At 68.2% G+C, this 55,865-nt stretch carries 54 protein-coding genes and 1 pseudogene; 50 read left to right on the top strand and 5 right to left on the bottom strand.

The genetic code is table 11. The features are described 5' to 3' along the window. Nucleotides 1-139: 139 nt before the first annotated feature. From C2L80_RS02050 to holA, 3 genes are read left to right on the top strand one after another with little or no spacing between them, the layout of a single operon-like run. Nucleotides 140-814, top strand: coding sequence for a ComEA family DNA-binding protein (locus C2L80_RS02050; RefSeq protein ID WP_087195622.1), 675 nt, complete (start codon nt 140-142; stop codon nt 812-814). Further along, on the top strand, nt 802-3,144 hold the full coding sequence (locus tag C2L80_RS02055) for a DNA internalization-related competence protein ComEC/Rec2 (RefSeq protein ID WP_087195623.1): 2,343 nt from the start codon (nt 802-804) through the stop codon (nt 3,142-3,144). The genes C2L80_RS02050 and C2L80_RS02055 overlap by 13 nt, the downstream gene beginning before the upstream one ends. 9 nt (nt 3,145-3,153) lie before the next feature. Further along, the gene (gene holA / locus C2L80_RS02060) at nt 3,154-4,131 is read left to right on the top strand and encodes a DNA polymerase III subunit delta (RefSeq protein WP_087195624.1); all 978 of its coding nucleotides are present in this window, start codon (nt 3,154-3,156) and stop codon (nt 4,129-4,131) included. 336 nt (nt 4,132-4,467) lie between these two features. On the opposite strand, the gene rpsT is transcribed toward holA, so the two are convergent. Beyond that, on the bottom strand, nt 4,468-4,980 hold the full coding sequence (gene rpsT, locus C2L80_RS14520; protein ID WP_087195625.1) for a 30S ribosomal protein S20: 513 nt from the start codon (nt 4,978-4,980) through the stop codon (nt 4,468-4,470). 385 nt (nt 4,981-5,365) lie between these two features. Here rpsT and C2L80_RS02070 point away from each other — a divergent pair, with 385 nt between their 5' ends. From C2L80_RS02070 to C2L80_RS02155, 19 genes and pseudogenes are all read left to right on the top strand, one after another. Continuing rightward, nucleotides 5,366-5,794 (top strand): hypothetical protein, encoded by a 429-nt coding sequence (locus C2L80_RS02070; protein WP_087195626.1) that lies wholly within the window; start codon nt 5,366-5,368, stop codon nt 5,792-5,794. 177 nt (nt 5,795-5,971) lie between these two features. After that, nucleotides 5,972-7,774 (top strand): translation elongation factor 4, encoded by a 1,803-nt coding sequence (gene lepA, locus C2L80_RS02075; RefSeq protein WP_087195627.1) that lies wholly within the window; start codon nt 5,972-5,974, stop codon nt 7,772-7,774. 34 nt (nt 7,775-7,808) lie between these two features. Further along, the gene (locus C2L80_RS02080) at nt 7,809-8,003 is read left to right on the top strand and encodes a hypothetical protein (RefSeq protein ID WP_087195628.1); all 195 of its coding nucleotides are present in this window, start codon (nt 7,809-7,811) and stop codon (nt 8,001-8,003) included. Nucleotides 8,004-8,037: 34 nt separating this feature from the next. After that, on the top strand, nt 8,038-8,562 hold the full coding sequence (locus C2L80_RS02085) for a nitroreductase family protein (protein ID WP_087195629.1): 525 nt from the start codon (nt 8,038-8,040) through the stop codon (nt 8,560-8,562). A gap of 41 nt (nt 8,563-8,603) precedes the next feature. Next, a complete protein-coding gene (gene dusB, locus C2L80_RS02090) occupies nt 8,604-9,629 on the top strand; it encodes a tRNA dihydrouridine synthase DusB (RefSeq protein WP_087195630.1) in 1,026 nt (341 codons plus the stop codon). Between the two features lie 27 nt (nt 9,630-9,656). Beyond that, nucleotides 9,657-10,769 carry a radical SAM family heme chaperone HemW gene (gene hemW, locus C2L80_RS02095; protein ID WP_087195631.1) on the top strand — a complete coding sequence of 371 codons (1,113 nt, stop codon included), beginning with the start codon at nt 9,657-9,659 and terminating at the stop codon, nt 10,767-10,769. Nucleotides 10,770-11,095: 326 nt separating this feature from the next. Then, nucleotides 11,096-12,109: a heat-inducible transcriptional repressor HrcA gene (gene hrcA / locus C2L80_RS02100; RefSeq protein ID WP_193602614.1), complete on the top strand. Its 1,014-nt coding sequence runs from the start codon at nt 11,096-11,098 to the stop codon at nt 12,107-12,109. 69 nt (nt 12,110-12,178) lie between these two features. Beyond that, a complete protein-coding gene (dnaJ, locus tag C2L80_RS02105) occupies nt 12,179-13,315 on the top strand; it encodes a molecular chaperone DnaJ (RefSeq protein ID WP_087195633.1) in 1,137 nt (378 codons plus the stop codon). A gap of 260 nt (nt 13,316-13,575) precedes the next feature. Then, the gene (locus C2L80_RS14250) at nt 13,576-13,776 is read left to right on the top strand and encodes an RNA methyltransferase PUA domain-containing protein (RefSeq protein WP_239938649.1); all 201 of its coding nucleotides are present in this window, start codon (nt 13,576-13,578) and stop codon (nt 13,774-13,776) included. Then, complete coding sequence (locus C2L80_RS02110; RefSeq protein WP_239938651.1) at nt 13,777-14,382, top strand: RsmE family RNA methyltransferase; 606 nt, start codon at nt 13,777-13,779, stop codon at nt 14,380-14,382. It abuts the gene before it with no gap. Further along, nucleotides 14,379-15,743 (top strand): MiaB/RimO family radical SAM methylthiotransferase, encoded by a 1,365-nt coding sequence (locus C2L80_RS02115; protein ID WP_087195635.1) that lies wholly within the window; start codon nt 14,379-14,381, stop codon nt 15,741-15,743. The genes C2L80_RS02110 and C2L80_RS02115 overlap by 4 nt, the downstream gene beginning before the upstream one ends. Further along, entirely contained in the window at nt 15,743-16,816 is a 1,074-nt protein-coding gene (locus C2L80_RS02120; RefSeq protein WP_087195636.1) for a C39 family peptidase, read from the top strand. The genes C2L80_RS02115 and C2L80_RS02120 overlap by 1 nt, the downstream gene beginning before the upstream one ends. Nucleotides 16,817-16,923: 107 nt before the next feature. Continuing rightward, complete coding sequence (locus C2L80_RS02125) at nt 16,924-17,880, top strand: PhoH family protein (RefSeq protein ID WP_087195637.1); 957 nt, start codon at nt 16,924-16,926, stop codon at nt 17,878-17,880. 4 nt (nt 17,881-17,884) lie between these two features. Then, on the top strand, nt 17,885-18,346 hold the full coding sequence (gene ybeY / locus C2L80_RS02130; RefSeq protein WP_087195638.1) for an rRNA maturation RNase YbeY: 462 nt from the start codon (nt 17,885-17,887) through the stop codon (nt 18,344-18,346). A gap of 17 nt (nt 18,347-18,363) precedes the next feature. Then, nucleotides 18,364-18,831, top strand: a complete 468-nt coding sequence (locus C2L80_RS02135; RefSeq protein WP_239938653.1) for a diacylglycerol kinase family protein — start codon at nt 18,364-18,366, stop codon at nt 18,829-18,831. A 10-nt stretch (nt 18,832-18,841) separates the two neighbouring features. After that, on the top strand, nt 18,842-19,756 hold the full coding sequence (era, locus tag C2L80_RS02140) for a GTPase Era (RefSeq protein WP_087195640.1): 915 nt from the start codon (nt 18,842-18,844) through the stop codon (nt 19,754-19,756). A 183-nt stretch (nt 19,757-19,939) separates the two neighbouring features. After that, complete coding sequence (locus C2L80_RS02145; protein WP_087195641.1) at nt 19,940-21,502, top strand: PASTA domain-containing protein; 1,563 nt, start codon at nt 19,940-19,942, stop codon at nt 21,500-21,502. 4 nt (nt 21,503-21,506) lie between these two features. Beyond that, nucleotides 21,507-22,277 (top strand): DNA repair protein RecO, encoded by a 771-nt coding sequence (gene recO, locus C2L80_RS02150; protein WP_087195642.1) that lies wholly within the window; start codon nt 21,507-21,509, stop codon nt 22,275-22,277. Nucleotides 22,278-22,307: 30 nt separating this feature from the next. Continuing rightward, nucleotides 22,308-22,607, top strand: a pseudogene (locus C2L80_RS02155) (TIGR03905 family TSCPD domain-containing protein); the annotation flags it as partial. Here C2L80_RS02155 and C2L80_RS02160 read toward each other — a convergent pair. Continuing rightward, complete coding sequence (locus C2L80_RS02160) at nt 22,592-23,398, bottom strand: C39 family peptidase (RefSeq protein WP_087195644.1); 807 nt, start codon at nt 23,396-23,398, stop codon at nt 22,592-22,594. The pseudogene C2L80_RS02155 and the gene C2L80_RS02160 sit on opposite strands and share 16 nt — an antisense overlap. Nucleotides 23,399-23,568: 170 nt before the next feature. Between C2L80_RS02160 and C2L80_RS02165 the strand changes: the two genes are divergently transcribed. From C2L80_RS02165 to C2L80_RS02270, 22 genes are all read left to right on the top strand, one after another. After that, nucleotides 23,569-24,249 (top strand): response regulator transcription factor, encoded by a 681-nt coding sequence (locus C2L80_RS02165; protein ID WP_087195645.1) that lies wholly within the window; start codon nt 23,569-23,571, stop codon nt 24,247-24,249. Between the two features lie 14 nt (nt 24,250-24,263). Then, on the top strand, nt 24,264-25,415 hold the full coding sequence (locus tag C2L80_RS02170) for a sensor histidine kinase (protein WP_224758804.1): 1,152 nt from the start codon (nt 24,264-24,266) through the stop codon (nt 25,413-25,415). Between the two features lie 18 nt (nt 25,416-25,433). Then, on the top strand, nt 25,434-25,886 hold the full coding sequence (locus C2L80_RS02175) for a GNAT family N-acetyltransferase (protein ID WP_087195646.1): 453 nt from the start codon (nt 25,434-25,436) through the stop codon (nt 25,884-25,886). A 215-nt stretch (nt 25,887-26,101) separates the two neighbouring features. Then, entirely contained in the window at nt 26,102-26,389 is a 288-nt protein-coding gene (rpsO, locus tag C2L80_RS02180) for a 30S ribosomal protein S15 (protein WP_087192977.1), read from the top strand. Nucleotides 26,390-26,564: 175 nt separating this feature from the next. Then, nucleotides 26,565-28,796, top strand: a complete 2,232-nt coding sequence (gene pnp, locus C2L80_RS02185) for a polyribonucleotide nucleotidyltransferase (protein ID WP_103262536.1) — start codon at nt 26,565-26,567, stop codon at nt 28,794-28,796. A gap of 270 nt (nt 28,797-29,066) precedes the next feature. Further along, nucleotides 29,067-29,885, top strand: coding sequence for a 4-hydroxy-tetrahydrodipicolinate reductase (dapB, locus tag C2L80_RS02190; protein ID WP_087195648.1), 819 nt, complete (start codon nt 29,067-29,069; stop codon nt 29,883-29,885). Between the two features lie 40 nt (nt 29,886-29,925). Further along, on the top strand, nt 29,926-30,825 hold the full coding sequence (gene dapA / locus C2L80_RS02195; RefSeq protein ID WP_103262537.1) for a 4-hydroxy-tetrahydrodipicolinate synthase: 900 nt from the start codon (nt 29,926-29,928) through the stop codon (nt 30,823-30,825). 192 nt (nt 30,826-31,017) lie between these two features. Beyond that, nucleotides 31,018-32,916: a ribonuclease J gene (locus C2L80_RS02200; RefSeq protein ID WP_103262538.1), complete on the top strand. Its 1,899-nt coding sequence runs from the start codon at nt 31,018-31,020 to the stop codon at nt 32,914-32,916. A 99-nt stretch (nt 32,917-33,015) separates the two neighbouring features. Then, nucleotides 33,016-35,547: an FtsK/SpoIIIE family DNA translocase gene (locus C2L80_RS02205; RefSeq protein WP_087195651.1), complete on the top strand. Its 2,532-nt coding sequence runs from the start codon at nt 33,016-33,018 to the stop codon at nt 35,545-35,547. Between the two features lie 13 nt (nt 35,548-35,560). Then, on the top strand, nt 35,561-36,637 hold the full coding sequence (locus tag C2L80_RS02210; RefSeq protein WP_103262539.1) for a helix-turn-helix domain-containing protein: 1,077 nt from the start codon (nt 35,561-35,563) through the stop codon (nt 36,635-36,637). 149 nt (nt 36,638-36,786) lie between these two features. Continuing rightward, a complete protein-coding gene (locus tag C2L80_RS02215) occupies nt 36,787-37,284 on the top strand; it encodes a YajQ family cyclic di-GMP-binding protein (RefSeq protein ID WP_103262540.1) in 498 nt (165 codons plus the stop codon). A gap of 6 nt (nt 37,285-37,290) precedes the next feature. Continuing rightward, complete coding sequence (gene rimO, locus C2L80_RS02220) at nt 37,291-38,625, top strand: 30S ribosomal protein S12 methylthiotransferase RimO (RefSeq protein WP_092200597.1); 1,335 nt, start codon at nt 37,291-37,293, stop codon at nt 38,623-38,625. Nucleotides 38,626-38,630: 5 nt separating this feature from the next. Continuing rightward, nucleotides 38,631-39,803, top strand: a complete 1,173-nt coding sequence (pgsA, locus tag C2L80_RS02225) for a CDP-diacylglycerol--glycerol-3-phosphate 3-phosphatidyltransferase (RefSeq protein ID WP_103262541.1) — start codon at nt 38,631-38,633, stop codon at nt 39,801-39,803. 272 nt (nt 39,804-40,075) lie between these two features. Next, nucleotides 40,076-41,134 carry a recombinase RecA gene (gene recA, locus C2L80_RS02230; protein WP_087195656.1) on the top strand — a complete coding sequence of 353 codons (1,059 nt, stop codon included), beginning with the start codon at nt 40,076-40,078 and terminating at the stop codon, nt 41,132-41,134. 1 nt (nt 41,135) lies between these two features. Further along, nucleotides 41,136-41,792, top strand: a complete 657-nt coding sequence (locus tag C2L80_RS02235) for a regulatory protein RecX (RefSeq protein WP_087195657.1) — start codon at nt 41,136-41,138, stop codon at nt 41,790-41,792. Between the two features lie 411 nt (nt 41,793-42,203). Next, nucleotides 42,204-43,736: a ribonuclease Y gene (rny, locus tag C2L80_RS02240; protein ID WP_087195658.1), complete on the top strand. Its 1,533-nt coding sequence runs from the start codon at nt 42,204-42,206 to the stop codon at nt 43,734-43,736. Nucleotides 43,737-43,748: 12 nt separating this feature from the next. Continuing rightward, entirely contained in the window at nt 43,749-44,846 is a 1,098-nt protein-coding gene (locus C2L80_RS02245; RefSeq protein WP_087195659.1) for an ATP-binding protein, read from the top strand. 139 nt (nt 44,847-44,985) lie between these two features. Then, nucleotides 44,986-45,336 (top strand): stage V sporulation protein S, encoded by a 351-nt coding sequence (locus tag C2L80_RS02250; protein ID WP_087195660.1) that lies wholly within the window; start codon nt 44,986-44,988, stop codon nt 45,334-45,336. A gap of 7 nt (nt 45,337-45,343) precedes the next feature. After that, entirely contained in the window at nt 45,344-46,705 is a 1,362-nt protein-coding gene (gene miaB, locus C2L80_RS02255; protein WP_092200616.1) for a tRNA (N6-isopentenyl adenosine(37)-C2)-methylthiotransferase MiaB, read from the top strand. After that, nucleotides 46,695-47,654: a tRNA (adenosine(37)-N6)-dimethylallyltransferase MiaA gene (miaA, locus tag C2L80_RS02260; RefSeq protein ID WP_103262542.1), complete on the top strand. Its 960-nt coding sequence runs from the start codon at nt 46,695-46,697 to the stop codon at nt 47,652-47,654. The genes miaB and miaA overlap by 11 nt, the downstream gene beginning before the upstream one ends. 187 nt (nt 47,655-47,841) lie before the next feature. Next, entirely contained in the window at nt 47,842-49,158 is a 1,317-nt protein-coding gene (gene hflX / locus C2L80_RS02265) for a GTPase HflX (RefSeq protein WP_103262543.1), read from the top strand. Then, the gene (locus C2L80_RS02270) at nt 49,148-49,753 is read left to right on the top strand and encodes a signal peptidase II (RefSeq protein ID WP_273531918.1); all 606 of its coding nucleotides are present in this window, start codon (nt 49,148-49,150) and stop codon (nt 49,751-49,753) included. The genes hflX and C2L80_RS02270 overlap by 11 nt, the downstream gene beginning before the upstream one ends. Before the next feature lie 203 nt (nt 49,754-49,956). Here C2L80_RS02270 and lexA read toward each other — a convergent pair whose 3' ends face one another. Then, nucleotides 49,957-50,595 (bottom strand): transcriptional repressor LexA, encoded by a 639-nt coding sequence (lexA, locus tag C2L80_RS02275; RefSeq protein WP_087195664.1) that lies wholly within the window; start codon nt 50,593-50,595, stop codon nt 49,957-49,959. A 115-nt stretch (nt 50,596-50,710) separates the two neighbouring features. Here lexA and C2L80_RS02280 point away from each other — a divergent pair, with 115 nt between their 5' ends. From C2L80_RS02280 to C2L80_RS02300, 5 genes are all read left to right on the top strand, one after another. Beyond that, nucleotides 50,711-51,031: a hypothetical protein gene (locus tag C2L80_RS02280; protein ID WP_087195665.1), complete on the top strand. Its 321-nt coding sequence runs from the start codon at nt 50,711-50,713 to the stop codon at nt 51,029-51,031. A 725-nt stretch (nt 51,032-51,756) separates the two neighbouring features. After that, entirely contained in the window at nt 51,757-52,203 is a 447-nt protein-coding gene (gene nrdR, locus C2L80_RS02285) for a transcriptional regulator NrdR (protein WP_087195667.1), read from the top strand. Continuing rightward, nucleotides 52,200-52,649 (top strand): dUTP diphosphatase, encoded by a 450-nt coding sequence (gene dut, locus C2L80_RS02290; RefSeq protein ID WP_103262545.1) that lies wholly within the window; start codon nt 52,200-52,202, stop codon nt 52,647-52,649. Before nrdR ends, dut begins: the two co-directional genes overlap by 4 nt. A 51-nt stretch (nt 52,650-52,700) precedes the next feature. Beyond that, nucleotides 52,701-53,147, top strand: coding sequence for a MerR family transcriptional regulator (locus tag C2L80_RS02295; RefSeq protein ID WP_087195669.1), 447 nt, complete (start codon nt 52,701-52,703; stop codon nt 53,145-53,147). A 300-nt stretch (nt 53,148-53,447) separates the two neighbouring features. Next, a complete protein-coding gene (locus C2L80_RS02300; RefSeq protein ID WP_103262546.1) occupies nt 53,448-53,768 on the top strand; it encodes a hypothetical protein in 321 nt (106 codons plus the stop codon). Nucleotides 53,769-53,957: 189 nt separating this feature from the next. On the opposite strand, the gene C2L80_RS02305 is transcribed toward C2L80_RS02300, so the two are convergent. Both C2L80_RS02305 and C2L80_RS02310 read right to left on the bottom strand, forming a co-directional pair. Beyond that, entirely contained in the window at nt 53,958-54,167 is a 210-nt protein-coding gene (locus C2L80_RS02305) for an FAD-binding protein (protein WP_239938655.1), read from the bottom strand. 5 nt (nt 54,168-54,172) lie between these two features. Further along, nucleotides 54,173-54,577, bottom strand: a complete 405-nt coding sequence (locus C2L80_RS02310) for a hypothetical protein (RefSeq protein ID WP_103262548.1) — start codon at nt 54,575-54,577, stop codon at nt 54,173-54,175. A gap of 173 nt (nt 54,578-54,750) precedes the next feature. On the opposite strand from C2L80_RS02310, the gene C2L80_RS02315 reads away from it, so the two are divergent. Further along, complete coding sequence (locus C2L80_RS02315; protein WP_193602615.1) at nt 54,751-55,722, top strand: DUF5996 family protein; 972 nt, start codon at nt 54,751-54,753, stop codon at nt 55,720-55,722. Nucleotides 55,723-55,865 lie beyond the last annotated feature (143 nt).

The following is a 55,865-nucleotide window of genomic DNA, read 5'->3' on the forward strand; positions in this document are numbered from 1 at the left end:
CGTCCAGCGGATCGTCCCCTCGATCCCCCGCGCCGCGGGGGAGGCGCGGGGGATCGAGGGGACGATCCGCTGGACGCGTGCCATCGGCGCGCAAGGTCGGCGCGCTATGCTGTAAGCAGACCGAAGGAGGATGAGGGGCATGGCGTTCACGGAGCGAGCCGAATCATGGCGTTCGAAGGCGCATCTGAGCGGGGCGCGCCTGCCCGTGCTCGTGGGCGTGACGGCTCTCGCGGCGCTCGTGCTCGTGTTCGCGGGAAAGGCGCTTCTCGATGCGGCCGCCTCCGATGCGCTCGTTGTCGAGCGCGCGGAGCAGGAAGGGGGCCCGTCCGTCGAAGGGGAGGAGGCGGTCGCCGAGGAGGCGCGCACGGTGGTGGTCCACGTGGGCGGCGCGGTGGCCGATCCGGGCGTGCGCGAGCTGGCGGAGGGGTCGCGCGTGCAAGATGCGGTCGACGCTTCCGGAGGCTTCGCCGAAGGCGCGGCGTCCGACGCGCTCAACCTCGCACGCGTGCTCTCGGACGGCGAACAGGTGGTGGTCCCGACGCTTGAGGAGGCCGCAGGGGCGCAGGGCGCGGACGCGGGCGCGGCGGGCGCGGGGGCGTCCTCGGGCTCGGCGGCGGGAGGCAGGGTGAACATCAACCGAGCCACGGCAGCCGAGCTCGACACGCTGCCGGGCGTGGGGCCGTCGACTGCGGAGAAGATCGTCGCCGACCGAGAGGCGAACGGCCCCTTCGCGACGACGGAGGACCTCAAGCGCGTGTCGGGCATCGGGGACAAGAAGTACGAAGAACTTGCGGATCTCGTATGCGTGGGATGAGGGCGCGCGCGGCTGCGGCGCCCCCGCGCCCGTCCCTGCCGTTGACGCTCGGCTGCGCGCTGGGGCTCTGGGCCTTTTGCGCGCTGATCCTTTCGCTTGCCGAAGGATGGGCGCGCGAGGCGTGCCTCGCTGTCGGCGGGGTCGCAGTTCTGGGATCGCTTGCCGCGGCGGCGGGGCTGTGGCGCGGCAGGGCGTCCCAACTGTGGGCGTGCCTCCTCGGGGCGACGCTCGGCGTCGCGTGCGCCTGCGGCTGGGCCGCCGCGCAGCACGAACTGGCCGCTGCGGCCCAGGGGGCGTCCGGGACGTGGCGGCTGGAGGCCGTGGAAGACGGCAGGCAGGGATCGTTCGGCCCTTCCTGCGTCATGCGCGCCGTTGCCGATGACGGGCGCGCCTTCCTCGTGCGCGCGAGCTTCGACGAAGGCGCCTCCGTGCCGCGCTACGGCGAGGTGTTCGAGGCGACCGCCTCGCTCGAAGAGCCGGGGGAGTCCTCGGCGGCGTACTTCTGGCGAGAGGGGATCGTCGCCGAGGCGCGCGTGCAGGAGGCGCGGAAAGTGGAGCGCGGAGGCGTTGTGGGCGCGCTCGTCGCGGCGAGGTCGGCGGCCATCGACGTCATAGCGGGCGCGGGGGAGGGCGACGGCCCCGCCGTGCTCGCGGCGCTCGTGTGCGGGTGGCGGGGGATGCTCGATGAGGGGGACGCCTACGGGGCCTACCAGGCTTCGGGCCTCGCGCATCTCGTGGCGGTGTCGGGAGCGCACCTGTCCATCGTGGCGGCCTGCTCGATGGCGGTTTTGCGCCTCGCGCGCGTGCCGCGGGCCGCCGCGTGCGCGATCGAGGGAGGGCTGCTCTTGTCCTACCTCGTGCTGTCGGGCGCCCCGGTGTCGGCCGTGCGCGCGGCGGTCATGGCCGTCGCGGGTATGCTCTCGTTCGCGGCACGCCGCCGCCCCGCCGCGCTCGGGGCCCTCTCGGTCTGCATCATCGGATGCGTCTCGCTCTCGCCGACGACGGCGCTTTCCGTCTCCTTCGCGCTCTCGGCCCTCTCCACACTCGGGATCGTGCTGTTCGCGGGGCTGATCGCGTCGTGGGTCGAGTCGGCGGCGCCCCGCGTCCCCCGCGTCGTGGCCGAGGGGCTTTCCCTCACGTTCGCCTCGAGCGTCATGGCCACGCCACTGTCGGCTGCGATGTTCTCCCAGCTGCCGCTCGTGGCCCCGGTGGCGAACGTGGTCGCGGGGCCTCTGTTTCCCCTCGTGTGCTCGGCGGGCCTCGCCGCATGCGTCCTCTGCTTGGCCGTCCCGCCCCTCTCGCCGCTGCTCATGCCGGCGGCGACGGGCGCGGCGGGCTGCATGACGGGCGTCGTGCGGGCGCTCGCCGCCGTGCCGCATGCGAGCGTGCCCGTCTCCATCCCCCTCTCTGCTGCCCTCGCCACGTCGGCGGGCGTCGCGGCGGCGCTGTGGCTCGCGTGGCCCCGTCCGCGCCGCCGGACGCTCGCCGCCTTCGCTGCGGCCTCGATCCTTGCGGCCGCGTGCCTGGTCGCGGTCGTGCCGCGGCTGTCGGGCGACGAGATCGTGATGCTCGACGTGGGCCAAGGCGACGCGTTCGTGGTGCGAAGCCGGGGTGCGGCGATGCTCGTGGACACGGGCAACCAGGACCGCCTCCTGCGCGAGGCGCTCGCCCGCCACGCGGTGCTCCGGCTCGATGCCGTGCTCGTCACGCACGGGGACGACGACCACATGGGCTCGCTCGCCTCGCTCAGAGGGGTGGTGGAGGTGGATCGCGTGCTCGTCGCCGAGGGCGTCTTCTCGTGCGGATGCGAGGCGTGCGAGCGGCTTTTGTCCGACGCGCGCTCGCTTGTGGGGGAGGACGGCGTCGTGGGCCTTTCGCAGGGCGACGCGCTGCGCGTCGGCGCGTTCTCCCTCGAGGTGGTGTGGCCCGCCGCGTTCACGGAGGAAGGGGGCAACGCCGACAGCGTGTGCCTTCTGGCCGACGCCGACGTGGACGGCGACGGCGCGCGCGACTGGCGCACGCTCTTCACGGGCGATGCGGAGCGCGACGAGCTGCGCGCGCTCATCGACGCGGGGCTCGTCGGAGCCGTCGACGTGTACAAAGTGGGGCATCACGGCTCGAAGAACGCCCTCGACGACGAGGTGGCCGCTGTGCTCTCGCCCCGCATCGCGCTCGTGAGCGCGGGCGCGAACAACCGCTACGGGCATCCTGCGCCCGAAACGCTCGAGCGCCTCGAGGCCGTGGGCGCGACGGTTCGCCGCACCGACGAGGAGGGAGACGTTTCGTGCAGATTCGGCCCCGACCGGATCGAGGTGAGCGCCCTGCGCTAGAATGGGGGCATGGCCGCTCAGAAGAAAACAGACGCCCCTTTGCTTCCCGCGTACCTCGTCGTGGGGGAGGACGCGCTCAAGCGCGACGCCGTGATGAAGCGGCTGCGCGCGCGACTTTCCGCGATGGGCGACCTTTCCTTTAACGACGATTCGTTCGACGGCGAGACGGCAGAGGGCGCGGACATCGTGGGGGCCTGCGACACCGTGCCCTTCGCAAGCCCTGTGCGCCTCGTGGAGGTGCGCGCGGCCGACAAGCTCAAGAAGGCCGACGCCGAGCGGCTCGTCTCCTACCTGGGCGCGCCGAACGGCTCGACGGTGCTCGCGCTCGTCGCGGAGAAGCTGGCCAAGAACACGCGCCTGTACAAGGCCGTGGCCGCCCATGGCAAGACGGCCGTCATCGACTGCTCCCTGCCGAAGCGCTACGAGCTGCCGAAGATGGTGCGCTCGATGGCCGTCGGCCACGGCGTGACGCTCACCGAGGGCGCGGCGAGGGCGCTCGTGGAGCTTGTGGGCGAGGACACCGTGCGGCTCGACGGCGAGCTTCGCAAGGTCGCGCTCGCGCATCGCGGGACCGACGCTGTGGGAGAGCGCGAGATCGTCGCGATGGTGGGCCGGACCGCCGAGGCGAAGCCCTGGGAGTTCGTGGACGCCTTCGCGGCGCGCGATGCGCGCCGCTGCCTCTCGCTGCTCGGGCGCATGGAGTCGACGTCTGTGCACGCGCTCATGGCCATGTGCGCGACACGGCTGCGGGAGCTCGTCTGCGCCCGCAGCATGATCGACCGCGGCAACGCCCGAGGTATCGCCGCCGCGCTCAAAGCGCCCGAATGGCGCGTCAAGAACCACGCGGCCTGGGCGCGCGGATTCTCTGCCGCCGAGTTGCGCGCGGCCCTCGTGTCGGCCCGCGACGCCGAGCGCGCCATGAAAAGCGGGGCGGACGCGGACGCCGTCTTCCTTGAATGGGCGTTGCGCGTCATGGCGAAGCGATAGGCCGGGTCCCCGATCCGGACGGAGCCTTCTCGCGTGTGGTTGGGCGCCTTGTCCACTGCCTCCACACGCGCCTTCTGCGCGTCTTCTACCGCTTGTCCGCGGACTTTGCCGCGCTCGCATGCGCGCTCGTCTCCTCGGCGCGCGTTGCGAGCCGGGTCGGCTGCGCGGGATCGCCCCGATCGCTGCCGGCTCTGCTCCAGCTTCCTTCCGCGATCGCCTCTGCGAGGCGTCGAGGCCGCTTTCTTTCGCCGTCCCCCAAAGCGAGAGGTCCCGGATATCCGGGACCTCTCGCTCTTGATATGCGGAAGGATCGCGGGGCGATCTTCGCGGGATCGGCTACTCGGCGGCCTCTTCGGCACCTTCGGCGGCAGCGGCCTCGGCTTCGGCCTTGGCGGCCTCCTCGGCTTCCTTCGCCTTGCGCTTGGCGGCGGCAGCCTCTTCCTTGAGCTGCTTCTCGCGGCGCTTCGCCTTGGCCTCGGAGGCGGCCTTCATCTCGGCAAGGCGCTCGGCCTTGCGCTCGGCCTTCTTGGAGCCGGTCTTCTGCTCCTTCTTCTCCGGCTTCACGTAGGCGGCGCGGTCGGCGTCCGTGACGATGCCGTTGACGAGGTTCATGATGCCGCTCTTGCGGTTGGCGGCCTGGTTCTTGTGGATGACGCCCTTGGACGCGGCCTTGTCCATGAGGCGGCACGCGGCGCATGCGGCGGCGTAGGCCTCGGCTCCGTTGCCGGCGGCCACGGCGTCCTTCACACGGCGAGTGGCGGTCTTGAGCTGGCTTTTCACTGCGCGGTTGCGCATGCGGGCCTTCTCGTTGGTGATGATGCGCTTCTTCTGGCTCTTGATGTTGGCCATGGGTTCTCTTCCTCCAATGGGTCGTGCTCGGTTGTGCGTACGTCCGTCGCGCATGGCAGCGTCGCGGGCGCGCGGTCCGATGGCGCCGACCGTCGCGCGCGATCCGGACAGGATCGGCCCGCCTCGTTCGAGGCGGTGCGAGCACGTGTGGAACGGGCGGGATTTCTCCGTTCTCTGACCGGTCAGGTCGCCAGCGAGACGAATCCTCGAGAGCAGCCACGTCTGCGGATTCGGCGATGAGGGCATCGCGCGCACGTATCGCTGTATGCACAATGCGATAGAATAGCAAAGGTTTCGGCGGTTTGCACGGAAAATCGCGAAATCGCGCGTTCTCCATCTTCACGATCCGAAAGATCCGAAAGGATCCGAAACGAAAGGACTCGTCATGCGCGCTTTCTCCCTGCGGGGCGCATCTGCCCTCGTCCTCGCGTCCCTCGCCGCCGTCCCGCTCGCCGGATGCTCGGGAGGGCACCAGGTGATCGAGGCGGGAGAAGACTGCTCCTCCTGCCATGCCGACGAGAAGGCCGTCTTCGAGATCTCCGGCGTTCCCGAGGGCGCCGTCGAGAGCGGATCGCGGGTGGTCGTCGAGACGCAGGCCGCGAGCGTGTCAGTGTGCGTGCCGCTGCTCGCGTCCGAGGACGGATCGTACTACGTGTTCGAGGAGCGCTCGCGGGCTTCTGCGGAGGACGGACGGGTGGAGCTCGAGCTCGAGGACGGGCTGTGGGCGCTTTGCCCCGATGGGGGCGGCACCTCGGCGTCGGTGCTCGTGCATGTGGACTCCTCGCGGTCGGACGCGGCGACGGTCGGGCTTTGACGCCCTCTGTCGCAGGCGCGTCCGCTCGCGACCGAAGGGCGGGCAGGGCTTCGTCCGCGGGTTTTTCGGCTTTTTCGGCGCTTCTCGAAGCCGCAGCGGGCGACAGGTGTCGCCAAGCGCGCCGAATGAGGTAGAATGATCCTTCGTTCTCCAAGGCAGCGACGTGAAAGACAGGACATGACCGACCCGAAGCACATCCGCAACTTCTCCATCATCGCGCACATCGACCACGGCAAGTCGACGCTTTCCGACCGCGTCCTCGAGATGACGGGCACCGTGGCCAGCCGCGATATGAAAGAGCAGCTGCTCGACAGCATGGACATCGAGCGCGAGCGCGGCATCACCATCAAAAGCCAGGCCGTGCGCGTGGATTACACCGCCGACGACGGCCAGACCTACCAGTTCAATCTCATCGACACGCCGGGGCACGTGGACTTCACCTACGAGGTGAGCCGCAGCTTGGCGGCGTGCGAGGGCGCGGTTCTGGTGGTGGACGCCACGCAGGGCGTGGAGGCCCAGACGGTGGCGAACGCGATGCTGGCGATGAACGCCGATTTGGAGATCGTCCCGCTCATCAACAAGATCGATCTGCCCGCGGCCGACCCCGAGCGCGTGAGGGCCGAGATCGAAGACGGGCTGGCGCTGCCCGCCGACGACGCGGTGCTGGCGAGCGGCAAGACGGGCGAGGGGGTGCACGACCTTCTGGAGGCCGTCGTGTACGGCATCCCCGCGCCTAAGGGCGACGCCGACGCGCCTTTGCGCGCGCTCATCTTCGACTCCTACTTCGACGCCTACCGCGGCGTGGTGGCGTTCATCCGCGTCATAGACGGCTCGGTGAAGAAGGGCGACCGCATCCGCATGATGGCGACCGGCGCCGAGACGGGCGTGGAGGAGGTGGGCGCGCGCCGTCCGGCCGAGGTGGCGCTGCCCGAGCTGTCCGTGGGCGAGGTGGGCTACCTCGTGACGGGCCTCAAGGAGGTCAGCCAGGTGAAGACGGGCGACACCATCACGCTCGCCGAGGGCGGCGTGGCCGACCCGCTGCCGGGCTACCGCGAGGTCAAGCCGATGGTGTACACGGGCCTGTTCCCCATCGACGGCGACCAGTACGAGCCGCTCAAGGAGGCGCTGGAGAAGCTCTCGCTCAACGATCCGGCGCTCATCTGGGAGCCCGAGAAGTCCCATGCCCTCGGCTTCGGCTTCCGCGTGGGCTTTCTGGGCCTTCTGCACATGGAGGTCATCAAGGAGCGCCTGGAGCGCGAGTTCGGCCTCGACCTTCTGGCCACGGCGCCGTCGGTGGAGTACCACGTGCACAAGCAGGGCGGCGAGATGGTGAGCCTCCACTCCCCGCAGGAGATGCCCGACGCCGGCGAGATCGAGCGCATCGAGGAGCCGTACCTAAAGGCGAAGATACTCATCCCGCCGGACTACGTGGGCGCGGTGATGGAGCTCACCACGGCGCGGCGGGGGACGTTCGTCACGATGAACTACCTCTCGCAGACCACGGTGGAGATGCTGTGGGAGATACCGTTGTCGGAGCTTATCATGGACTACTTCGACAAGCTGAAGTCCAACACGAAAGGCTACGCCTCGCTCGACTACGAATTCGACGGCTACAAGGAGTCGAAGCTGGTGAAGCTGGACATACTTTTGTCGGGCAAGCCGGTGGACGCGCTGTCGTTCATCGTGCACAAAGACAAGGCCTACGACCGCGGGCGCGTGTTGGCCGACAAGCTCAAGGAGATCATCCCGCGCCAGATGTTCGAGGTGCCCATCCAGGCTGCCATCGGCGGGCGCGTGCTGGCGCGCGAGACGGTGAAGGCCAAGCGCAAGGACGTGTTGGCGAAGTGCTACGGCGGCGACATCAGCCGCAAGCGCAAGCTTCTGGAGAAGCAGAAGGCCGGCAAGAAGCGCATGAAGGCCATCGGCAACGTGGAGGTGCCGCAGGAGGCGTTCATGGCGATACTGAAGGTGGACGAGTAGCGCGCAGGCGCGCGGCGACGTGAGGAGGTTTCCCATGGCGCGCAGAAACGACGATTACGACTGGCTGGACGACCCGTTCGACGAGAAGAAGGCCGCCGAAGAGCGCGAGCGCGCCGCCGTGTCCGGGAGGGCGAAGGCCGCGCTCGGCTGCGGATGCCTTGCCGCTTTGGGCCTCGCCGTGCTCGCGGTCGTCGCCACCGTGGCGGCGCTCGGCAGCCTGTCTTTGTAGTTTTGCGGTTTTCGGTCGGCGAGAGGAGCAGGGCGTGAAGACGAATCCCGTGATCGAGGGCATCCTCGGGCGGCGCTCGGTGCGCGCGTTTCAGGAGCGCGCCATCCCGCGCGAGGACTTGGAGGCCATCGTGGCGTGCGGGCAGTGGGCCCCGTCGGCGCGCAACCGGCAGGAGTGGACGTTCGTGGTGGTGGACAGCCGGGCGCGCATCGCGCGGCTGGCCGAGGCCATGCGGCGTGCGCTCGGGCGCGACGCCTACGACATGTACGCGCCGCAGAGCATCGTCATCGTGGCGCATGCGAAGGGCGCCGAATTCGGTCGTGAGGACGACGGCTGCGCGCTGGAGAACATGTTTCTGGCCGCGCATTCGCTCGGCATCGGCAGCGTGTGGATCAACCAGCTGCAGGGCATCTGCGACGAGCCCGCCGTGCGCGACGAGCTGGACGCGCTCGGCGTGCCGGCCGATGCCGAGGTGCACGGCGTCTGCGCGCTCGGCTACGCCGCCGCGCCGGGCGCGGCCCACGAGCGGAAGAGCGCGGTCGTGTGGGTGGAGGAGTGAGGCGGTGCGCCTCGCTGGCCGCTTCCGGCAAAGGCGGGACGATGTTCGACTTTCCAGCGTTCTTCTCCAACCATCCGCTGCTGCTCGCCCCGATGGCGGGCGTGAGCGACGAGGCGTTTCGCGCCCTGTGCCTTGAGCAGGGGGCCGACCTCGCCTACACCGAGATGGTGTCGGCGAAGGGGCTGTCCTACGCCAACGAGAAAACACGGCATCTGCTTTCCCTCGCGCCGGGCGAGGAGCGCGTGGCCGTGCAGCTGTTCGGACACGAGCCGGACACGATGGCCGCGCAGGCCGCGTGGGTGGAGCGGCAGATGGGGGAGGCGCTGGCCTACCTGGATATCAACATGGGCTGCCCCGCGCGCAAGATCGTGTCGAAGGGCGACGGGTCGGCGCTCATGAAGGAGCCCGCGCTGGCCGCAGACATCGTGCGCGCCGTGACGCGGGCCGTGGAGCATCCGGTGGCGGTGAAGTTCCGCCGCGGCTGGGCCGAGGGCGACGAGACGGCGCCGGAGTTCGCACGGCGCATGGAGGATGCGGGCGCGGCGATGGTGGCCGTGCATGGGCGTTTCGCCGAACAGCTGTACCGCGGCAGCGCCGACTGGGGCGTGATCGCGCGGGTGAAGGAGGCCGTGCGCGTGCCCGTGACGGGCAACGGAGATGTGCGTTGCGGCGCCGACGCGGCGGCGATGGTCGCGCGCACGGGCTGCGACGCGGTGATGATTGCGCGCGGAGCCGAGGGCAACCCGTGGGTGTTCGCGCAGGCCCGTGCCGCGCTGGCGGGAAAGCCCGAGCCGCGCGCGCCGGATGCGCGGGAGCGCGTCGCGATGGCGCGCCGCCATGCGCGGCTGCTCGCCGCGCGCGAAGGGCGCAACATCGTGCGCATGCGCAAGCACGCCATGTGGTATATGGCCGGGCTCCCCGGCGCGGCGGCCGCGCGCGGCAGGATCAACGCGTGCGTGGACGTGGAGGATTTCGAGCGCGTGTTCGACGAGCTTTTGGAATGCGTCCGCGCGCATGGCGAAAGCGGCGAAAGCCCCGTTCTCCTGCCGTCTTCGCCGTGTTCATGACAAGGATATTCATGACAAGGAGGCAGTATGCCGCATGATCCCTACAAGGCGCTTTACCTGCACCTGCCGTTCTGCGTGAGGCGCTGCGGCTACTGCGACTTCGCCACCGAGGCCGTGCCCGCCGACGACGCGCGCATCGACGCCTACGTGGAGGACCTGGCGCTGCAGGTGCGCCGCAAGGCCAAAGAAGGCGAGCTGGCGGCCGTGGAGACGGTGTACATCGGCGGGGGCACGCCCTCGCACGTGGGGATGCCGCGCCTGTCGATGCTCTTGTACACCCTGTCGCTTTCGATGCGGCTCGAGCCCGACGTGGAATGCGCGATGGAGGCGAACCCGGAGAGCCTGACCGGCAACATGGTGCGCGACATCTGGGCGCTCGGCGTGAACCGCCTGTCCATCGGCGTGCAGAGCCTCGACGATGCGGTGCTTCGGACGCTCGGGCGCGCGCACTCGGCCGACGACGCGCGCCGCGCCGTGGCGGCGGCGCGGGAGCGGTTCGACAACGTGAGCGTGGATCTCATGTGCGGCATCCCCGGTCAGAGCGCGGAGAGCTTCGAGGCCACCGTGCGCGAGGCCGTGGCGCTGGGCGCGTCGCACGTGAGCGTGTACCCGCTCACGATCGAGCCGCACACGCCGTTTCATCGCGCGGTCATGCGGGGGCAGATGCCCGAGCCGGACGACGACGTGGAGGCCGCGCACATGGAGATCGCCGCGCGCGTGCTGGCCGAGGCGGGCTTTTCGCGCTACGAGGTGGCGAGCTACGCGCTTCCCGGCCAGGAGTGCCGCCACAACATCGCGTATTGGACGGGCGCGCCGTACCTGGGCCTCGGGCGCAGCGCCGCCACGATGACGCAGAACGATAAGCGGCGCATGCGCGTGCAGGACGGGCGGGTCACCGACGACCTGGACGCGCGCCAGATGGCCGCCGAGGACCTGATGCTGGGCATGCGTATGACGCGCGGCGTGTCGGAGGCGCAGGTGGAGCGCGCCGCCGCGCTCTTGCCGGAGGCGCCCGCCGCCCTCGCGCGCCTCGAGGCGCAGGGCCTTGTAGCGCACGAGGGCGGCCGCTTCCGCCCCACCGAGCGCGGCTGGCTCTGCGGCAACGAGCTGTACGGCGCGCTCTTCGACCTCGCGCCTTGACCTCGCGTCCCGACCTTCCTCTCTCCGCTCGGGGAGAAGGGGCGAACGCGGTCGCTGTTGCGCGGTCGCGGCCGGTGGAGCGCATCGCGACGTCGGCGCGCCCGTTCCGCGCGGTCGCGACCCACGGGACGCGTCGCGATGCCGCCGCCCTCGCTCCTCGCAGCCGCGACCCGCGGCCATCTGTGGCCCTCTGCGGCCCTCTGTGCAGTAACCGTCGAGTTTCTCCATAATTCCCTCTTGTCGTTAGCACTCTCGGAGTTCGGCTGCTAATATGGTATGTTGGCATGGTTCGAGGAGCGGACTGCGAGAGAGGAAGGTGGAGAAGCGTGCTTTCGGATCGAAGACAGCGGGTGCTCGCCGCCCTCATCGAAGAGTACGTCGCGCGCGCTTTGCCGGTGGGGTCGCGCACGCTGACGGAGCGCTACCAGCTGGGCGTGAGCCCCGCCACCGTGCGCAACGAGCTGTCCGTGCTCGAGGACGGCGGCTACATCACGCAGCCGCACACGTCGGCGGGCCGCGTTCCGACCGATTTCGGCTACCGCGCGTTCGTGGACAACCTGCTGTCCTGCGACCTCACGGCCGACGACGAGCGCTACCGCCCCGTGGTGGACGAGCTGCGCCGCAGCGCGAGCGAGCTCGATGCGCTGCTCGAGCAGACCTCCTCGGCCCTCACGCGCCTCACCGACTGCCTGTCCATCGTGCTGGCCCCGTCGGTGCTCAACCTGCGCATCAAGCAGCTCTCGCTCGTGTCGCTCACGCCGCACCGGGCCCTCGTCGTGCTCGTCACCGAGGACGGCCAGGTGTTCAACCGCCAGATGGAGTTCGCCGAGGAGGTGCCCTCCGACGAGCTTGCGCGCGTGCAGCGCTTCCTCGGCGAGGTCATGGGCGGCAAGACGCTGCAGGAGGTGGAGGACGGCCTGGGCCAGGGCATGGTCGAGGCGTTCCGCGACCCGCTCGTGCGCATGGCGCTCGACGAGGTGCTGTCGTGTTTGCAGGAGAGCGCGCCCTCGCGCGCGCATCGTCTCGGGGTCAGCTCGCTTCTGACGAAGCCCGAGTTCAGCCAATCCCAGGCGCTTCTGCCCGTCATGCGGGTGCTCGAGGACGACACCGTGCTGCTGCACATCCTCGACGACGCCGCGCGGCAGGGCGCGGGCGCGCCGAGCGTGCGCATCGGCAGCGAGAACGGCGCCGAGGCGCTTTCGGGCGTGTCGGTGGTGGCGAGCCGCTACGGGCGCGGCGCCTCGGCGGGCGTCGTGGCGGTGGTGGGCCCCACGCGCATGGACTATTCGAAAGTCATCCGGGCGGTGCGCATGGCGAGCGCGGCGCTCGAGGACGTGTAAGGAACCGATGAGCGAGGAGGGCGCGTCGGCGAGGATCGCGCGGCCTCCGAAGAAAGGCAACGATCTCAGATGGCCAGGGACCTGTACGAAGTTCTGGGAGTCTCCCGCGAGGCGACCGAGGACGAGATCAAGAAGGCGTTTCGCCGGCGTGCCCGCGAACTGCACCCCGACGTGAACAAGGCGCCCGATGCCGAGGAGCAGTTCAAGGAGCTCAACGAGGCGTACGACGTGCTGTCCGACGCGACGAAGCGCGCCCAGTACGACCGCTTCGGCACCGTTCCCGGCGCGGCGGGCGGCGCAGGGCCTTACGGCGGCGGCTACGTCGACTTCGAGGATCTGTTCGGCGGCGGCTTCGGCATGGGCGACATCTTCAGCTCGTTCTTCGGCGGCGCGGCGGGCGGGCGCGCCCCCCAGCGCCGGGAGGGGCGCGACATGGGCGTGGGGCTGCGCCTCACCCTCGAAGAGGTGGCGGCCGGCGCGAAGAAGGAGATCGTCTACGACCGCCTGGCGCCGTGCCCCGACTGCGACGGATCGGGCCTCGGCCCCGACGGGCGCGAGGTCACCTGCCCCGACTGCCACGGCCAGGGGCGCGTGGTCACCGTCCAGCGCACCTTCCTCGGCGACATGCAGACGGCCACCACGTGCAAGGCGTGCGGCGGCACCGGGCGCACCATCGAGAACCCGTGCCCGGAGTGCGAGGGGCAGGGCCGCGTGCCCGACCGCCAGCGCGTGACCGTGGAGGTTCCCGTGGGCATCCGCGACGCGCAGCAGCTGCGCCTGTCGGGTTTCGGCGAGGCCGGCATGCACGGGGCCCGTCCGGGCGACCTCATCGTCACGGTGCGCATCCAGCCGCACGAGTTCTTCGAGCGCGACGGCGACAACCTGCATGCGCGCGCGAACGTGTCCATCGTGCAGGCGACGCTCGGCGCCGAGATCGAGATCGACGGCATCTTCGAGGGCGAGAAGGTGCAGGTGCGCATTCCCGAAGGCTGCCAGAACGAGCAGGTGGTGCGCGTCCGGAACTTCGGCATGCCGAAGTTCCGCAGCGAGTCGCGCGGGGACATGTTCGTGCACGTGAACGTGGTGGTGCCCAAGAAGGTGACGAAGAAGCAGCGCGAGCTTCTCGAGCGGCTGGCCCAGGAGATGGGAGAGGACGTGGCCGACGCGCGCACGCCCCTGCAGAAGCTGCGCGACGCGTTCAACTAGCTGCGCTGATCCGCGAGCGGCGCGGCGAGCCGACGCTGCGGGGTGCAAAGGCGCCCCGCCTTGCCGCTCCAAGCCCTCCTCGCGTGCGCAAGCGCGCAGCCCTGCTCAACTTGGGCGGGGCATGCCCGCTCGGGCATCTGATTTGGGAATGGGCAAGCCCCAGGGCTCGTTCGTCACGGGAATCCGGGACGCCTCCGTGCCCTTCGCCGGCTTGCTAGCGCCAACCTGTGGGATTTCGATTTTCGCGAGTTCGGAGAAACATGTCGCTGCATCGGTTCTTTTTGGACAACCAGGTGATCGCCGCCGAAAAGGAAGCGGTGTTCCCGCTGCGCCTTTCGGCAGACGACGCGAGGCATGCGCGCGTGCTGCGTCTCGCGCCGGGCGAGCATGTGACGGTGGTGGATGCCGCGCAGGATTACTTCGAATGCGAGATCGCGGCGTTCGACGACGCGCTCCCGTAGGTGCGCATCGCGCGGCATCTGGACGAACCTGAGGCGACGCCGCAGGTCGTCCTCATGCAGGGCCTTGCGAAGGGCGACAAGGTGGAGACGGTCATCCGCCACGCCACGGAGTTGGGCGTGGCGGCGTTTCTGCCGTTTTCGTGCGAGCGGTCGGTGGTGCGGCTGGACGCGCGCAAGGCGGCGGCGAAGGCCGAGCGCTGGCGCGCCATCGCGAAGAGCGCGGCCATGCAGTCGGGCCAGCGCGCGGTGCCCGAGGTGCGCGAGCCGATGGCGCTTGCGCAGGCGTGCGAGCTGCTGGCCGGGGCCACGGCGCTGCTCGTGTGCTGGGAGGAGGCGCCGCAAACGGCGCATATCGCCGACGCGCTGGCCTACGGCATGGGGAAGTGCGGCGTCGCCGACCCCGCCGACGCGCGCGTGGGCGTGGTGGTGGGGCCCGAAGGGGGCCTGACCGAGCGGGAGGTGGACGCGCTGCTCTCGTGCAACCCGCGCGCGTCGCTCGTGTCGCTCGGCCCTGCCGTCCTGCGCACCGAGACGGCGGGCATCGTGGCTCCGGCGCTTGTTTTGCACGAGCTCTCCCGCATGGCGCGGAAAGGGGAGGGGCGATGAACTTCGCCGTCATTAACTTGGGCTGCAAGGTGAACCGCGTGGAGTCCGACGACGTGGCGGCGCTTCTGCGCGCGCACGGCGTCGAAACGGGCGAGGAGGACGCCGACCTCGTCGTGGTGAACACCTGCACCGTCACCGGCGAGGCCGAGAAGAAGACGCGCAAGGCCGTGCGCCGCGCCCTGCGCGCGAATGATCGCTCGCGCGTGCTCGTGACCGGCTGCGCCGCCGCGATCGATCCTGCGTTCTTCGAGGGGCTCGACGCGCGCGTGGAGGTGGCGGGAAAGGCCGTGCTGCGAAAGCGCGCCGCCGAGCTGGCCTGCGCGCTTTCGCCTTCGGGAGGTGGATGCGACGCGAAGGTGCCTGCGGCGGGAGGGGAGGCCGCCCTGCCGCAGCCTGTCGCGCTCGCCTGCGAGGCCGCAGACGGCGCGGCTCCCCAAGGGGCGGGTGCGCCCCTTCTCCGAGTCGGATCGGGGTTTCGCACACGCGTGGGCGTGAAGGTGCAGGACGGCTGCGACAACGCGTGCACGTTCTGCATCGTGCACACGGCCCGCGGCAAGGCGACGAGCCGCCCTGCCGACGAGGTCGCGCGCGAGTGCGCCTCCTACGCCGGGGCCGGCGCGAAGGAGATCGTGCTCACCGGCATCAACTTGGGATCGTACCGCGACGGAGGCTCATCGCGTCGCGATACGCGCGCGACGCGCCTCGCCGGTTTGCTGCGCAGGCTCCTCGACGAGACGGCCGACCTGCGCGCGCCGGACGAGCCGCCCGTGCGCTTCCGCATCTCGAGCGTCGAGCCGCGCGACGTGGACGACGATCTCGTCGAGGTGCTGGCCCGTGCGGAGGGGCGCGTGTGCCGTCACCTCCACCTGCCCTTGCAGTCCGGCAGCACGAAGGTGCTGCGCGAGATGGCGCGCCCCTACGATGCCGCCGCGTACGTGGCGCTCGTGCGCAGGCTGCGCGCCCGCGTGCCGAGCATCGCGCTGTCGACCGACGTCATCGTGGGCTTTCCGGGGGAGACGGACGAGGACTTCGAGGCGACGCTCTCCCTCGCGCGCGCTTGCGGCTTCGCCAAGATGCACGTGTTCCCGTACTCGATACGCGCAGGGACCCCTGCGGCGGCGCGCGAGGACCAGGTGGACGCTTCCGTGAAGGCCGCGCGTGCCGCGCGTCTGCGCGCCCTTTCCGACGAGCTTCGCCGTGCCGATTACGGGCGGCGGGCGGGCACGGTGGAGCTTGCGCTCGTCGAGGAGGACGGCCTCGCCACCGTCGAGAGCCACTATCGCGTGCCCGTCCCGCTCGGAGCCGCGCTGGGATCGCTCGCGCCGGTCCGACTGCCCGAACGTCCGGAGGAGGAGCTTTGATGTCTGCGCTCGATCCCGACCGCGACGAGGCGCGCGAACGCGCGCGGAGGCGCCTTGAGGCGCGCCGCGCCCGCATGCGCGGGCAAGATCGCTCCCCACGTCCGAACGGCGCCCTCGCGGGCGCGTCCGCGCTTGCGCGGGCCGCTGCGGCGGCGGTCGGGCGCCTCGGTCCCAAAGGCCTCGCGGCGGCGGGCGGGGCGCTTATCGTCGCCCTCGTCCTCATCGTCGCGCTCGTCGTTCGCGGATGCTCGGGCTCTCCTGAGTCCGTTTCGGCTCCGGCGCCCGAGGGCGAGCAGCCCGTCGAGCCGACGGTGGAGCCCGAGCCCGAGCCTGCGGACGAGGCCGCGCTCGCGGTGATCCTCGGCGACGAGCTTGCCGCGTCCCTCGTCCAAGCCTCCGAGGCGGGCGGGGACGCAGCCTGGATCGCCGCGCATCCGGAGGCCTTCGCCGTGGACGGCGAGGCCGTGCAGCGCAAGCTTCTCAAGCTGGCGGCCGAGGAGCCGCTGGCGGTGCCGTTCGTACGCTCCTTCCCCGACCGGTATCCTGCCGACGCGGCCGAGCCCTGCGACGCGCCGGCCCAAGGAGAGGTGCCCCGGCTCTACCAATGGGACGTGCGCTGGGGGAGCACCGTGTACTCGTCGACGGCGTTCGCCCTCACGGGCTGCTGTCCGACGTCGCTCTCGATGGTCTACCAGGGGCTTACCGGCAAGGGCGACCTGTCGCCCTACGACATGGGCCAGCGTGCGCGCGAGGGCGGCTACGAGACGGAGTACGACGGCACGGACCAGACCTTCCTCGTCGCCGAGGCGCCGAGCCTGGGCCTTTCCTGCGAGCAGATCGCCGTGGACGCCGACGCTCTGCGCACGGCGCTCGAGGCCGGGAAGGTCGTCATCTGCAACGTGGGTCCCGGCGACTTCACCGAGGGCGGGCATTTCTTCGTGATCACCGGCCTCGACGACGAAGGGAGGCTTGCGATCAACGATCCCTATTCGGCCGAGCGCTCCGACCGGGCATGGGATGTCGACCAGGTGATCTCCCAGACCATGGGGCTCTACGCCTATTCGGCCGCCTGACGCCCCGCCGCCCGCCGCATCCCGGGTTTCGCGCCCAACCGCAAGCGGTTTCGACTCGGTTTAGTGACGCCCGCATGGTCCGGCGGGCGGCGTGGTACAATGGCCATATGACAGACCAGACCCAAATCACGCTCACGGCCCCGCGCAGCGTGGACATGGCGCTCATCGTCGGGCCGGCCGATGAGACGCTTCGCCTCGTGCAAGACTCGTTCCAGGCGCGCATCACGGTGCGCGGCGACGCCATCGTGCTCGAGGGCGACCCGATCGAGGTGCAGTCGCTCACGGCGCTGTTCAGCGACCTCATCAAGCTCGTGGAAGACGGCGGCGAGCCCACCTGCGATTACGTGCGCCGCGCCATCGACCTTCTGCGCACGGCGGAGTTCAGCCCGCAAACGCTGCGCGAGGACATCCTGCTCACGTACCGCGGCCGCGCCATCCGCCCGAAGACTGCGGGTCAGAAGCGCTACGTGGATGCCGTCCGCGAGCACACCGTCACGTTCGGCATCGGGCCGGCGGGCACCGGCAAGACCTACCTCGCCATGGCCATGGCCGTGGCCGCGCTCAAGCGCAAGGAGGTGGGCCGCATCATCCTCACGCGGCCCGTGGTGGAGGCGGGGGAGAGCCTGGGCTTTCTGCCCGGCACCCTCGCCGAGAAGGTGGACCCCTACATCCGCCCGCTCTACGATGCGCTCTTCGACATGACCGACATGGAGCGCGCCAACCAGCTCATCGACAGCGGCGTCATCGAGATCGCCCCGCTCGCGTTCATGCGCGGGCGCACTCTGAACGACAGCTTCATCATCCTCGACGAGGCGCAGAACACCACGCCCGAGCAGATGAAGATGTTCCTCACGCGCCTCGGGTTCGGCTCGAAGATGGTCGTCACCGGCGACGCCACCCAGCTCGATCTGCCGCGCGGCGTCTCGGGCCTCAAAGGGGTGCGCGACGTGCTCGACGGCATCGACGGCATCGCGTTTTGCGAGCTTTCCGGCAAAGACGTCGTGCGGCACTCGCTCGTGGCCGCCATCGTCGCGGCCTACGATCAGGCGAGCAGAAAGGCTTGAGAGCATGGACATCCAGATCAACTACGACTATCGCAAAGAGGACCTCGAGAAGCTGCCCTTGCACGAGCTCACCCAGTTCGTGCTCGCCCGCGAGGACAAGCCCTTCAGCACCGAAGTGTCCGTGAGCTTCGTCACCGACGAGGCCATAGCCGAGCTCAACGAGCGCTACCGTCAGAAGTCCGGCCCCACCGACGTGCTGTCGTTCGAGTGCGACGGCGCGGACGACGACCTGTCTGCCATGACGCTGGCAGAGGATCCGGTCTTCGAGCTGGGCGACGTCGTCATCGCGCCCGACGTGGCGGCTCGCCAGACGCGCGAGTTCGGCACCACGTTCGAGGAGGAGATCAGCCTTCTGCTCGTGCACGGTCTTTTGCACCTGTGCGGCTACGACCACATCGCCGACGACGAAGCCGAGGTCATGGAAAGGCGCGAGGCCGAGATCCTCGAGGCCTGGGCGAAGCGCTGAGGACGGGGGAGGAAGCCGTGGAAGGGCCCTGCGCCATGGGCGAGGACGACCGCGACGAGGCCGCGTGCGCGACGGACGGTTTCGTTCGCAACGACGCCGACAAGGCGAAGGGGTCGCGTGCCCGCTTTCCTTTGAGCTGCGCGTTCAAGTGCGCTTGGGACGGCGTCGCCTACGCGGTGCGCTCGCAGCGCAACATGAGGATCCACCTCGCCGTGGCGGCGGTCGCTGCGGCGCTGGGGTTCGCGCTGCGCATCGACGGCCCGTCCTGGGCGGCCGTGCTCGTGTGCATAGGATCCGTGATCGCCGCCGAGCTCGTGAACACGGCGGTCGAGTCGGTGGTGGACCTCGTCTCCCCCGAATACCACGAATTGGCCCGCCGGGCGAAGGACTGCGCCGCGGGCGCCGTACTCGTCTTGTCCCTCGCCGCCGTCGCGGTGGCGCTCGTCGTGTACCTGCCGCCCGCCTGGGCGCTTCTGACCTCGTAGGACCGAAAGGATGCCTGTGGAAACCAGCGAATCGTTCAGATCGGGATTCGTCACGCTCGTCGGCCGCCCGAACGCCGGCAAGTCGACGCTCGTGAACGCCATCATGGGCAAGAAGATCGCCATCACGTCGAACACGGCGCAGACCACGCGCCACCGCTTCCGCGCGGTGCTCACGCGCGAGGGCTTCCAGCTCATCCTCGTGGACACGCCGGGGCTGCACAAGCCCCACGATGCGCTCGGTGAGGAGCTGAACACCTCTGCCCTCAAGGCGCTCGAAGACGTGGACGTGGTCGCCTTCCTCGTGGACGCGTCGAAACCTGTCGGCACGGGGGACGAATGGGTGGCCGCGCAGCTGTCGCGCGCGCGCTCGAAGAAGGTGCTCGTGCTGTCCAAGATCGACCTCGTGGACGATGCCGAGCTCGACCGCCAGCGCTTCGCCGCCGCTCGGCTCGGCGATTGGGACGCCGTCGTGGAGCTTTCGAGCACGACGGGCGAGCATGTGCAGGACTTCATCGACACGGTGGTGGCCCTGCTGCCCGAGGGGCCGTCGTGGTTCCCGGCCGACATGGAGACCGACCAGCCCATCGACGTGGTGGTGGCCGAGTTCATCCGCGAGAAGATCCTGCGGTCGTTCCGCGACGAGGTGCCCCACGCCATCGGCGTGCGCGTGGAGGAGATGGGCTACGACCGCAAGAAGGACCTGCATCGCATCTACGCCGTCGTCTACGTGGAGCGCGACAGCCAGAAGGGCATCATCATCGGCAGGCAGGGCGCTGCCATCAAGCAGGTGGGCACGGAGGCGCGTCTCGACCTCGAGCAGCTGCTCGGCACGCGCGTGTTCTTGGATCTGTCCGTGAAGGTGAAGAAGAACTGGCGGCGCGACGCGAACCAGATCCGCCGCTTCGGCTACGGGGAGGGCGCCTAGGAGCGCGCCTGTCCGCGCGAAGCGGCTCTTGCGCCGCGCGGGAGCCGCTTCGCGCCCCTTCGCCTGTCCTCAGTTCTGCAGGTATTGTCACGATAAGGGCAAACGGGCGTTTGTCCGGGGCGTGCCCGCGGGTTTTCCGCTACAATCATGGCATACGTGTCATTTGCGAGGGAGTATGCCAGCATGATCTGTCCTCACTGCCATTCGGAGAACCGCGACGGCGCGCGATTCTGCAACGATTGCGGCCTTCCGCTTTCGGGCAAGATCGCGGAGCTTGCGGCTGCCGCCGACCGAGCCGAGTCCGGTCCTGCCGCCGATACCGTTTCCGCATCGGACGCTGCGGAGGCGTCCGGCGCGTCTGCCGAAAGCCCCTCTGCCGCGCAGGATGTCTCCCTCGCCGGCTCGGACGGCGAATCCCCCTCCGCGTTGGGCGAGGCTCGCGCCGGCTCCTCCGGCCCGCTCGACCCTGCGGCGCTGCCCTCCATAAACGTGGCGGGCGTGAACGTGGACGAGAACGGCGACGCGTACGACTTCGGCCCGCTTCCCGACGCCTCTGAGGAGGCCCCATCGGAAGGCGGCGCGGACGTCGCACGCGCCGCCGACGATCTCGCTCCCTTCGTGCCGAAGCGGGCGGCCGTCGACGAGGCGGCCCGCACCGCCGACCTGACGGGCATCGACGAGTGCCTCGTCGATGCGAGCTACGTGCCCCCGGCCGCCTCTTGGCGCTCGGGGGACACGATGGAGCTTCCGCGCGTCGAGGGCGCCTCCGCGCCCCAGCAGCGCGAGTTCCGCGCGCCCGACGCGAACGCGAGAAAAGGCGGCAAGGGCAAGGTGGTCGCCATCGTGCTCGCCTGCCTGGTCGCGCTCGGCGCCGCGGCGGCGGGTGCGACGTACTACCTGGAGCTTTGGGGCGGCAAGATGCTTCCCGACGTCGTGGGGATGACCCAGACCGACGCCGTCTACGCGCTTGAGGGCAAGGGCTTCTCCGTGCGCGTGCTCGAGGTGAAGTCCGACGAGACGGAAGGCGTCGTGCTGCTCATGGACCCCGGCGCGGGCGCGCGCACGGAGGAGGGCACGGAGGTCACCGTCCACGTGGCCGCCGCGCGCTTCGTTCCCGAGGGCGCGGTGGGCGTCCCGCGCGACGAGGCGGCCAACCTGCTTGCGGCCGAGGGCTTCGAGAACGTGACGTACGTCACGGAGAAGTCCGACGAGCACGAAGGGCTCGTGCTCAGCATCGATCCGGCCCCTGGGACGAAGGCGACCGCCTCCACGCCGATCACCGTGACGGTGGCAGAGCCCTACACAGTCCCCGACGTTGTCGGCATGACGTGGGAGGAGGCGAAGGCCGCGCTCGAGGCAGAGGGCTTTTCTGCCGCCGTCTCCTACGTCTACGACGAGAACGTGGAGCCGGGAGTGGCCATCGGCACCGATCCGGCTGCGGGCTCGAAGGCGGCTTCCGGCACCTCTGTGGTCGTGAACGTGGCGCTCTCCCGCGCCGCCGAGTTGGAAAGCGCCACCTGGGGGCTGTTCTCCGAGGGCGCTTCGGTCAACATCGACGGCATCGATTACCTGGTGTCCTCGTGCGACGCAGTGGCCTACGAGGGGAGCGAGACGACGTCGTTCACGATCACGGCCAAGCCCTACACGACGTTTCTGGGCGTGACGCTCCCCCTGGACGAGCGCTCGGTGTCCGGCACCGTCGTGTGGAACGCCGACAACACGGTGTCCTCCATCACGGAATCGTAAGGCCGTGTCGCAGCCCACCTACGGCGCGCGCGGCATCGTTTTGCGCAAGACGAAGCTCGGGGAGGGCGACCTTGTCGTGACGCTGCTCTCCGAGGACGGCTCCCAGCTGCGCGCCGTCGCGAAGGGGGCGCGCAAGCCGACGAGCCCGTTCGCCTCGCGCCTCGAGCTGTACTCGGTGGCCGACGCGCTTCTCGCTCGCGGGCGCAGCCTCGACATCGTCAAGGAGGCGCGCCTCGTCGAGGGCAACGAGCGTCTGCGCCGCGACCTGGAGCGCGCTGTCTGCGCCGCGCCTGTGGCCGAGCTTTCGGGCTGCGTCTCCCAGGACGGCCTCGAGAACCCCCGGCTGTTCGCGCTGACGCGTGCCGCGCTCTCGAGCCTGGGGCGCGTCGAGGTTCCGTTCGCGCCCGCGATCGCGGCGGGGCACCTTTTGAAGGCGCTCGCCTTCGCGGGGCTGAGGCCGAGCCTCGACGCGTGCGCCGTCTGCGGGCGCGAACTCGGCGCGCCCGCGCCGGAGGGCCTTGCGGCGCTGTCGTATCGCGAGGGGGGCGTCGTGTGCCCCGCCTGCCGCGGCGCGGCCGAGGCGGTGATGGTGCCCGCTTCGACCCTTGGCTGGTGCCGCGCCCTCCTCGGCTCGACGTTCGCCGAGATCGAGGGCATGGACGTCGATCCCTCGGCATCCTTCGCTGCGCTCAGATTCTGCCAGCAATGGGTTCGCGAGCATGTGGGCGCGAACCTCAGATCGCTTGACTTCCTGTTCACCTGCGGGTTGTTCTGATCCGGACGGCAACCCAGACGAGAGGAGACGGACATGCACACCTTCACCCCGCGCGGCGTGTGCTCGCGCGCCATACACCTTGAGCTCGACGGAGAGCGCGTGGCCCACGTGGACTTCGTGGGCGGCTGTGACGGCAACCTCAAGGCCATCTCGAAGCTCGTCGAGGGCATGACGGTGGACGAGGTGGCCGCCGCGTTAGAGGGCAACACGTGCGGACGGCGCGCCACCTCCTGCGCCGACCAGCTCGTGCGCGGCCTGCGCGAGGCGCGCGCGAAGGAACTGGCCGACGAGGCGGGCGTCGAAGCGGGCGCCCCTCATGAGGCCGTGTAGGCCCACAGGTTGAGGCACTGGCCGAGCACTTCGTCGAACCCCCAGGTCCGCGCCGTGCGCTCGGGACTGTTCGGGTCGCGGATCTCGAGGCGCCCGTTCTCGTCGATTCCCGCGAGCACGATGAAGTGCCCCGTCGTGGTGAAGTCGCCCGGCCCGACGCTCGCGATGACGGGCGAGCCGGACAGGATCGCGCGGCGCACGCTCGCCTCGTTGGCGGGCAGCTCCTCGGCGGCAAGCCCCGCCTCGGCGGCGCCGTCGGTCATGAACGTCCAGGCGGTGCCGTCGGGCGTCGCGCAGCCGAGGCGCTCGGAGAGCGCTCCCATGTCGGCCGGCGTCCTGTCGGCGCGTCCCGTGAGGGCGACGTAGACCATGGACAGGCACGTGGGGCCGCAGCCCGCCTCGGCGAAGCTGTACCCCGCGTAGCGCTCCGAGGCCCAGGCGGGATCGCGCTGGTAGAGCTCGGGGACCTCGCCTGCGCGCCACTGGTCCTTCGGCGTGCTGCGCGGCCCGCCCGTCTCGTCGGGAGGCGTCCCTTGCGCGCCGGCCGTCAGCTTTTCGAGCGCTCCGATCGCGCAGGGCGCGCCCAGGGCGAGGATGCAAGCGAGCGCGAGGACGAGGGCGATGCGCGCGACGAGGCGCGGCCGGGGCGGACGGCGCGCGAACAAAGGGCGTGCGCGCCGCGTTCGGCGCGGCGTCCAGGCGGCGCGGTCGAGCCGACGGTTCCCGGCGTTCGCGCGGGGCGCCCCCGCCGCCTTGCGGGGCGCGGGCCCGAGCGAGTTGGTGTAGGTCATGGCTTCTCCTTTCCGTCGCTTTGATTGTGCCCCGAACCCCTCTTCGCCGTCCCGGAAGATCGGGCAACCGATTGCTTAAGCTTTCCTTAATTCCGAGGCGCGTGAAAGCGCGCCGACCGTCTGCGGGGCTACAATGGTCGGGACGAAAAAAGCCGAGCGGAAGGGGCTGCGTGGAGGAGAGGAAGTTGGTTTTCGTCTGCGACGACGATCGGGCCATCGCCGATCTGGTGGTCCAGCTTCTGGTCGAGGCGGGCTTGGACGCGCGCGCGTTCTACTGCGCCGCCGACCTTCTGGCGGCCCACGCCGACGGGCGGGCCGACCTCGTGGTGCTCGACATCATGATGCCGGGGATGGACGGGTTCGCCTGCTGCCGCGAGATACGCCGCGCAAGCGGCGTCCCCATCGTGCTGCTCACCGCCAAGGACGAGGAGGTCGACAAGGTGGTCGGCTTCGAGTTGGGCGCCGACGACTACGTGGTCAAGCCCTTCAAGCCCCGCGAGCTCGTGGCGCGCGTGCGCGCCCGTCTGCGCCGCCCCGCCTCCCCCGCGCGCCGCGTGCTGGAGGCGCGCGGGGTCGCGCTCGACGAGGACGCCTACGAGGCGACGCTGCACGGCGAGGCGCTTCCGCTCACGCCCAAGGAGTTCGCCATCCTCGCGTGCCTTCTGCGCGCGCAGGGCCGTCCCGTCTCCTCGCGCGATTTGTTCGAGGAGGTGTGGAAGGAGGAGGCCAACGTCCAGTCCAACAACACGGTGATGGTGCACATACGCCATCTGAGAAAGAAGCTCGCCGCCGTCGACTCGTCCCAAGAGCTCGTCGAGACGGTGTGGGGCGTGGGCTACAAGCTGGGGTAGGGAAGGAGGCCGAAGTGTCGACGAGGCAGACGCCGCAGCGCGCGCGGCTCGCCCGCGCCATCGTGGGGCGCACGATGGCGGGCATCATGATCTTCACGGCGGCGTTCGCCGTCGCGTTCGCGGCGTTCGACGCGATCGTGAAGCCCGGACTCTCGAACTTCTTGTACTTCGAGGTGATGGGCGGCGACGGGGGCGCATCGTGGCGGCTGTACGACGCGCTGACGACACTCTACCTCCCCTTGGCGGCGCTCCTGTACGCCGCGGGCATCTTCCTCTTCGTCCGCTCGGGCGTGAACCGGGCGCTGTCGTACTTCGACGCGCTCTACGAGGCGGCCGAGGGCATCCTCGCCAAACGCGCGGAGGCCGCCCCGCTGCCTCCCGAGCTGTCCGAGACGGCGGCGGCGCTGGGCGCCATCAAGGAGGAGCGCGAGCGCGCCGACCGCGCCGCGAAGGCGGCCGAAGAGCGCAAAAACGAGCTTGTCGCCTACCTGGCCCACGACATCAAGACGCCGCTCACCTCCATCATCGGATACCTGGCGCTGCTCGAGGAGTCGCCCGACCTGCCCGCGTCCGCGCGGGCGCGCTACACGGGCATCACGCTCGAGAAGGCGTACCGCCTCGAGGAGCTGCTCGACGAGTTCTTCGAGATCACCCGCTACAACCTGCATGCCATCCCCATCGAGCGCTCCCGCTTCGACGGCGCGCTGTTCTGCAGCCAGGTGATCGACGAGTTCTTCCCGCTCGCCGAGGCGCGCGGGCTGCGCCTGGTCTACGAGGGGCCGCAGGAGCTGCGCGTGTTCGCCGACGCGGGCAAGGTGGCCCGCGTGGTCGACAACGTCTTGAAGAACGCGGTGGCCTACGCCGACCCCGGCACCGACGTCGTAGTTCGCACCTCTCTCGCGAAGGGGGAGGGCGGCTACGTGTGGTGGGAGATCACCGTCACCGACCGCGGGCGCGAGCTTTCTCCCCAGCACCTCGAGCGCATCTTCGAGCGCTTCTACCGCGCCGACGAGGCGCGCGGCGCCCAGACGGGCGGCGCGGGGCTGGGGCTGGCCATCGCGCGGGAGACGGCGCGGGCCCACGGGGGCGACATCTACGTGGCCAGCGACGCGGGCGCGACGTCGTTCACCATCTGGATCCCCCAGGGCCCGAGCGTGAGCGCGTAGGCGCGGAAGGGGCCGTCCATGATCGAGCTCGTCGCTTTCGAACCCCGCCTTCGCGACGCCCTGTTCGCGTTCCTGTCGCGCTGCCTGCCCGAATCGGGCCGCTCGTTCGACCCGGCGGGTCGCCACGCGCACCTCGAGCACATCGAGGACGGATTCGACGCCTTTTGGTGCCTCGTCGAGGACGGCGAGGACGTGGTGGGCTGCGTGGGTCTGCGCGAGCTCGAACCAGGCGCGAGCGAGCTCAAGACGCTGTTTCTGTACGAGCGCTTGCAGGGCCAAGGATGGGGTCGCCGCCTCGCTGAGCGCGCCATAGCCCGCGCCCGCCTTCGCGGCGACGTCGCCGTGCGCCTCGACACGACGTCTGCGAGTCGAGGCGCCATCGCGCTCTACCGTCGGCTGGGCTTTCGCGACATCGACCGCTACAACGACAATCCGGCGGCCGACGTCTTCATGCAGCTCGACCTTTCCTGAGGCTCTCCAACCTGCCGCTTTGTGCGGAAGCTGTGGGCGGCGCCGAGCGCGCTTGCCGGGCGTGCGGCTTGCCGGTACAATAGGTAGGCTGCGAAAACGCAGGCACTTCCCGCTTGGTCCGCATGCGTCCACCGCATGCCTCCCAGAGGGAAGCGCGCACGCAACGCGCCTTGTGCGCGACGATGCGGCGAAAGCCGCGAGAAAGGTGGAAGAACATGCCCAGCAAGCTCAGCATCACGAAGGAGCGCACGGCAGAGCTCATCAAGGAGTACGGCAAGGGCGAGGCCGATTCCGGCAGCCCGGAGGTGCAGGTGGCCATCCTCACCGAGCGCATCCGCAACCTCACCGAGCACCTCAAGGTGCACAAGAAGGACAACCACACCCGCCGAGGCCTCATGATGCTCCTCGGCAAGCGCCGCGGCCTCTTGAAGTACATCAAGAACCGCGACATCGAGGAGTACCGCGCTCTCATCAAGAAGCTCGGCATCCGCGACACCATCTAGCTGCGTACGAGAGCCCGCCTTGGCGGGCTCTCGCATAGGCGCCCCTGCGGGGGCGCGCGCGACGCGGTCGGAGGCGCAAGGGCGCCTTCGCTCGCGACCGGCGGCACGGGGCCGCCGCGTCAAAGAAGCTTGGCCGCACTAGGGCGTCCAAGGCAGAAGAGAAAGAAAGAGCAGTATGGAAAAAATCGTCGAATCCTTCGAGCTGTACGGCAAGCAGTACCGCCTGGAGACGGGCGAGCTGGCCAAGCAGGCCACCGGGGCCGTGCTCGTCACCCAGGGCGACACGACCGTGCTCGTCACGGCCGTGATCTCGAAGGAGGAGAAGGACTACGACTTCTTCCCCCTCACGGTGGACTTCATCGAGAAGATGTACGCCGTGGGTCGCATCCCCGGCGGCTACCTCAAGCGCGAGGCGCGCCCCTCCGACAAGGGCACGCTGACGGCCCGCATGGTGGACCGTCCCATCCGCCCCGGCTTCGTGGACGGCTTCAAGCGCGAGGTGCACATCGTGTGCACGACGCTCGTCGTCGACAGCGTCAACCCGCCCGACACCATCTGCGTGGGCGGCGCGTCCGCGGCCCTCATGCTGGGAGCGGCGCCCTTCGACGGTCCGGCCGCCTGCGTGCGCATCGGTCGCGACGTCGAGACAGGCGAGTTCATCGTGAATCCGACGTTCGAGGAGTCCGAGCGCTCCGACCTCGAGCTCACCATCGCCGGCACGGCCGATTACATCTCCATGGTGGAGGCCGGTGCCGACGAGATCTCCGAGGAGGACATGCTGGCCGCCATGACGTTCGGCCAGGAGGCCATCAGGGCGTTCTGCGAGGCCCAGCAGCGCTTCCTCGACCGCTGCGCCATCGAGCCGGTCGAGTGGCCGGTGCATGCGGCCGATCCCTCGATCGCCGAGCGCGTGGCGCCCCATCTGGACGAGATGGGCGCGGCCCTGCGCGACGCCGACAAGCTCTCGCGCATGGCCAAGGTGGAGGCGCTCAAGGCCCGCGTCAAGGAGGAGTGCTTCACCGACGAGGAGCGCGACGCCTGGAAGGCCGACATCGCCGCCGAGCTCAAGAAGCTCGAGAAGAAGGCCATGCGCGCCATGGTCATCGAGACGGGCGAGCGCGCCGACGGCCGCGCGTCCGACGAGATCCGGCCTTTGCACATCGTGCCGGGCTACCTGCCCCGCGTCCACGGCTCGGGCCTGTTCCAGCGCGGCCAGACGCAGGTGATGAGCGTGTGCACGCTCGGCATGCTGAACGAATGGCAGCGCCTCGACACGATCGACCCCGCCGAGGGCAAGCGCTACATGCACCAGTACAACTTCCCGCCGTACTGCACGGGCGAGACCGGCCGCATGGGCGCGCCGAAGCGCCGCGAGATCGGCCATGGCGCGCTTGCCGAGCGCGCGCTTCTGCCGGTTCTGCCGGGCGAGGACGAGTTTCCCTACGCCATCCGCGTGGTGAGCGAGGTGCTCGAGTCCAACGGCTCGTCGTCCATGGCCTCCACCTGCGGCTCGACGCTCGCCCTCATGGACGCCGGCGTGCCCATCAAGGCGCCCGTGTCCGGCATCGCCATGGGCCTCATCAAGGAGGGCGACGACGTGGTCATCCTCTCCGACATCCAGGGCATCGAGGACTTCCTTGGCGACATGGACTTCAAGGTGTGCGGCACCGAGAAGGGCATCACCGCCCTGCAGATGGATAACAAGGCCCGCGGCCTGTCCGTCGACATCCTCGCCCGCGCCCTTGCGCAGGCCAAGGAGGGGCGCGCCCACATTCTTTCTGCCATGCTCGACACCATCGCCGAGCCGCGCGCGGAGCTGTCCCAGTTCGCGCCGCGCATCGAGACGATCCACATCCCCGTGGACAAGATCCGCGACGTCATCGGCAGCGGCGGCAAGGTGGTCCGCGGCATCCAGGACGAGACGGGGGCGCAGATCGACATCCAAGAGGACGGCACGATCCACATCGCGGCCATCGAGGGCCCGGCCGGCGAGGCCGCCAAGGCCATGATCCTCGGCATCGTGAAGGAGCCCGAGGTGGGCGAGGAGTACGAAGGCGAGGTCGTCGGCATCAAGGACTTCGGCGCGTTCGTGAAGCTCACCGCCGCCAAGGACGGTCTGCTCCACATCTCGCGCGTGGCCAACGGCCGCGTCGGCAAGGTGGAGGACGTGCTCAGCCTGGGCGACGTCGTGAAGGTGAAGGTGCTCGAGGTGGATCCGAACACGGGCAAGATCTCGCTCGATCGCCTCGACAAGCCCGACGCGCCCGAGGGCTCGGTGCCCTCCCGCGAGCGCTCCGACCGCCCGCAGCGCGAGGGCCGTTCCGACCGGGACAACCGTCCGGGCCGCAGCGGCCGCGAGGGCCGCGGTGTGGGCGGGCGCACGCCGCGCCGTCGTCACGAGGGCTAGGGACGCAACAGAGGGGCCGCGCGAGCGGCCCCTCGCTTTGAAGGCATGGCAGGAACGGGGTGTGACAGGGGGACGGGGATAATGTCACATTCCCGCGGTCGCCTGGACATCGTTAGCTCTCCAAGAATGTGACATTATCCCCGTCCCCCTGTCACACCCCTGTCGCGTTCGCCCCCGCCGCCTTCTCTGCCACGCCGAGGCAACGTTTTGCGGGCAGAGGCGGCGGGGCGTGGTAGGATGATGGGGAAGCGAATCGAAAGGCGGGACATCATGATCAAAGTAGCGGTGGCCGGATGCGCGGGGCGCATGGGGTCGGCGACGGTCCGCGCGGTCTGCGCGGCCGACGACATGGAGCTTGCGTGCGGGATCGACCCCCACGTCGGCGCGGAGGTGGATTTCCCCGTGTTCGCGAGCGTGGCGGAAGCGCTCGACGGCGCGGCGTTCGACGTGCTCGTGGACTTCACGCAGCCGAAGGCGGTGGAGGGCAACCTGCGCGCCGCGCTGCCGGCGGGCGTTGACTGCGTCGTGGGCACGACGGGCCTCGCACGCGAGGTTCTTGAGGAGCTGGCCGCGCTCGCTTTGACGGGGACGTGTTTGTTCTACGCGCCGAACTTCACGACGGGGGCGGTGCTCATGATGGAGTTCGCCAAGGCTGCCGCGCCGTACTTCCCTGAAGCCGAGGTCATCGAGTTCCATCACTGCAACAAGAAGGACGCGCCTTCGGGTACCGCCGTGCGCACGGCGCAGATCGTCGCCGAGGCGCGCGGCGGCCGCGCAAGCGAGGCTCCCGGCAAAAAGACCGAGATCGCGGGCTGCGAAGGCGCGCGCGGGGCGCTCGTGGACGGCGTGCCCGTGCATTCGGTGCGCTCGATGGGCTACGTGGCCAGCCAGGAGGTGGTGTTCGGCTCCTTCGGGCAGACGCTCTCCATTCGCCACGACAGCTGGGACCGCGCCTCCTACATGCCGGGCGTCCTTCTGGGCATCCGCAGCGTGGGCGGGCGCTCGGGCCTGATTGTAGGTTTGGAGAACTTCATGGCGCCCTCGGACGCGCCGTGCCATAATGATGGTGCGAGTACGACTGTTCGATGAGGCGCGGGACCGGCCCGCGCACGGAAGCTGAGGAGGACGCATGTCGCAAGAGCCTCGATTCGGCCGCATGATCCCGGCCATGGTCACTCCGTTCGACGAGGATCGCGAGCTCGACCTGGACAAGGCGCAGGCGCTCGCCACGCGCCTCGTGGACGGCGGCAGCGATTCCCTCATCGTCAACGGCACGACGGGGGAGAGCCCGACGGTGTTCTACCCGCAGAAGATGGATCTGTTCCGCGCCGTCGTGGAGGCCGTTGGCGAGCGTGTGCCCGTGATCGCCAACGTGGGCGACAACTGCACGGCCGACACGGTGAGCTTCGCGCGCGAGGTGGCCGAGCTTGGCGTCGACGGCTTCATGTGCGTGGTGCCCTACTACAACAAGCCTCCGCAAGAGGGTATCTACCAGCACTTCCGCACCATCGCGAACGCGGTGGAGCTGCCCGTCATCCTGTACAACATCCCTGGCCGCTGCGTGGTGAACATGGAGGCCGAAACCACCCTGCGCCTTGCGCGCGAGTGCGGCAACGTCGTGGCCGTCAAGGAGGCGTCGGGCAGGATGGAGCAGGTGGAGGCCATCGTCGCGGGCGCTCCGGAGGGCTTCTCCGTCTATTCCGGCGACGATGCCGCCACGTTCGACATCATGAAACGGGGCGGTGCCGGGGTCGTCTCGACCATCGGCAACGTGGCGCCCGCGCGCATGAAGGAGATCGTCGATCTGTGTGCGGCCGGAGACTGGCAAGCCGCCGAGGCGGCCAACGAGCGTCTCATGCCGCTTATGAAGGGCCTGTTCGAGACGGCGAACCCCATCCTCGTCAAAGAGGCCCTCAAGCTGGCGGGCTTCCCCGTGGGCGGGGTGCGTCTGCCGCTCGTCGACGCCACGCCCGAGCAGTCCGCGCGCCTCGCGGGCATCATGCGCGAGGTCGGCGTGCTCGAAGCTTAAGAAAAGGGCGGGCGCGGCGGGTCTGCCGCCGCGCCCGTGAAATCGGAAGAGGGCGCCGTGCAACGGCGCTATGCGATAACCGCGCGATGCGGGCGCGCCGTAGGCGGAAGGCTTGCGGCGCATCGACGCGGGCCGGACACACCCCGGTCCGCGTCGATGCATGCCCGCGTCGCGCCTGACGGAAGGTTTTATATGGAAGAGAAGAAACCGCGCGCTCCGCGCGGCACCGGAGGCGCACGCCAGAACGGCCGCGCGTCCCGCAAGAGCGACGGAAGCGCCGCCGGCGAGGGTAGCGTCAAGAAGACGCGCTCGTACAAGCATGTGCAGCTCGAACACGAGCGGCCCCAGCTCACAAAAGCAGGCTCTCAGGGGCAGGGCGGGCGCCGGCGCCAGGACGGCCAGAGGCGGCGCAGCTTCGCGTCGCCGAAGAAGGACCCGAACGCCACGCTCAAGATCATCCCTCTCGGCGGCCTCGACGCCATCGGCAAGAACATGACGGCCTTTGAGTGCAAAGGGGACATGGTCCTCGACGACGCGGGGCTCATGTTCCCCGACGACAACCATCCGGGCGTCGACCTCATCCTGCCCGACTACACCTACGTGCTCGAGAACGCCGACAAGCTGCGCGGCATCATCATCACGCACGGCCACGAGGACCATACCGGGTCCTTGCCCTACCTTGTGAAGGACCTCGACCGCAGCGTGCCCATCTACGGCACGAAGATGACGCTCGGGCTCATCGAGGGCAAGTTCGCCGAGCATCGGATCAAAAACGCCAAGCTCGTGGAGATCAAGCCCGGCGACCAGGTGAAGCTCGGCTGCATCACCGCCGAGTTCTTCGCCGTGAACCACTCCATTCCCGGTTCGGTGGGCGTGTTCTTCCAAAGCCCCGCCGGCAACGTCTTGCACACGGGCGACTTCAAGCTCGACCAGACGCCCATCGACGGCGTGACCACCGACTTCGGCGCGTTGTCCAAGTTCAGCCAGATGGGCGTGGACCTCATGATGAGCGACTCCACCAACGCCCAGAACCCCAACTTCACGCCGAGCGAGGCCGAGGTGGGAAAAGAGCTGGCGAAGATCATCGCCCAGGCCAAGGGCCGCGTCATCATCGCCTCGTTCGCAAGCCACATCCACCGCATGCAGCAGATCTGCGACGCGGCGGTCGCAAGCGGCCGCAAGGTGGTGGTGACGGGGCGCTCGATGATCCAGAACACCGACATCGCCCGGCGCCTCGGCTACCTCGACATCAGCGACGCCGACCTCATCGACGCCTACGAGCTCAAAGGCGTCCCTCCCGAGCAAGTGGTCATCATGTGCACGGGCAGCCAAGGCGAGCCGCTCTCGGCGCTGGCGCGCATCGCCAACGGCGAGCATCGCACCATCTCCATGGAGGAGGGCGACACGGTCATCATATCGGCTACGCCCGTCCCGGGCAACGAGAAGGCCGTCACGCGCGTCATCAACGGTTTGGCCAAGATCGGCGCGGACGTCTACGACAAAAGCCGCGCGCGCGTGCACGTCTCCGGCCACGCCGGCGCCGAGGAGCTGAAGCTCGTGCTGTCCATCGTGCAGCCCAAGGCCTTCATGCCGGTGCACGGCGAGGCCACGCACCTGCGCGCCCACGCGCGCTTGGCCGAGGCCACGGGCGTTCCGAGCGACAACGTGTTCATCTGCGAGAACGGGGAATCGCTCGAGCTGTCGTCGCACGGCGTGCGCCGCGGCGAGACGGTGCAGTCCGGCATCGTGTTCGTCGACGGGCTGTCGGTGGGCGACACCTCCCAGGACGTGCTCGACGAGCGCAGCGCGCTCGCGGCGCAGGGCTTCGCGGCCATCGCGGCCGCCGTGTCGTGCAAGAAGAAGGGGCTCGCGGGGGCGGTGCAGGTGGAGATGCGCGGCATCACCGGAGGCGACGACGACTTCCTCGTGCGCGAGGCGCAGACCGCGGTGAGAAACGCCCTCGCGCGGCAGCTCGACAAGGGCGCTGGCGCGAAGGAGCTCAAGAAGGCCGGCAAAGACGCGCTTCTGTCGCTTCTGTGGGAACGCACGAAGACGCGCCCCATGGTCGTTGTGAACTTGCTCGAGGTTTAAGCTATAATGGCCGCATGCGCCTTTTGGCGCATGCGGCCATCGTTCGGTCGAAACCCACTCGGAAACGCACAGCAAACGCAGCATGAAGGAGGGCAGGGCGTGGCCCGACAGCCAGCATCCGCACACACATCGAAGGCGAAGGGATCGGTTCCGAAGGCGAAGGGTCGTGCTGGCTCAGCCCAAAAGCAGGCTCGCGCAGCAAGGGCTTCGCGTGCGCAAGCATCCGAAGAGCCCCGCCTCTTCGACGAGCGCACGCGCCGCGACGTCACCGGCGTGGCCGTCTCGGTGCTCGCCGTGGCGCTGTTCGCGGCGGCGGTGCTGCCTTCGGAGGCCGTCGTGACCTCGTTTTTGTCGACGGCCCTGCACCTCTCTCTCGGCTTGGGCGCCTACGTGCTGCCGTTCCTTCTGCTCATCATCGGGGCGAGCTTCCTCGTGCGCTTCGAGCGCGAGCGCGTGCCCGCGCGCGTGGCTGTGGGCCTCGTCATGATCTTCGTCGCGGCGCTCTCGCTGCTCGCGCTCTTCACCCCCGCGCCCGCACCCGATGCCACCGACAACCTGTTCTCTCCCGACGAGCTGGCCGCGCGCGGCGGCTACGTGGGGGCCGGCATCGCCTGGGCGGGCCTCTCCCTGTTCGGGCAGGCGGTGTCGTGCATCATCCTTGTCGGCGTGGCGGCGGCGGGCCTTGCGGTGATAGGCCTGTCCCTCTCGAAGCTCGTCGAGCGCGTGCAGGACGCCCGCGCCGAGCGAGCCGAGCTCGAAAAGGATGCCGACGTGCTGGCCGCGCCGCCGTTCTCGCGGATCAAGCGCTCGTCGGGGGCCAAGGTTCCCGTCGTGCCCACCATGGGGGAGGCCCTTGAAGCAGGCGAGACGAGCGTGCTTCCGCGCAAGGGACGAGCTTCGGCTGCGGAAGGGGAGGAATCCTTCGCGGCAGCTCGCACGTCGCGCTTGAGGCGCGCTTCCCAGCCGCTCGACGACCAGCCTTCGGGCGAGGCCCCGCAAACGCTCACGCGCAAGCTGGGGCGGACGCGCGGCAAGGATGCCGGCGAGGCCGGCGCTCCAGCTGCCGTCAAGGCTTCCTCTGCCGCACCGCTCGCGGCGCCCCGTCCCGCGGACGGGTTCGAGCTGCCGCCGATGGACATGCTCTCCACATCGAAGAGCCCGAAGAAGGATCTCGCTTGCGACGCCGAGCTCAAGGAGACGGCGGCGTGTCTGCAGGAGACGCTCGAGAGCTTCACTATCATGGCCGAGGTCGTGGGATGGGTGGCCGGCCCCACGGTGACGCTGTTCAAGGTGGACCTGCCCGCCGGCGTGCGCGTGAGCCGCATCACGGCGCTCGAGGCCGACATCGCGCTCGCTCTCGCCGCGCCCGGCGTGCGCATCTTCGCGCCAATCCCCGGCACGAACTACGTGGGGATAGAGGTGCCCAACCGCGTGCGGCAAAGCGTGCTTCTGGGCGACGTTATCAAAGACGCCCCGGACGGTCCGCTCATGATCGCCGTGGGCAGGGACGTGGAGGGCCGCTCGATCATATCCGACCTCGCGAAGATGCCGCATTTGCTCATCGGCGGCACGACGGGTTCGGGCAAGTCGGTGTCCATCAACGCCATGATCATGTCCATCCTCATGCGCGCCACGCCCGCCGAGGTGCGCTTCATCATGATCGATCCGAAGCGGGTGGAGTTCACGCCCTACAACGGCATCCCGCATCTGTACGTGCCCGTGGTGACCGAGCCCAAGGAGGCTGCGAGCGCGCTGTCGTGGGGCGTAGCCGAGATGGAGCGGCGCCTGAAGGTGTTCTCCAAGGTGGGGGCGCGCAACATCGGGCAGTACAACGCCAAGGTGCAAGCCGAGCAGGCCGCCGCCAAGAAGGCCGAGGAAGCGGGCGAGGAGCCTGCCGCCTCGGAGCTGGGATCCGAGCTGCCCTACATCGTCATCATCATCGACGAGCTGGCCGACCTCATGATGAACGTGGGCAAGGAGGTGGAGTTCTCCATCAGCCGCATCGCCCAGCTGGCGCGCGCGGCGGGCATCCACCTCATCGTGGCCACGCAGCGCCCGTCCACCAACGTGGTGACGGGCCTCATCAAGGCGAACATCACGAACCGCATCGCGTTCAACGTGGCGAGCGGCATCGACAGCCGCGTCGTGCTCGACACGCCCGGCGCCGAGAACCTTATCGGCTTGGGCGACTTGCTGTTCAGCAAGCCCGAGTACGCCAAGCCCCAGCGCATCCAGGGCTGCTACGTGTCCGAGGACGAGATCAACGCCGTGGTGGAGCTGCTCAAGGCGCAGGGCGAGCCGGAGTACCACTCCGAGATCCTTTCCACGAACCTCATCACGCTCGGCGCGTCCCAGCCCGACGGCAGCGGCGGCTCCTGCGCGAGCGACGACCCGCTCGTCTGGGAGGCTGCCGAGATCGTGGTGTCGAGCGGGCTCGGATCCACGTCGAACATCCAACGCCGGCTCAAGGTGGGCTATTCGCGTGCGGGGCGTATAATGGATTTGCTGGAAGAGAAGGGCGTCGTGGGGCCACCGAACGGCAGCAAGCCCCGCGAAGTGCTCGTGGACGCCATGGAGCTTGAGACGCTGAAGGCCTTCGAGGCGAACGACGAGGCGGGCCCGAGAGAGTGACGAGGTGGCGCGGATGACATTCGGATCGATCCTGCGGGAAGCCCGCGAGCGCAAAGGCTACGACCTGGCCCAGGCGGCCCGCCGTCTGCGCATCAGGCCCGACATCCTGCGCGCCATCGAGGAGGGCGACTTCGCGCGCATGCCCCCGCGCGGGTACGCGCGCAACATGGTGAACGCCTACGCCCGGCTCGTGGGACTCAACCCCAGCGAGATAACGCGCAGGTATCTCGACGAGGCCTACGCCTACCAGGTGGGCCGCGCGCGCACCGACCAGCCCTCGCGCCGGGAAGGGGGTGCGGGAGAGCGCCGCTCGGGACGCTCGAGGGCGCCGCAGCCCGAGGAGGAGCGCCCGCCGCGCCAGAATGCCTTCGGGCGCACCCTGTACGACGATCGGCGCGACTACGCGCGCGGCGACGGCTCTCGCGCGACGGGTGCGGGAGAGCGCCGCTTTGAGGGCCGCACGCATCCGAGCCGCCATGCGGCCCTGCCCGGCACCCAGTACACCAACTTCTACGCGGGGCCCAAGGCGCCCAACGCCGTGCAGTCGAAGCTGCCGTTCGTCATCGCCGGGGGCGCGATCCTCGTTCTGCTCGTGGTCGTTCTGGCCTTCGTGTTCGGAGGGCAGAAGCCCGCAGACGACGGGCCGAAGGTGCACGTCTCCGGCCTCTCCGACCCGACGGCCGAGCAGCCCCAGGACGCGTCCCAAGGCGAGCAGGGGCAGCAGGAACCGGACGCGACGCAAAGCGCGCCCGAAGAGCAGGCACCTACGAGCGCGAAGGTGGAGGTGTCGGTGGCGTCGGGCCAAGAGGCGTGGCTCGACGTTTACGAGGGCGAGAGCATCACGTTCGGAGACAGCGTGACCGGCCCCGAGACGCTCGACTACGAGGTGACCGACACGCCCTTGCGGGTGGTCACGTCGAATCCCGACGCGGTGAGCGTCACCGTCAACGGCGAGGAGGTGGAGCCTGCGGCCGACGAGTCCACGGGGGTCTACACCTACGAGGTGGACTTCGAGGCCGTCCTCGAGGAGTGGAGGGCCGACCACCCCGATGCGGCGGCGAAGGGCTCGGACGGCTCCGAGGACGCCTAGGGAGGCCCTTGCGCTCGCCGGCGGGAGGGCCCGCAGCCGTGGACGGGCTTTGAAATCGCCGGATGCGGGCCTGAAAATGCGCTATCCTGTTCCGATATGGAATCACGCGCGGCCCGTGCGCGGACCGCGCTCGTTGGGAAGGAGCAGCCATGGCGAAGGAATCCAGCTTCGACGTCGTGTCCACGGTGGACATGCAGGAGGTCGACAACGCGTTTCAGCAGGCGAAGAAAGAGCTTTCGCAGCGCTACGACCTGAAGGACTCCGGCGCGGAGATCGCGCTCGACAAAGCGGGCAAGTCCATGACCGTCTCCGCTCCGTCCGAGTTCGTGGCGCGGCAGGTCATCGACGTCGTCGGCTCGAAGCTCGTGCGCCGCGGCATCGACCTTGCGGCCGTCAGATGGGGCGAGGCGCAGCCCGCAGCCGGACAGAGCGTGCGCCAGACGGCGAGCATCGTCGAGGGCATCGAAAAGGACGTGGCCGGACGCATCAACAAGGACATCAAGGGCACGAAATTGAAGGTGAAGGTGCAGATCGAGGGCGACAAGCTGCGCGTGAGCTCCGCGTCCCGCGACACCTTGCAGGAAGTCATCGCCTTCCTGAAGGGCCGCGACTACGGCCAGCCGCTGCAGTACGTCAACTACCGCTGATCGCATATGGACGCGAACTTCGAGGGCGCCCGCACGCCCGCCGTGGCCTTCGTCACGCTCGGATGCGCCAAGAACGAGGCCGACACGGCGCGCATGCGCGCGCGCCTCGCCGAAGCGGGTTTCGCGCTGATCGACGACCCTGCGCGGGCCGACGCCGTGGTGGTGAACACGTGCTCGTTCATCCAAAGCGCGACCGAGGAGAGCATCGAGGCCGTCTTCGACGCGGCGGGGCTTCCCAACGTCGAGGCGGGCGCTCCGCTCGTGGTGGCGGGCTGCATGCCGGCGCGCTACGGCGACGAGCTTGCCGACGAGCTCGTGGAGGCGCGCGCGTTTCTGCCGTGCTCCCGCGAGGACGACGTCGCGGCCGTCATGGCCGAGGCACTCGGCGTCGAGCTGCCGCTTCCGGGCGCTTGCGCCGTCTGCGGGCCGTCCGACAACGCGGCGGGCGGCCCGCAGACGGCCCTTCCGTACGCGTACGTGAAGATATCGGACGGTTGCGACCGCTTCTGCTCGTACTGCACCATCCCCTTCATCCGCGGGCGCTACCGCAGCTTCCCCCTCGAACGCGTGCGTGCGGAGGTCGCGGCGCACGCGGCGGCCGGCGTGCGCGAGGTCGTGCTCATCGCGCAGGACACGGGCCGCTGGGGCGAGGACTTCGAAGAGCCTTCGACCTTGGCCGAGCTCGTCTCGACGCTGGCCGAGGAGTTCCCGGACGTTTGGCTGCGCGTCATGTACCTGCAGCCAGAAGGGGTCACCGACGACTATCTCGAGGCCGTGGCGGCGCATGGGAACGTGTGCCCCTACTTCGACATCCCCTTGCAGCACGTGGACGAGGGCGTCCTGCGCGCGATGAACCGCACGGGCTCGCGCGCGGAGTTCGAGGAGCTCATCGAGCGCATCCTCTCGCGGGTGCCGGACGCGACGCTGCGCACGACGCTCATCGCGGGATTCCCCGGCGAGACGGAGGAGCTGTTCGAGGAGCTCGTCGACTTCGTGGAGGAGGGGCTGTTCGACTACGTGGGGGTGTTCCCCTACTCGCGCGAGGAGGGCACGCGCGCGGCGCGCCTGGACGGACAGGTCGACGAGGACGAGAAGGCCGAGCGCGCCCAGCGTCTGCGCGACGCGGCAGACGCCGCGAGCGTCCCGCGCATCGCCGCGCGCGTCGGGTGCGAGATGGACGTGCTCGTGGAGGGCGCGGAGGAGGACGGGCAGCTCTACGGGCGCGCGATGTGCCAGGCGCCCGAGGTGGACGGCGTCACGTACCTTGCGGCCGGCGAGCCGGGCGAGGTGGTGCGCGTGCGCATCGCCGATACGCTGCTTTACGAGATGGAAGGGGAGTGAGCGCCATGCCGTCGAAGGGGTCGCGGCGCGTGGGGCCCACGCCCGCCAAAGGGCTGTGGACGCCGGCCAACGTGGTCACGCTCGTGCGCATCTGCCTCGTCCCGGTGTTCGTGGTGGCGCTCATCAGCCCGTGGCCGCAGTGGCTGGGGCTGCCGCAGGTGGCCGACGACGCGAAAGGGCTCGTCGCCGCGGGCATCTTCATCCTCATCTCCTGCACTGACTGGCTGGACGGCTATTTGGCGCGCAGCCGCGGCGAGGTGACCGACTTCGGCAAGTTCATGGACCCGCTCGCCGACAAGATCCTCGTCGCTGCGGCGCTTCTGGCGCTCGTGGAGCTGGGATCGCTGCCGAGCTGGGTCGTGCTCGTCATCCTGGCGCGCGAGTTCATCGTCTCGGGCGTGCGCATGGTGGCGGCGAGCGAGGGCGCGGTGATCGCGGCCAGCTGGTACGGCAAGGCCAAGACCGTGTTCCAGATGGTCGCCATCGTCTTGTTCACCGTGAAGGACAGCCATATGGCGGGAAGCGTCCATGCGGCGTTTTCGGACGGCCTGTGGCTTCTGAGCTGGGGCGTGATGATCGTCGCGCTCGTGCTGACGGTCGTGTCGATGCTCGACTACATCGCGAAGGCGCGCCGGCTCATCGGGCTTGCGCGCGCGGACGGGACCGCGGGCGCGCGCGAGGGTGCGAAAGCGGGCGAGTCGGCGCTCGACGAGCTTGCGGCGCACGTGCTCGACGCGGCCCGGGCCTCCGGACGCACGGTGGGCACGGCCGAGAGCCTCACGGGCGGCCTAGTGGCGGCGGCGCTCACCGAGGTTCCCGGCAGCTCGGATGCGGTGCGGGGCGGCATCGTGAGCTACGCGGCCGCGGTCAAGCGCGACGTGCTCGGCGTGGACGCGGAGGCCATCGAGCGGTTCGGCGTGGTGAGCGAGCAGACGGCGCGCGCGATGGCAGAAGGCGCGCGGCGCGAGCTTCGCTGCGACGTGGCGGTGGCCGTGACGGGGATCGCCGGACCCGGCGGGGCCGAGCCGGGCAAGCCCGTGGGCACGGTGTGGCTCGGCGTGGCCGACGACGCGGGCTGCCGGGCGCGCCTCCTCTCGTTTGCGGGCGGTCGCCGGGAGGTGCGCGAGCAGACGGTACGCGCCGCGCTCGAGGCGCTGCTCGAGTCGCTTGAGGGCTGAGCGTGCGAAGACGGCATTGGGGGTGCGCCGCATGCGCGTTGGAAACGCGTCGGAGTCGCGACGGGAAGGCGTTGCGCTTACGTGAGATCGGCGTCGGATCGGGGCGACGTTTCGCTGGACGCGCGCCATGCGCCCGTCGGAAGCCGACGCTATACTGAAATGCGCAAGCTTGTTTCGCGAATCTGCTTGACTAACAAACATATGTTCGTATAATGGAAGAAGCGGAAACAGAGCCGCCGGCGCATGCACGGCTGGGGAAGAGAAGGAAGCGCATGAACGAAGAGAAATCGAAGATGCTCAAACTGACCACCGATCAGATCGAGACGAAGTTCGGCAAGGGCTCCATCATGAAGTTCGGCGAGGGCGGGCAGAACCTCAACATCGGCGTCATCCCCACGGGGTCGCTGCCCCTCGACGCCGCGCTCGGCATCGGCGGCGTGCCGCGCGGGCGCATCGTGGAGGTGTACGGCCCCGAATCGAGCGGCAAGACGACGCTCGCCTTGCAGATACTCGCCGAGGCGCAGGCCATGGGCGGCATCGTCGCCTTCATCGATGCGGAGCACGCGCTCGATCCCGTGTACGCCGCGCGTTTGGGGGTGGACATCGACGAAGTGCTCATCTCGCAGCCCGACACTGGCGAGCAGGCGCTCGAGATCTGCGACATGCTTGTGCGCTCGGGCGCCATCGACGCGGTGGTCGTGGACTCGGTGGCCGCGCTCGTGCCCCGCGCGGAGATCGAAGGCGAGATCGGCGACACGACCGTGGGTCTGCAGGCGCGCCTCATGTCCCAGGCGCTGCGCAAGCTGGCGGGGTCGCTGTCGAAGTCGAACACCACGTGCATCTTCATCAACCAGCTGCGCGAGAAGATCGGGGTGATGTTCGGCAATCCCGAGACGACGACGGGCGGTCGCGCCCTCAAGTTCTTTTCGAGCGTGCGCATCGACATCCGCCGCATCGACTCCATCAAGAAGGACGGCGAGGTCGTGGGCAACCGGGTGCGCGCCAAGGTGGTGAAGAACAAGGTGGCGCCCCCGTTCCGTCAAGCCGAGTTCGACCTCATGTACGGCGAGGGCATCTCGCGCGAGGGGTGCATCGTCGACATGGCGGTGGAGGCGGGCGTCGCCAAGAAGAGCGGGGCGTGGTACACCTATGGCGAGGAGCGCCTCGGACAGGGGCGCGAGGCCGCCAAGCAGACGCTGCGCGAGAACCCCGATCTGCGCGAAGAGCTCGAGACGAAGGTGCGCGAGGCGTTCGACATCCCCCTCGTCGCGCGCACGGCAGAGGAGGCCGAAGCGCTCACGCCGGCGGCCAAGCCCGCGAAGAAGAGGTAGCGTGTCCGGGGCATCCGATGATCTCCGCGAGCGGCTGCGCGCGGAGATCGCCGCCATAGAGGGCCGGAACCCTTCTCGCTTGGACCCGGTCGCGTCTTCGCGCGTCGCATGCGGAGGGAGGATCGGGACAGGGGGAGCGCTCGATTGCCCGCAGGACGCGGTGGACGAGGTTTCGGAGCCCGATGCGCCTTCGAAGGGCCGCGCGACCGACTCTGATGCTGCCTTCCGCAAGATCGAGCGCTTGGCCGGGGCGAGGGAGCAAGCGAGCGCCGCGCTTCGCCGCCGCCTTGCACGGGAGGGGTTCGCGCCCGAGGCCGTCGAGGAGGCCCTTGCGCGCGCGCTTTCCTGCGGGCTCGTGGACGACGCGCGCTATGCCGACGTGCTCGCGCGCAGCCGCCTCGCCCAAGGGCGGGGCCGCCAAGGGATCGCCGCAGAGCTTTCCGGTCTCGGCATCGATCCGGACGGCGTGGACGCGCTCGCGGATGCCGACGAGGGCGCTCCGGACGAGGTGGAGCGCGCGCTCGCGCTGCTCGAGCGCCGGCCTCCGCGCGCGAAGAACCAGCGCGACGCGGCGTATCGCCGCCTTGTGCAGAAGGGGTTCGGGGCAGACGCCGCCGCATCGGCCGCGCGCATGTGGAGCGAATCCCGAAAGGGCTGAGCGCCCTTCGTCCAAAACCTCTCGCAAAGGGGTTGGAGGAGATCCCGTCTTTCTTCCCCTCCGGTTCGGGCGGGCCCTCTTCTCGAGAGGCCTTCCGGCCGCAGGGGCGCTTCCGGTCCGTTTGGACACGCTGTGCACGGAAAGAGGCCCTTCCACCGGGCCGAAAACCTTGCACGTCCAAGGGGTTTTGCAAATATTTCTCGCATCGGGGCTTTTACAAATCAACCGCAAGCCTTATCATGGGATGCAGCTTGAGTGATGCGTACCCGATGAGGGTACTTCTTATAGAAAAGTCCATACGATGCCACCCGTATCGCGTGCGTTCGCTCATGCCCGGCTTTGCCGGGATTTTTTACGACCACAGACCCTGAGAACCGTACCATCGACAACGCGAAACGAAAGGGGGAGCGCATGCCCGAGATCATTTGGCTGGTCATCGGCGCCGTCGTCGGCATCGCCCTCGGCTTCGTCGTCACCCGGTTTTTGGCCAACACGTCCACCAAGCGTGCGGCGCAAGAGGCCGAATCCCTGGTGTCCGACGCCAAACGGCAAGCCGAGACGCTGCGCCGCGAGGCCGTCATCGAAGCGAAGGACGAGGCCCTGCGCCTCAAGCAGGAGGCTCAGGCAGAGAACAAGGAGCGCTTGCGCGAGGTGCGCGCGGCCGAGAGTCGCCTGTCCCAGCGCGAGGAGCTGCTCGACCGACGCGTGGAGTCGCTCGACGCGCGCGAGCATCAGATGTCGTCCCAGCAGGGCCAGCTCGACCGCCGCGAGCGCGATCTGGACGCGGCCGAGCAGGAGGTCGGCCGCCGTCTCGAGCGCGTGGCCGGGATGACGCCCGACGAGGCGAAGGCCGAGCTGCTCGACACGCTCAAAGACGAGGTCGCCCACGAGTCCGCGGCAATCATCCGCGACGCCGAGGCCCGCGCGAAGGCCGAGGCCGACAAAAAGGCCCGCTCGATCCTGAGCTTGGCCATCCAGCGCGTGGCGGCCGACCATTCGGCGGAGACGACCGTTTCTGCCATCCATATCCCGTCGGACGACCTCAAGGGCCGCATCATCGGCCGCGAAGGGCGCAACATCCGCTCGTTCGAGCAGCTCACCGGCACGAACCTCATCATCGACGACACGCCCGAGTGCGTGACCATCTCGTGCTTCGACCCGGTGCGCCGGGAGATCGGGCGCGTGACGATGGAGAACCTCGTCGCCGACGGGCGCATCCATCCCGCGCGCATCGAGGAGATGTTCGCGAAGGCCGAGGCGTTCGTGAACCAGCGCGTCCAGGAGGCCGGCGAGCAGGCCGCCTTCGACACGGGCATCCACGATCTGCACCCCGAGCTCGTGCGCACGCTCGGACGGCTGCGCTACCGCACCTCCTACGGCCAAAACGTGCTCAATCATTCGCTCGAGGTGGCCTACCTCACGGGCGTCATGGCCTCGGAGCTGGGGCTTGATCCCGTTCCGGCCAAGCGCGCGGGCCTTCTGCACGATCTGGGCAAGGCCGTCGACCACGAGGTCGAGGGCAGCCACGCCGTCATCGGGGCCGACCTCGCGCGCCGCTTCGGAGAGCGGCAGGAGATCGTCCATGCCATCGAAGCGCACCACAACGACGTGGAACCGTCGAGCGTGCTCGCCGTGCTCGTGCAAGCGGCCGACGCCGTGAGCGCGGCGCGTCCGGGCGCCCGCAAGGAGACGCTGGACGCGTACGTGAAGCGCCTGGAGAAGCTTGAGGAGATCGCGAGCTCGTACAAGGGCGTCGAGCGCACCTACGCCATCCAGGCGGGCCGCGAGGTGCGCGTGATGGTGGAGCCGGAGACGGTGGACGAAGCCGCCACCACCGTGCTCGCGCACGACATCGCGCAGCGCATCGAGAACGAGATGCAGTATCCCGGTCAGGTGAAGGTCGTGGTCATCCGCGAGAGCCGCGCGATCGGCATCGCGAAGTAGGATACGTCCGGCATGGCCGACGAAACGCTCGAGCGCTTCATAGAGGACGTGTGCGGCGACAGCCGTCTCCGGGTCGAAGCCGACCTCGGAGACGGCTTCGTCCGTTTGAGGAGCGCGGAGGCCGAGCGCCGCCAGGCCGCCCACGACATCCGCTCCACCGAGGACATCGTCATCGAGATGCTGAGGAACGCGCGCGACGCGCATGCCTCGAGCATCTTCATGGCGGCCACGCGCGAGGAGCGCCGGCGCCGCATCGTCATGATCGACGACGGCGACGGGATCCCCCCGGCCATGCACGAGCGCGTGTTCGAGCCCCGCGTCACCTCCAAGCTCGACACCATGCACATGGACAAATGGGGCGTGCACGGGCGCGGCATGGCGCTCTACTCCATCGCGGTGAACGCCGAAGCCGCCCGCATCGCCGCGTCGGACGCGGGCAAGGGATCCTCGTTCGTCGTGGAGACGGATCTCGGCCGGCTCGGAGAGAAGGCCGACCAATCCACGTTCCCCTCGTTCGAGCGCACGGAATCCGGCAGCGTCGCCGTGCGCGGCCCGAAGAACATCCTGCGGACCGCTTGCGAGTTCGCGCTCGAGCATCGCCGCACCTGCACCGTCTACACGGGGTCGGCCACCGAAGTGGCCGCCACGGTCTACGCCTTCGGCCTCTCGTCGCTCACCTCTGCCTCGCGCGCGTTCTGCTCAGACTCCTCCGGGCTCCCCGTGTGCAAGCGTCTGGCCACGGCGGCCGATCCGGCGTCTTTCGCCGAGGAGGCCGCGCGGCTCGGCCTGGTCATCTCGGAGCGCTCGGCGCGCCGTGTCATGGACGGCGGGATCGACCCGCTCGAGCCGCTCGTGAACCGGGTGCGCATCGCCGGGGAGGGGACGGCAGAGGGGAAGGGCGCCGCGAAGCCGTCTGCGCGTTCGAGGAGAGGCGGCGACGCGCGAGGTCTGCGCGTCGATCCGGCCGACCTCGAACGATTCTCTGCCGGCGTGTCGGACGCGTTCGCCGCGCTCGCGCGCGACTACTACCTCGAACCTCACGTGCGCCCCGAGGTGCGCGTGGGAAAAGACGGCATCCGCGTGCTCATCCCCGTCGAGAAGCTGCGCTGACGTGCCGGACGTATGCGCAGGTTGCGAACCATACGGGGAATGGGTAGAATAGCACAAGCGCTCAAGCGGCGCTGAGAGCGCGACGGCATATTGCATGAGACAAACGCACAGGTAACGGACCATACGAAAAAGGATATGCATGCCCACAATCGCTGACAAGCCGGACATCGGCTGCTTGAAGGTTTCGTCGAAGTCGTCGCCCGCGTCGGTTGCGGGCGCCATCGCCGGCATGGTGAAGGATGGCGTGTGCGTGGAGATACAGGCCGTCGGCGCGGGCGCGGTGAACCAGGCGGTGAAGGCCATCGCCATATCGCGCGGGTTCCTGTCGCCTGTCGGCATCGAGATCGTCTGCGTCCCCTCGTTCGCCGACATCGTGATCGACGGAGAGTACCGCACGGCCATTCGCTTCTCCGTCGAGCCGCGTTACGTGCGCAACGTCGCTCCAGGTGCCGTCGACGGCGTGTCCGATGTCTGCCCTGCCTCCCGCTGACACGGCCATGCAGACCCCTTTCACGAACCTCACGTTCTGCATCCGCACGTTCGGATGCCAGATGAACAAGCACGATTCCGAGCGCATCGCCGGCATGCTCGAGGGCCTTGGCGCGTTGCCGGTCGAGGCGATCGAAGACGCCGACATCGTGGCGTTCATGACCTGCTGCGTGCGCGAGGCAGCCGACACGCGCCTGTACGGCCAGGTGGCCTCGCTCAAAAACGTGCCGCTGCGCACGGGCTCGCCGCTTGCGAAGCGCATCGTCGCCGTGGGAGGCTGCATCGGCCAGCGCGACGGCGAGAAGCTCGTCGAGGAACTGCCGCATCTCGACGTGGTCTTCGGCACGCACAACCTCGGCTCGCTTCCCCGTTTGATCGAAGCGGCCGTCGAGGAGGGCGGCCATCAGGTGGAGGTGCTCGACGCCGCCTCGTCGTTTCCCACCGAGCTGCCGACGGCGCGCGAGCACGATTGGGCGGCGTGGCTGCCCATCACCATCGGCTGCAACAACTTCTGCTCCTACTGCATCGTGCCCTACGTGCGCGGACGCGAGAAATCGCGCCCTTTGGAGGATATCGCGGCCGAGGCCGAGCGCTACGTGGCGGCCGGCGTGAAGGAGATCACGCTGCTTGGGCAGAACGTGAACTCCTACGGGCGCGACCTGTACGGCGCGCCGCGCTTCGACGCGGTGCTCGACGCGCTCGACGCCACGGGCGTCGAGAGGCTGCGCTTCGCCACGAGCCATCCGAAGGACCTCACCGACGGGGTGATCGAGCGGTTCGCGAAGCTGCGATCGCTCATGCCGGCGCTGCATTTGCCCGTGCAGTCGGGCTCCGACGCGGTGCTGGCGGCCATGAACCGCCGTTACACGCGCGCCCATTACCTCGATCTCGTGAGGAAGCTGCGTGCGGCGTGTCCCGGCATCGCGCTGTCCACCGACGTCATCGTCGGGTTCCCGGGCGAGACGGCCAAGGACTTCGAGGACACGTTCCGGCTCGTGGACGAGGTGGGCTATCATCAGGTGTTCACGTTCATCTACTCGAAGCGCGAGGGGACCCCGGCGGCGAAGATGGAGGATTCGACGCCTCGCGAGGTCGTGCAGGAGCGCTTCGACCGCCTCGTCGACCTCGTGCAGACGCGCGCGTTCGAGGCGAACCAGGCCGACCTGGGCTCTGTCGTGGATGTGCTCGTGGAGGGCGCGTCGAAGCGCGACGGAGGGCTGCTTGCGGGCAAGAGCCCCAAGAACCAGACCGTGCACGCCCCCGTGCCGAGCGGATCGACGGCCGAGGCGCTCGCCGGCTCCATCGTGCCCGTGCGCATCGACGAGGCGAGGACGTGGTACCTCGCGGGCGAGGTCGTAGATGGCCGCTGAGCCGGCGGCGCTGGCGTTGCGGGCTCCGGTGGCGTGCATCGTCGGGCCGACGGCGTCGGGCAAGACCGACCTCGCCCAGGCCGTCGCGCTGGCGTTGGGCGGCGAGGTGGTGAGCGCCGATTCCATGCAGGTGTACCGGGGCATGGACATCGGCACGGGCAAGATCCCGCTCGCCGAACGGCTCGTGCCCCATCACGGGCTCGACCTCGTCGATCCCGGTCAGCCGTTCTCGGCGGCGCTGTTCCAACGCTACGCGCGCGATCGCTTCCGAGAGATCGACGCGCGCGGTCTGCGCAGCGTGCTGGCCGGCGGCACGGGGTTCTATGTGCGCGCTGCCATCGACGGCTACGAGTTTCCCGCAGGCGAGCAGGTGGACAACCCCGTTCGGAAGCGGTGCGCGCGCATCGCGGAGCAAAAGGGGGCCGAAGCGCTTTGGCAGATGCTCTCCGAGCGCGATCCGGCGAGCGCGGCCATCATCCCCGCAGCCGACGTGAAGCGCGTCACGCGCGCGTTCGAGCTTTTGGACGAAGGGTGCTCCTACGCTGAGCAGCGGGCGCGGCTTTCGACGATTCCCCAGGTGGTTCCGGCGCTCTTCGTGGGGTTGGCGGTCGATCCCGACGTGCTGCGGGCCCGTATCGACGCGCGGGTGGACGCCATGGTGGAAGCGGGGCTCGTCGACGAGGTGGCCGGACTGCTCGAGCGAGGGTTCCGCGAGGGTGTCACGGCTCCCCAGGCCATCGGGTACAAGGAGATCGCGGCGGCCCTCGACGGCGAGGCGACGCTTTCCGAAGCGGTCAGGCGTATCAAGGTGGCCACACATCGCTACGCGAAGCGCCAGCGCACATGGTTTCGCAAGGACGCCCGCATCCGCTGGATCGACGCGAACGACGACGATCCGGGCGCGTTGCTCGACCGGGCGCTCGATGCGCTTGCAAAGGGTGCCTCCTGAAATCGTCGTTCGGCTTGCAGAGGGTGCCGGAGCGCTCGCACGAAGCCGATGTGCTATGATGGGCGGGCGCGTCGAAGCGCCCATGCCATCGTCGTCGGACAGGAGCATCCATGCAGCCGAGGTAGCCGTCTTTCATCGTGCCTCATCGTTTCTGACCGTTTCGGTCGCATCAGGGAAAGGATGTCCTATGTCCGAATTCGAATCCGTCATCACGCGCGGCGCTGTGACCGTCTCCGAGGAGCGCCGCGAACGAGCCGTGCTCGTCGGGGTCGACCGTCCGGGTGCGGCGTGGCCGCTCGCCTCCTCGCTTGCCGAGCTCGAGCGCCTTGTCGACACTGCAGGGGCGGACGTGGTGGCCGTGACCTCCCAAAGGCTCGAAGCCCCGAACCCCAAGACCTTCATCGGCACCGGCAAGGCCGAGGAGGTGGCCGACCTCGCGCGCGCCCACGCAGCCGACCTCGTCGTGCTCGACGACGAACTCACGCCATCGCAGCAGGCGAACCTTGAGAAGGCGGTCGGCCGCGATGTGAAGGTGATCGACCGCACGGCGCTCATCCTCGACATATTCGGCTTGCACGCCACCAGCAAGGAGGGGCGCTTGCAGGTGCGGCTCGCCCAAAACGAGTACCTGCTGCCTCGCTTGCGGGGCATGTGGGCCCACCTTGCGTCCAACCGCATGGGCGGCGGCGTGGGCTCGCGCTTCGGCGAAGGCGAAAGCCAGCTCGAGGTGGATCGCCGTATGGTGCGTAAGAGGATCACCTCCATCAAGCGCGAGCTCGCGCACCTGTCCGAAGTGCGCGCCGTGCAACGCGAGAGCCGCTACGAGAGCGGCATGTTCAAGGTGGCGCTGGCCGGATACACGAACGCGGGCAAGTCGAGTCTGCTCAACCGGCTCACGGATGCCGACGTCCTCGCTTACGATAAGCTGTTCGCCACGCTCGATTCCACTACGCGCAGGTTCGAGCTGCCGGAAGGCCGCGAGATCACGATCACCGACACGGTCGGATTCATCCAAAAGCTTCCCACCACGCTCGTGGAGGCGTTCAAATCCACGCTTGACGAGATCGCGGGCGCCGATCTCGTGCTGCACGTGGTGGACGCGTCGGCAGAGGAGCGCGAGGCGCAGATAACCGCCGTCGAAGAGGTGCTCGGGCAGATCGGTGCGCAGGACATCCGGAGAGTGCTCGTGTTCAACAAGTGCGATCTGCTCGACGCGGAGGAGCTCGGTGCGCTCAGGGCGCGCCATGCGCAGGCTCAGTTCGTGTCGGCGGCGACAGGGGAGGGGATCGAGGCGCTCGTCGAGCATGTCGCGCGCGTGGCGTCGGCGAGCGACGCTCGTCTCGACGTGCTCGTGCCGTACAAAAGAGGCGACCTTGTCTCGCTTGCTCACGAGCGATGCCGCATCCTGTCCGAAACGCATGAGGAGGAAGGCACGCGTCTCGTCATGCTCGTTGCCCCCTCTTTCGCGGAAGCGTTTCGTCCCTTCGTGGTCGATGGCGACTGACGGACGGCCCTTTCGATCGCGCAAGCGGCTTCTTTCCCCAGCCGTCTGCGCGATCGTCGCGCTCGTCGTGGCAGATCAAGCGGTGAAGCTCGCGCTTGTGAGGCCCCTTCTCGGGATCTCGTTTCCCTTTGTGGAAGGCGTCCTGGCGTTCTACCCCAAAGTGAACGAGAACCTCACGTGGGGAGGCAATTTCATCGAGCCGTTGAGCCTTCCTGCGGTGGCCATCGCCATGAACGTCCTTGTGATCGGGCTGTACGCGAGCGGCTACGCGTTTTACCGGGCGAACGTGCGTTCCGCGCGCCCGGTGCCCGCGGCGGCGTTCTGCCTCGGCATGGCAGGATCCGTCTGCGGGCTCCTTGATCGCACGCTTTGGGGCGGGAGCCTCGATTTCCTGCAGGTTGCGGGGTGGTTCGTCTTCGACGTGAAAGACTGCTACCTCGTCGCGTCGCTTGGCATGTTCGTCGTTCTCGCTTTGCGCCATCAAGACGAGTTCAGCGTGAGCGCTTATGCGCGGTTTTCAAAGGATGGTGCGCTTCGCGTTGCGAACCGCCTTCGGAGCGCAATCCGAAAGGGCGGTTCGACCGGCTCCTCGTAAACGCCTTTTCGTCGCCGCGCGAAACGAAGACGACTGTCTTTCGCGCAAACGGGCTGACCCGTTCGCATTCTGTTCGAGGATGCCGTGCACCGTGCTGGAAAGCGCTGAGCTTCCCGCTTCGGCCTTCGCCGAAGCGGGAAGGGTCGGTTTCGCGCCGGACCGCCTCTTTGCCGGAGTATGCGGAATCGGCTTGAAGGGACTGATTACAGACGGCGGAAAACCGCGACCACCTTTCCGGCGATGGCGCAGTCGGTTGTGATGATGGGCTCCATGGTGGAGTTCTCCGGCTGCAGACGGATATGGTCGCTCTCCTTGAAGAAGCGTTTGACCGTTGCGCCGTCGTCTATGATGGCCACGACGATGTCGCCGTTGTTGGCCACCGGCTGCTCCTTCACCACAACGTAGTCTCCGTCGTTGATGCCCGCTTCGATCATGCTCTCGCCACGCACCGACAGCAGGAAAGAAGGGGAGTCGCCTACGATGTCGGTGGGGAGCGATATCGTGTCGGTGATGTTCTCCTCGGCGAGGATGGGGGAGCCGGCCGCCACATTGCCCACGAGCGGAACGTTCACGATCTTGCTGAAACTCGGCTGCACCACGTTCGTGGCGAGCGCTGCGTCCTCAAGGGGGTAGGTGAGCGCGATGGAGCGCGACTTGAGCGGATCGCGCTTGATGAGCCCCTTTTGCTCAAGGGCCTTGAGGTGCACATGCACTGTCGAGGGGGAGGAGAGGCCCAGGGTTTGGCAAACCTCGCGCACCGTCGGACCGTAGCCTTTCTCCCGGATGCACTCTTCAATGCAATCGAGCACTGCCTGCTGGCGTTTCGTCACTTTTTCGGACATGCCCCGTCCTTTCCCTCAAACGAACAGATGTTTTGAATTCTTGTTGACATGAACCTTTGTTCGTTCTATTATATATGCGAACAAAGGTTCTACGCAAGAGGAGAGAGGGAGAAAAATGAAGAAAATCGAGGAGCGGTGCTACGTGGACGGCTCGTCTGCCCTGAAGATCGAACTTCTCCGCTCGCCTTCGCATTCCGCGGCCATCATCGCGTTTCCCAGTCGGAACGCTCGCTCTGCGGTTTGCGAGACGCATCGATCGCCGGAGGCTCTGAGGTTGGGTATGCGCGAGCGTCTGCTTGCGACCGACACGGGGCGAGCCTTGCGCAACGGCAACGCGCGAGGTGTTGCGTACGAGTGCGTGAAGCCTTGGCAGGCAGTGGTGGCCGGAGGCGTTTGCGTCGTTTCGTCGCTCGCCGCCGTTCTCGTCGGCTTTTAACGGGTTTCGGAGAGGATGCTGGTCGGATAAGCTCGTTCAGAGAAAAGCGCATCCGTCCGGGCGGCGCTTCCGAAGAGCGGGAGGAGGCGCCTCGCGCCGCCGCGAACCGCTTTCGGAGGGCGCCGAAGTCCCATCCCTGCCTTGTGCAACTCCTCGTTTTGCTTCTTGCGCACTCTTTTCCTCGTATCTTTCGGTGGCCAAACCATGCCTTCGGGATCCTCGCCTTTTAGGGTGAAAGCGGCGTTTCCTCTCTTGTTTGAGAGTTCGCTTGTGCCGTCCGTTCTCGATGTCGGATTGCCTGTCTGCGAAGCTGCCCCTATGCTCGACAGCGACCCCGCTTCTGTGGACGGATCGCGGCGAGCGCCAGCCTCGATACCATTTCCTCGGATCGTTTTCGCGACCCAGGAGATCTAAAAGCCCTCGATCGGTTGCTTTCGACGGTTGCGAGCAACTTCTTAACGCCGATGGGGCAGAGGCGCGAACGAAGCGGAAAACCGGTGTCGCTCGGTTTGGCGATGCCGATTCGCTCGGGCGAAGGGGCTCTCGATGCCGTGGCCGTCGCCCGTCGAAGACTCGGGGCCGCGCGGCGTCCGTATTCTGCCATAGGGGAAGGGGTTGCGCGCAAAAGCTCGTTTCTGCACTCATTTCTGCTGATTCTCATTGGTTGATTGAACCACTATATCTTGTATGCTAGCCTGTATGAAAATCGATCAAAGGAGCCTCTTATGCGTTGCCCCTCCTGTGGGAATCCCGATTCCAAAGTCGTCGATTCCCGTCCCTCTGAAGACGGCACGGCTATTCGCCGCCGTCGGGAATGCCTTGAGTGCGGAAGGCGTTTCACCACCTACGAGCGTCTGGGCGAGAATCCGCTCATCGTGACCAAGCGGGACGGCTCCTCGGAGGCGTACGACCGGCAGAAGCTCATGCGCGGTCTTTTGATGGCCTGCGCGAAGCGCCCCATCTCTCCTGAGCAGATCGGAGCGCTCATCGACAGCATCGAATCCGAGCTGCGCAACGCGTCCAAGGCCGAGATCGGGTCGAAAGAGCTTGGCGACATGGCGCTCGTGAGGCTCGCCAAGCTCGACGATGTGGCGTACGTTCGCTTTGCGAGCGTGTACAAGGACTTCCAAAACGTCGAGGAGTTCGCCGCGGCGCTCGAGGGACTGCGATGACAGCCCCTTTGCGCGTGCCGCTGCGTGCCCTCGATCCCGATCTGCCCTTGCCGGCCTACGCCTACGCGGGCGACGCAGGAGTCGATCTTCGCTCGACGCGCGACGATGTGCTGCAGCCTTTCGAACGCCGGCTCGTCCCGTGCGGAGTGGCGCTCGCCCTGCCGCGCGGATATGCCGGCTTCGTGCTGCCGCGCAGCGGGTTGGCTGCCAAGCACGGCGTGTCGCTGGTGAACGCCCCCGGCCTCATCGACAGCGATTACCGTGGCGAGATATGCGCCGTGCTCGTGAACCTCGATCCGCGCGAGCCGTTCGCCATCAAGCGGGGGGATCGCATCGCCCAGCTTGTGATCATGCCGGTGCCGCCGGTGTCTTTCGAGGCGACAGCCGATCTGCCCGACACCGAACGCGGTTTCGGAGGGTTCGGGAGCAGTGGCATGGGCTTTTGAGGCGACGCTGAAGCATGTTAGAGTTACTCTAATCGAAAGGCGAAGCGCTCTATGGAAGAGGAAGGGTCGCCTCCGTTCGCGGAGCATGCCGGTGCGAGCGGGTTTCCGTGCCTCGGCATCGCCGAAGTTGTCGATTTGACGGGCATTTCGGCGTTCACCATACGATACTACGACAAATGCGGATTCTTTCCAGGGCTTGCACGCGACCGACGCGGCGTGCGGACGTTCTCCCATGCGGACGCCGCGCAGCTTCGCTTCGTCGACGCACTGCGCAAAAGCGGCCTGTCCATAGAGGGCATCCAGTACTACGTGCGGCTTCAGAGGCGCGGCATCGTTTCGCGCGACGAGCGGCTTTCCGTCGTGCGCACGCAGGAAGCGGCGCTCGAGTATCAGATCGCCGAACTTGAAGAGTGTCTCGGACGCCTTCGCGCCGCTGAAGCCGGATTGTCGCGGGATGAAGGATCGCAAGAGCTCCCCGTGGGGTCGGTCGCGCTGTGACATCGCTCGAAAACCATCGTTTTCGCGAGTAAGGAGTCATCCGAGGCCAAAACGGGGTCTTAGAATGGCTCTCAGAGCCTCGTTTGAAAAATGCCTGTTCAAAGACTTGTAATTTTACTAATGAAGGGTGTTGTCATGACGATCGGGCAAAATACGCCTCCTGACCCGTCTCGGAATCCTGAAGACCCCGGGTGCCAAGGCCGCACTTCGGATTTGCCGGGCGACCCTGGAAGCTTGCCGGCTCGGCAGCCAAGCGCACGGGAGGTTTCCGACTTCAAGACTGCGCGAACGCTTGCCACGGTGGCGAGCGTTGCGGGCCCGGTGTCCGTTTTCTTCGGCGGCATGCCGCTGAGCGTGGCGGGTGCCGTGTGCGGGGCTATCGCCTTGAGGCGGTTCGGACGGCTGGCTGCGGAAGGCTCCGAGCTTTCCATGGCGGCGGCAAGGTTGATGCGATCAAGCGTGATCGGGTTGATCGTGTGCGTTGTCGCGTTTGCGCTGAATGCCTATTCATTTTTCACTGTGCTTCCCGAGGTTCTGCAGATGATGGAATTCGGCGAGTTGGATCTTTCAGTTGAAAGCGGCGTTGGAAGCGCGTCTGGGCAAAGCGCGACCTGGGGGTAACGTTTCCTTTTTTGCAAGATATATTATTGATAATATATGTTATGTAAACTTAAAAGAACGGATCATGGACTTTGATCGGGGACGTTCGATTGTTGGACGGATCGTCTTCTTGAAAAAGAGCGCAAAGATCTGTGCCTATGGACGCCGCCGTACGGCGTCCATAGGCACATGGGGCACCATGCGATCAGCTTATGCGCAGATCGTGCGTCCGGCTGCGATGCCGTCGGCGATGCTGTCGACGCCGCAGATGCCGCTGCGCACCTCGCCGCAAGCAAACAGGCCCGGGATGACCTGACCTGCCTTGCCGCGCACGGCAAACGCGTCGTCTTCCTTCAGACCACCGATGGCGATGTGCACGGCCCATGTGGCTGGCGAGGCGTAGAACGGAGGCACCCTCACGGGGCTCAAATCGTCGAACAGGTGGCGTCCGAAATCCTCGTCCTCCCTGCTTCGCAGAAGCTGTTATAGCGTTCCATCTCCGCAGTGAAAGTCGCAAGGTCGACGCCTATCTGAACAGCCAGGGCTTCCAGCGTGTCGGCTTTGAACAGCTGACCCCGACGAAGCGGCGTCTCCTCGCCGGCGACGCCTCGGTCACGTACACGCTGTTCGCGGTCGGCTGCAGCCGCCAGGCGCAGGCAGCCGTTCGGGCAGAGCGCGTAGGCGAGCGGGTCGGCGCCGGGCAGGTCGAAGAGCCAGTCGCGGTGGAAAAACACGATGGCGACGGAGTGCAGACAGGAGAACCCTCCGACGGCAAACGCCGTACGCCGCCATGTTGCAGCCCCCGCTTCTGTCCTGCCCGCCGCTTTCATGATCCTATCATACACGATGGGAGCTTCGGGGCAGAGACGGTGAAAGCGGATGGTTTGATCGACCCCTCTTTTCGTGGCAGACGGGTCGCGGATTGCCTACGCCCGTTCGACGAGCTGTGCGTCTTCCCTCTTGCCGAATCGAAATCAGGTAGCGTAACCACTGAGGTGATCGCATGAACGTTCTGACGTATCGCGAGTGGAGCGAAACCTGCACATCGCTTCATCTCGTATTGCAGATGATGGGCAAAACGAAGCTTGCCGCTATGGTGCCGCAGCCCGAATGGGGGCATGTGGTGCTGCTCCTCGAACCCGACGGCTTTTCGACGGGGCTTGTATCGACTGAATCCGGCGAGTTCGAAGTTCGGCTGAGCGTGGAGTCGGCCGAAGTGCACGCGGCGTCCTTCTCAGGGTTTCGCGCTTCGTTCTCGCTTGGGGAGGCCGCCTCCACAAGCGAACGGTACCGCCGTTTCCAGGAGATGCTTGATCAGATCGGCCATCCGCTCCCCATCGATCCAAGGCCGCAAGAGATGTCGATTGCGACGCCCTTCGACAAGATGGTGGATCGGGCGCCTTTCGACACGGAGAGCGCCCGAAAGGCGCTTCGCCAGTTCCTGTTCGCGCACAACGCCCTCGGGCGCTTCTCTTCGGCTTTTCGCGGCAAACGCACGCCGCCTTCGCTGTATTGGGGCACGTTCGATCTGACCACCACCCTGTTCTCAGGCGAGCCGCTCCCCTTCGATCCGGCGGCATCCATTGTGGAGCGCGCCGCTTTTGACGAGGAGCTCATGGAATTCGGCTTCTGGCCGGGTGACGAGCGCACAGACGAGCCGTCGTTCTTCGCTTTAGCCTATCCTTTCGTCGATGGCGAGCCGCCGAAGCGCCCTGCCATTCGAGGCGCGCGCTTCGACAGGGATTCCGGCGAGTTCCTTCTGTCCCTCAAGGAAGCGTTGCGCAGCGATGATCCTATCGATACTGTGGTTCGGTTCTGCCGCGATGCGTTCGGCTCCGTCATGGCTCGGCGGCCTTGGAGCCGTCTCGACTGGTTCGCCTCTCCGTTGCTCGTGCCCGAACTTGCGCGCAGCCAATCCGGCTCCCCCTCCCCTTTCGGCGCGCATGGGGATGGTCGTTCGGATACCGCTCGGTAACCGATGCGCGATGCAAGGTGCGCTCTTGGGTTCAAGTTGGTATTCTGAACGCACGGGCTGCACGCCCGATATCCGAGCGCAAGGAGGAGCCATGGGGTACGTGATATCGCTGTTGTGCTTCGCGGGCGTTTTCTGGTGCGCGT

Origin of the sequence: Rubneribacter badeniensis, assembly GCF_002899695.1 — a bacterium.
GTDB lineage: Bacteria > Actinomycetota > Coriobacteriia > Coriobacteriales > Eggerthellaceae > Rubneribacter > Rubneribacter badeniensis.

Bases quoted from the DNA above. Each gene is read 5' to 3' on its own strand.
- C2L80_RS02050 (WP_087195622.1), top strand. From the start codon at position 140: ATGGCGTTCACGGAGCGAGCCGAATCATGGCGTTCGAAGGCGCATCTG.
- C2L80_RS02055 (WP_087195623.1), top strand. From the start codon at position 802: ATGCGTGGGATGAGGGCGCGCGCGGCTGCGGCGCCCCCGCGCCCGTCC.
- holA (WP_087195624.1), top strand. From the start codon at position 3,154: ATGGCCGCTCAGAAGAAAACAGACGCCCCTTTGCTTCCCGCGTACCTC.
- rpsT (WP_087195625.1), bottom strand. From the start codon at position 4,980: ATGGCCAACATCAAGAGCCAGAAGAAGCGCATCATCACCAACGAGAAG.
- C2L80_RS02070 (WP_087195626.1), top strand. From the start codon at position 5,366: ATGCGCGCTTTCTCCCTGCGGGGCGCATCTGCCCTCGTCCTCGCGTCC.
- lepA (WP_087195627.1), top strand. From the start codon at position 5,972: ATGACCGACCCGAAGCACATCCGCAACTTCTCCATCATCGCGCACATC.
- C2L80_RS02080 (WP_087195628.1), top strand. From the start codon at position 7,809: ATGGCGCGCAGAAACGACGATTACGACTGGCTGGACGACCCGTTCGAC.
- dusB (WP_087195630.1), top strand. From the start codon at position 8,604: ATGTTCGACTTTCCAGCGTTCTTCTCCAACCATCCGCTGCTGCTCGCC.
- hemW (WP_087195631.1), top strand. From the start codon at position 9,657: ATGCCGCATGATCCCTACAAGGCGCTTTACCTGCACCTGCCGTTCTGC.
- dnaJ (WP_087195633.1), top strand. From the start codon at position 12,179: ATGGCCAGGGACCTGTACGAAGTTCTGGGAGTCTCCCGCGAGGCGACC.
- C2L80_RS14250 (WP_239938649.1), top strand. From the start codon at position 13,576: ATGTCGCTGCATCGGTTCTTTTTGGACAACCAGGTGATCGCCGCCGAA.
- C2L80_RS02115 (WP_087195635.1), top strand. From the start codon at position 14,379: ATGAACTTCGCCGTCATTAACTTGGGCTGCAAGGTGAACCGCGTGGAG.
- C2L80_RS02120 (WP_087195636.1), top strand. From the start codon at position 15,743: ATGTCTGCGCTCGATCCCGACCGCGACGAGGCGCGCGAACGCGCGCGG.
- C2L80_RS02125 (WP_087195637.1), top strand. From the start codon at position 16,924: ATGACAGACCAGACCCAAATCACGCTCACGGCCCCGCGCAGCGTGGAC.
- ybeY (WP_087195638.1), top strand. From the start codon at position 17,885: ATGGACATCCAGATCAACTACGACTATCGCAAAGAGGACCTCGAGAAG.
- era (WP_087195640.1), top strand. From the start codon at position 18,842: ATGCCTGTGGAAACCAGCGAATCGTTCAGATCGGGATTCGTCACGCTC.
- C2L80_RS02145 (WP_087195641.1), top strand. From the start codon at position 19,940: ATGATCTGTCCTCACTGCCATTCGGAGAACCGCGACGGCGCGCGATTC.
- C2L80_RS02160 (WP_087195644.1), bottom strand. From the start codon at position 23,398: ATGACCTACACCAACTCGCTCGGGCCCGCGCCCCGCAAGGCGGCGGGG.
- C2L80_RS02175 (WP_087195646.1), top strand. From the start codon at position 25,434: ATGATCGAGCTCGTCGCTTTCGAACCCCGCCTTCGCGACGCCCTGTTC.
- rpsO (WP_087192977.1), top strand. From the start codon at position 26,102: ATGCCCAGCAAGCTCAGCATCACGAAGGAGCGCACGGCAGAGCTCATC.
- pnp (WP_103262536.1), top strand. From the start codon at position 26,565: ATGGAAAAAATCGTCGAATCCTTCGAGCTGTACGGCAAGCAGTACCGC.
- dapB (WP_087195648.1), top strand. From the start codon at position 29,067: ATGATCAAAGTAGCGGTGGCCGGATGCGCGGGGCGCATGGGGTCGGCG.
- dapA (WP_103262537.1), top strand. From the start codon at position 29,926: ATGTCGCAAGAGCCTCGATTCGGCCGCATGATCCCGGCCATGGTCACT.
- C2L80_RS02200 (WP_103262538.1), top strand. From the start codon at position 31,018: ATGGAAGAGAAGAAACCGCGCGCTCCGCGCGGCACCGGAGGCGCACGC.
- C2L80_RS02210 (WP_103262539.1), top strand. From the start codon at position 35,561: ATGACATTCGGATCGATCCTGCGGGAAGCCCGCGAGCGCAAAGGCTAC.
- C2L80_RS02215 (WP_103262540.1), top strand. From the start codon at position 36,787: ATGGCGAAGGAATCCAGCTTCGACGTCGTGTCCACGGTGGACATGCAG.
- rimO (WP_092200597.1), top strand. From the start codon at position 37,291: ATGGACGCGAACTTCGAGGGCGCCCGCACGCCCGCCGTGGCCTTCGTC.
- pgsA (WP_103262541.1), top strand. From the start codon at position 38,631: ATGCCGTCGAAGGGGTCGCGGCGCGTGGGGCCCACGCCCGCCAAAGGG.
- recA (WP_087195656.1), top strand. From the start codon at position 40,076: ATGAACGAAGAGAAATCGAAGATGCTCAAACTGACCACCGATCAGATC.
- rny (WP_087195658.1), top strand. From the start codon at position 42,204: ATGCCCGAGATCATTTGGCTGGTCATCGGCGCCGTCGTCGGCATCGCC.
- C2L80_RS02245 (WP_087195659.1), top strand. From the start codon at position 43,749: ATGGCCGACGAAACGCTCGAGCGCTTCATAGAGGACGTGTGCGGCGAC.
- C2L80_RS02250 (WP_087195660.1), top strand. From the start codon at position 44,986: ATGCCCACAATCGCTGACAAGCCGGACATCGGCTGCTTGAAGGTTTCG.
- miaB (WP_092200616.1), top strand. From the start codon at position 45,344: ATGCAGACCCCTTTCACGAACCTCACGTTCTGCATCCGCACGTTCGGA.
- miaA (WP_103262542.1), top strand. From the start codon at position 46,695: ATGGCCGCTGAGCCGGCGGCGCTGGCGTTGCGGGCTCCGGTGGCGTGC.
- hflX (WP_103262543.1), top strand. From the start codon at position 47,842: ATGTCCGAATTCGAATCCGTCATCACGCGCGGCGCTGTGACCGTCTCC.
- C2L80_RS02270 (WP_273531918.1), top strand. From the start codon at position 49,148: ATGGCGACTGACGGACGGCCCTTTCGATCGCGCAAGCGGCTTCTTTCC.
- lexA (WP_087195664.1), bottom strand. From the start codon at position 50,595: ATGTCCGAAAAAGTGACGAAACGCCAGCAGGCAGTGCTCGATTGCATT.
- C2L80_RS02280 (WP_087195665.1), top strand. From the start codon at position 50,711: ATGAAGAAAATCGAGGAGCGGTGCTACGTGGACGGCTCGTCTGCCCTG.
- nrdR (WP_087195667.1), top strand. From the start codon at position 51,757: ATGCGTTGCCCCTCCTGTGGGAATCCCGATTCCAAAGTCGTCGATTCC.
- dut (WP_103262545.1), top strand. From the start codon at position 52,200: ATGACAGCCCCTTTGCGCGTGCCGCTGCGTGCCCTCGATCCCGATCTG.
- C2L80_RS02295 (WP_087195669.1), top strand. From the start codon at position 52,701: ATGGAAGAGGAAGGGTCGCCTCCGTTCGCGGAGCATGCCGGTGCGAGC.
- C2L80_RS02310 (WP_103262548.1), bottom strand. From the start codon at position 54,577: ATGAAAGCGGCGGGCAGGACAGAAGCGGGGGCTGCAACATGGCGGCGT.
- C2L80_RS02315 (WP_193602615.1), top strand. From the start codon at position 54,751: ATGAACGTTCTGACGTATCGCGAGTGGAGCGAAACCTGCACATCGCTT.